At 47.6% G+C, this 57,671-nt stretch carries 53 protein-coding genes, 3 tRNA genes, 1 pseudogene and 1 CRISPR repeat array (2 of these 58 cut by a window edge); of the genes and pseudogenes, 32 read left to right on the top strand and 25 right to left on the bottom strand.

Going from position 1 to position 57,671, the window contains the following annotated elements; genetic code table 11:
- The 5 genes and pseudogenes from AB9H23_RS08900 to AB9H23_RS08880 form a co-directional block, all read right to left on the bottom strand.
- Positions 1 to 234 (bottom strand): annotated as a pseudogene (locus AB9H23_RS08900) (50S ribosomal protein L11); it reaches 248 nt to the left of the window's first position.
- Positions 234 to 713, bottom strand: coding sequence for a transcription elongation factor Spt5 (locus AB9H23_RS08895; RefSeq protein WP_300478887.1), 480 nt, complete (start codon positions 711 to 713; stop codon positions 234 to 236). Before AB9H23_RS08895 ends, AB9H23_RS08900 begins: the two are co-directional and overlap by 1 nt.
- 49 nt (positions 714 to 762) lie before the next feature.
- A complete protein-coding gene (locus tag AB9H23_RS08890) occupies positions 763 to 942 on the bottom strand; it encodes a protein translocase SEC61 complex subunit gamma (protein ID WP_160323217.1) in 180 nt (59 codons plus the stop codon).
- Between the two features lie 124 nt (positions 943 to 1,066).
- On the bottom strand, positions 1,067 to 2,212 hold the full coding sequence (ftsZ, locus tag AB9H23_RS08885; protein WP_013295090.1) for a cell division protein FtsZ: 1,146 nt from the start codon (positions 2,210 to 2,212) through the stop codon (positions 1,067 to 1,069).
- Positions 2,213 to 2,443: 231 nt separating this feature from the next.
- Positions 2,444 to 3,004, bottom strand: a complete 561-nt coding sequence (locus tag AB9H23_RS08880; protein WP_160323216.1) for a pyruvate kinase alpha/beta domain-containing protein — start codon at positions 3,002 to 3,004, stop codon at positions 2,444 to 2,446.
- Between the two features lie 271 nt (positions 3,005 to 3,275).
- On the opposite strand from AB9H23_RS08880, the gene comA reads away from it, so the two are divergent.
- The 12 genes from comA to AB9H23_RS08820 all read left to right on the top strand — a co-directional run bounded on the left by comA (position 3,276) and on the right by AB9H23_RS08820 (position 12,031).
- Positions 3,276 to 4,052, top strand: coding sequence for a phosphosulfolactate synthase (comA, locus tag AB9H23_RS08875; RefSeq protein ID WP_370004876.1), 777 nt, complete (start codon positions 3,276 to 3,278; stop codon positions 4,050 to 4,052).
- Entirely contained in the window at positions 4,052 to 4,831 is a 780-nt protein-coding gene (locus AB9H23_RS08870) for an ATP-binding cassette domain-containing protein (protein ID WP_370004875.1), read from the top strand. Before comA ends, AB9H23_RS08870 begins: the two co-directional genes overlap by 1 nt.
- A gap of 34 nt (positions 4,832 to 4,865) precedes the next feature.
- Positions 4,866 to 5,567 (top strand): GTP-binding protein, encoded by a 702-nt coding sequence (locus AB9H23_RS08865; RefSeq protein ID WP_370004874.1) that lies wholly within the window; start codon positions 4,866 to 4,868, stop codon positions 5,565 to 5,567.
- Positions 5,568 to 5,583: 16 nt separating this feature from the next.
- Positions 5,584 to 6,261 (top strand): (Fe-S)-binding protein, encoded by a 678-nt coding sequence (locus AB9H23_RS08860; protein WP_201751504.1) that lies wholly within the window; start codon positions 5,584 to 5,586, stop codon positions 6,259 to 6,261.
- 58 nt (positions 6,262 to 6,319) lie between these two features.
- On the top strand, positions 6,320 to 7,162 hold the full coding sequence (locus tag AB9H23_RS08855) for a coenzyme F420-0:L-glutamate ligase (RefSeq protein ID WP_370004873.1): 843 nt from the start codon (positions 6,320 to 6,322) through the stop codon (positions 7,160 to 7,162).
- 121 nt (positions 7,163 to 7,283) lie between these two features.
- The gene (tfe, locus tag AB9H23_RS08850) at positions 7,284 to 7,820 is read left to right on the top strand and encodes a transcription factor E (protein ID WP_160323211.1); all 537 of its coding nucleotides are present in this window, start codon (positions 7,284 to 7,286) and stop codon (positions 7,818 to 7,820) included.
- Positions 7,821 to 7,853: 33 nt separating this feature from the next.
- The gene (locus tag AB9H23_RS08845; RefSeq protein ID WP_160323210.1) at positions 7,854 to 8,339 is read left to right on the top strand and encodes a TIGR00295 family protein; all 486 of its coding nucleotides are present in this window, start codon (positions 7,854 to 7,856) and stop codon (positions 8,337 to 8,339) included.
- A gap of 114 nt (positions 8,340 to 8,453) precedes the next feature.
- Positions 8,454 to 9,899, top strand: a complete 1,446-nt coding sequence (locus tag AB9H23_RS08840; protein ID WP_370004872.1) for a glutamate synthase-related protein — start codon at positions 8,454 to 8,456, stop codon at positions 9,897 to 9,899.
- 39 nt (positions 9,900 to 9,938) lie between these two features.
- Entirely contained in the window at positions 9,939 to 10,856 is a 918-nt protein-coding gene (locus AB9H23_RS08835; RefSeq protein WP_370004871.1) for a DUF5591 domain-containing protein, read from the top strand.
- Between the two features lie 131 nt (positions 10,857 to 10,987).
- Positions 10,988 to 11,281 carry a metal-sulfur cluster assembly factor gene (locus tag AB9H23_RS08830; RefSeq protein ID WP_013295078.1) on the top strand — a complete coding sequence of 98 codons (294 nt, stop codon included), beginning with the start codon at positions 10,988 to 10,990 and terminating at the stop codon, positions 11,279 to 11,281.
- A 10-nt stretch (positions 11,282 to 11,291) separates the two neighbouring features.
- Entirely contained in the window at positions 11,292 to 11,864 is a 573-nt protein-coding gene (locus AB9H23_RS08825; RefSeq protein WP_370004870.1) for an adenylate kinase, read from the top strand.
- Between the two features lie 93 nt (positions 11,865 to 11,957).
- Positions 11,958 to 12,031, top strand: a tRNA-Ile gene (locus tag AB9H23_RS08820).
- 7 nt (positions 12,032 to 12,038) lie between these two features.
- On the opposite strand, the gene trpD is transcribed toward AB9H23_RS08820, so the two are convergent.
- Genes trpD through trpE form a run of 7 tightly spaced genes read right to left on the bottom strand, consistent with a single transcriptional unit; the run spans position 12,039 to position 18,613 of the window.
- A complete protein-coding gene (gene trpD, locus AB9H23_RS08815) occupies positions 12,039 to 13,091 on the bottom strand; it encodes an anthranilate phosphoribosyltransferase (RefSeq protein ID WP_370004869.1) in 1,053 nt (350 codons plus the stop codon).
- The gene (gene trpA / locus AB9H23_RS08810) at positions 13,088 to 13,885 is read right to left on the bottom strand and encodes a tryptophan synthase subunit alpha (RefSeq protein WP_370004868.1); all 798 of its coding nucleotides are present in this window, start codon (positions 13,883 to 13,885) and stop codon (positions 13,088 to 13,090) included. Before trpA ends, trpD begins: the two co-directional genes overlap by 4 nt.
- 55 nt (positions 13,886 to 13,940) lie before the next feature.
- Positions 13,941 to 15,119, bottom strand: coding sequence for a tryptophan synthase subunit beta (trpB, locus tag AB9H23_RS08805; RefSeq protein ID WP_147671209.1), 1,179 nt, complete (start codon positions 15,117 to 15,119; stop codon positions 13,941 to 13,943).
- 9 nt (positions 15,120 to 15,128) lie between these two features.
- A complete protein-coding gene (locus AB9H23_RS08800) occupies positions 15,129 to 15,809 on the bottom strand; it encodes a phosphoribosylanthranilate isomerase (protein WP_370004867.1) in 681 nt (226 codons plus the stop codon).
- A 27-nt stretch (positions 15,810 to 15,836) separates the two neighbouring features.
- Positions 15,837 to 16,661, bottom strand: coding sequence for an indole-3-glycerol-phosphate synthase (locus AB9H23_RS08795; RefSeq protein WP_370004866.1), 825 nt, complete (start codon positions 16,659 to 16,661; stop codon positions 15,837 to 15,839).
- Positions 16,662 to 16,665: 4 nt separating this feature from the next.
- On the bottom strand, positions 16,666 to 17,247 hold the full coding sequence (locus AB9H23_RS08790; RefSeq protein WP_370004865.1) for an aminodeoxychorismate/anthranilate synthase component II: 582 nt from the start codon (positions 17,245 to 17,247) through the stop codon (positions 16,666 to 16,668).
- Positions 17,228 to 18,613, bottom strand: a complete 1,386-nt coding sequence (gene trpE / locus AB9H23_RS08785; protein WP_013295070.1) for an anthranilate synthase component I — start codon at positions 18,611 to 18,613, stop codon at positions 17,228 to 17,230. Before trpE ends, AB9H23_RS08790 begins: the two co-directional genes overlap by 20 nt.
- 97 nt (positions 18,614 to 18,710) lie before the next feature.
- On the opposite strand from trpE, the gene AB9H23_RS08780 reads away from it, so the two are divergent.
- The 3 genes from AB9H23_RS08780 to AB9H23_RS08770 all read left to right on the top strand — a co-directional run bounded on the left by AB9H23_RS08780 (position 18,711) and on the right by AB9H23_RS08770 (position 20,772).
- A complete protein-coding gene (locus AB9H23_RS08780) occupies positions 18,711 to 19,214 on the top strand; it encodes an amino acid-binding protein (protein WP_370004864.1) in 504 nt (167 codons plus the stop codon).
- A gap of 316 nt (positions 19,215 to 19,530) precedes the next feature.
- On the top strand, positions 19,531 to 20,427 hold the full coding sequence (locus AB9H23_RS08775) for a C39 family peptidase (protein WP_370004863.1): 897 nt from the start codon (positions 19,531 to 19,533) through the stop codon (positions 20,425 to 20,427).
- A gap of 6 nt (positions 20,428 to 20,433) precedes the next feature.
- Positions 20,434 to 20,772, top strand: a complete 339-nt coding sequence (locus tag AB9H23_RS08770; RefSeq protein ID WP_283169587.1) for a hypothetical protein — start codon at positions 20,434 to 20,436, stop codon at positions 20,770 to 20,772.
- A 153-nt stretch (positions 20,773 to 20,925) separates the two neighbouring features.
- Here AB9H23_RS08770 and AB9H23_RS08765 read toward each other — a convergent pair.
- Positions 20,926 to 20,998 (bottom strand) — tRNA-Thr (locus AB9H23_RS08765).
- 379 nt (positions 20,999 to 21,377) lie between these two features.
- Here AB9H23_RS08765 and AB9H23_RS08760 point away from each other — a divergent pair.
- Positions 21,378 to 22,274 (top strand): C39 family peptidase, encoded by an 897-nt coding sequence (locus AB9H23_RS08760; RefSeq protein ID WP_370004863.1) that lies wholly within the window; start codon positions 21,378 to 21,380, stop codon positions 22,272 to 22,274.
- A 6-nt stretch (positions 22,275 to 22,280) separates the two neighbouring features.
- Positions 22,281 to 22,619 (top strand): hypothetical protein, encoded by a 339-nt coding sequence (locus tag AB9H23_RS08755; RefSeq protein ID WP_283169587.1) that lies wholly within the window; start codon positions 22,281 to 22,283, stop codon positions 22,617 to 22,619.
- A gap of 153 nt (positions 22,620 to 22,772) precedes the next feature.
- On the opposite strand, the gene AB9H23_RS08750 is transcribed toward AB9H23_RS08755, so the two are convergent.
- Positions 22,773 to 22,845, bottom strand: a tRNA-Thr gene (locus AB9H23_RS08750).
- A gap of 379 nt (positions 22,846 to 23,224) precedes the next feature.
- Between AB9H23_RS08750 and AB9H23_RS08745 the strand changes: the two genes are divergently transcribed.
- Both AB9H23_RS08745 and AB9H23_RS08740 read left to right on the top strand, forming a co-directional pair.
- A complete protein-coding gene (locus AB9H23_RS08745) occupies positions 23,225 to 24,109 on the top strand; it encodes a C39 family peptidase (protein ID WP_370004862.1) in 885 nt (294 codons plus the stop codon).
- Positions 24,110 to 24,175: 66 nt separating this feature from the next.
- Positions 24,176 to 24,595, top strand: coding sequence for a hypothetical protein (locus tag AB9H23_RS08740; RefSeq protein WP_370004861.1), 420 nt, complete (start codon positions 24,176 to 24,178; stop codon positions 24,593 to 24,595).
- 327 nt (positions 24,596 to 24,922) lie between these two features.
- On the opposite strand, the gene AB9H23_RS08735 is transcribed toward AB9H23_RS08740, so the two are convergent.
- On the bottom strand, positions 24,923 to 25,171 hold the full coding sequence (locus AB9H23_RS08735; protein WP_074358355.1) for a HypC/HybG/HupF family hydrogenase formation chaperone: 249 nt from the start codon (positions 25,169 to 25,171) through the stop codon (positions 24,923 to 24,925).
- A 126-nt stretch (positions 25,172 to 25,297) separates the two neighbouring features.
- On the opposite strand from AB9H23_RS08735, the gene AB9H23_RS08730 reads away from it, so the two are divergent.
- Positions 25,298 to 26,581 (top strand): FAD-dependent oxidoreductase, encoded by a 1,284-nt coding sequence (locus tag AB9H23_RS08730; protein WP_370004860.1) that lies wholly within the window; start codon positions 25,298 to 25,300, stop codon positions 26,579 to 26,581.
- 60 nt (positions 26,582 to 26,641) lie between these two features.
- On the opposite strand, the gene AB9H23_RS08725 is transcribed toward AB9H23_RS08730, so the two are convergent.
- Entirely contained in the window at positions 26,642 to 27,682 is a 1,041-nt protein-coding gene (locus AB9H23_RS08725; protein WP_370004859.1) for a glycosyltransferase, read from the bottom strand.
- 99 nt (positions 27,683 to 27,781) lie between these two features.
- Here AB9H23_RS08725 and AB9H23_RS08720 point away from each other — a divergent pair, with 99 nt between their 5' ends.
- Complete coding sequence (locus AB9H23_RS08720) at positions 27,782 to 29,458, top strand: ABC1 kinase family protein (protein WP_370004858.1); 1,677 nt, start codon at positions 27,782 to 27,784, stop codon at positions 29,456 to 29,458.
- A 5-nt stretch (positions 29,459 to 29,463) separates the two neighbouring features.
- Here the strand turns inward: AB9H23_RS08720 and AB9H23_RS08715 are convergent, their stop codons facing one another.
- From AB9H23_RS08715 to AB9H23_RS08705, 3 genes are read right to left on the bottom strand one after another with little or no spacing between them, the layout of a single operon-like run.
- Positions 29,464 to 30,354: a hypothetical protein gene (locus AB9H23_RS08715; RefSeq protein WP_370004857.1), complete on the bottom strand. Its 891-nt coding sequence runs from the start codon at positions 30,352 to 30,354 to the stop codon at positions 29,464 to 29,466.
- Positions 30,355 to 30,375: 21 nt separating this feature from the next.
- On the bottom strand, positions 30,376 to 31,530 hold the full coding sequence (locus AB9H23_RS08710) for a radical SAM protein (RefSeq protein WP_370004856.1): 1,155 nt from the start codon (positions 31,528 to 31,530) through the stop codon (positions 30,376 to 30,378).
- Between the two features lie 12 nt (positions 31,531 to 31,542).
- Positions 31,543 to 32,604, bottom strand: coding sequence for an mRNA surveillance protein pelota (locus tag AB9H23_RS08705; RefSeq protein WP_370004855.1), 1,062 nt, complete (start codon positions 32,602 to 32,604; stop codon positions 31,543 to 31,545).
- A 110-nt stretch (positions 32,605 to 32,714) separates the two neighbouring features.
- On the opposite strand from AB9H23_RS08705, the gene AB9H23_RS08700 reads away from it, so the two are divergent.
- The 6 genes from AB9H23_RS08700 to AB9H23_RS08675 all read left to right on the top strand — a co-directional run bounded on the left by AB9H23_RS08700 (position 32,715) and on the right by AB9H23_RS08675 (position 46,126).
- The gene (locus AB9H23_RS08700; protein ID WP_370004854.1) at positions 32,715 to 33,065 is read left to right on the top strand and encodes a hypothetical protein; all 351 of its coding nucleotides are present in this window, start codon (positions 32,715 to 32,717) and stop codon (positions 33,063 to 33,065) included.
- 10 nt (positions 33,066 to 33,075) lie between these two features.
- Positions 33,076 to 34,380, top strand: a complete 1,305-nt coding sequence (locus AB9H23_RS08695) for a prephenate dehydrogenase (protein ID WP_370005994.1) — start codon at positions 33,076 to 33,078, stop codon at positions 34,378 to 34,380.
- A 200-nt stretch (positions 34,381 to 34,580) separates the two neighbouring features.
- Positions 34,581 to 36,770, top strand: coding sequence for a CDC48 family AAA ATPase (locus AB9H23_RS08690; RefSeq protein WP_370004853.1), 2,190 nt, complete (start codon positions 34,581 to 34,583; stop codon positions 36,768 to 36,770).
- Between the two features lie 290 nt (positions 36,771 to 37,060).
- A CRISPR array of direct repeats spans positions 37,061 to 41,565; the repeat unit is 30 nt; unit sequence ATTTCAATCCCATTTTGGTCTGATTTTAAC.
- Between the two features lie 630 nt (positions 41,566 to 42,195).
- The gene (gene ahcY / locus AB9H23_RS08685; protein ID WP_160323199.1) at positions 42,196 to 43,449 is read left to right on the top strand and encodes an adenosylhomocysteinase; all 1,254 of its coding nucleotides are present in this window, start codon (positions 42,196 to 42,198) and stop codon (positions 43,447 to 43,449) included.
- Positions 43,450 to 43,474: 25 nt separating this feature from the next.
- Positions 43,475 to 44,080 carry a DUF2119 domain-containing protein gene (locus AB9H23_RS08680; protein WP_370004852.1) on the top strand — a complete coding sequence of 202 codons (606 nt, stop codon included), beginning with the start codon at positions 43,475 to 43,477 and terminating at the stop codon, positions 44,078 to 44,080.
- Between the two features lie 81 nt (positions 44,081 to 44,161).
- A complete protein-coding gene (locus AB9H23_RS08675; RefSeq protein ID WP_370004851.1) occupies positions 44,162 to 46,126 on the top strand; it encodes an IGHMBP2 family helicase in 1,965 nt (654 codons plus the stop codon).
- Between the two features lie 3 nt (positions 46,127 to 46,129).
- On the opposite strand, the gene fen is transcribed toward AB9H23_RS08675, so the two are convergent.
- The 6 genes from fen to AB9H23_RS08645 all read right to left on the bottom strand — a co-directional run bounded on the left by fen (position 46,130) and on the right by AB9H23_RS08645 (position 51,487).
- Positions 46,130 to 47,116: a flap endonuclease-1 gene (fen, locus tag AB9H23_RS08670; RefSeq protein ID WP_370004850.1), complete on the bottom strand. Its 987-nt coding sequence runs from the start codon at positions 47,114 to 47,116 to the stop codon at positions 46,130 to 46,132.
- A 10-nt stretch (positions 47,117 to 47,126) separates the two neighbouring features.
- Positions 47,127 to 47,669 carry a chorismate pyruvate-lyase family protein gene (locus tag AB9H23_RS08665; protein WP_370004849.1) on the bottom strand — a complete coding sequence of 181 codons (543 nt, stop codon included), beginning with the start codon at positions 47,667 to 47,669 and terminating at the stop codon, positions 47,127 to 47,129.
- 102 nt (positions 47,670 to 47,771) lie between these two features.
- Positions 47,772 to 49,028, bottom strand: coding sequence for a homoaconitase large subunit (gene hacA, locus AB9H23_RS08660; protein WP_370004848.1), 1,257 nt, complete (start codon positions 49,026 to 49,028; stop codon positions 47,772 to 47,774).
- A 65-nt stretch (positions 49,029 to 49,093) separates the two neighbouring features.
- The gene (locus tag AB9H23_RS08655) at positions 49,094 to 50,269 is read right to left on the bottom strand and encodes a homocitrate synthase family protein (protein ID WP_370004847.1); all 1,176 of its coding nucleotides are present in this window, start codon (positions 50,267 to 50,269) and stop codon (positions 49,094 to 49,096) included.
- Positions 50,270 to 50,554: 285 nt separating this feature from the next.
- Positions 50,555 to 51,088 carry a class IV adenylate cyclase gene (cyaB, locus tag AB9H23_RS08650; RefSeq protein WP_370004846.1) on the bottom strand — a complete coding sequence of 178 codons (534 nt, stop codon included), beginning with the start codon at positions 51,086 to 51,088 and terminating at the stop codon, positions 50,555 to 50,557.
- Between the two features lie 3 nt (positions 51,089 to 51,091).
- Complete coding sequence (locus AB9H23_RS08645) at positions 51,092 to 51,487, bottom strand: hypothetical protein (RefSeq protein ID WP_370004845.1); 396 nt, start codon at positions 51,485 to 51,487, stop codon at positions 51,092 to 51,094.
- Positions 51,488 to 51,743: 256 nt separating this feature from the next.
- On the opposite strand from AB9H23_RS08645, the gene AB9H23_RS08640 reads away from it, so the two are divergent.
- From AB9H23_RS08640 to AB9H23_RS08620, 5 genes are all read left to right on the top strand, one after another.
- On the top strand, positions 51,744 to 52,289 hold the full coding sequence (locus AB9H23_RS08640) for a TATA-box-binding protein (RefSeq protein WP_013295048.1): 546 nt from the start codon (positions 51,744 to 51,746) through the stop codon (positions 52,287 to 52,289).
- Positions 52,290 to 52,300: 11 nt separating this feature from the next.
- Positions 52,301 to 53,776 carry a phosphoserine phosphatase SerB gene (serB, locus tag AB9H23_RS08635; RefSeq protein ID WP_370004844.1) on the top strand — a complete coding sequence of 492 codons (1,476 nt, stop codon included), beginning with the start codon at positions 52,301 to 52,303 and terminating at the stop codon, positions 53,774 to 53,776.
- 10 nt (positions 53,777 to 53,786) lie between these two features.
- A complete protein-coding gene (locus AB9H23_RS08630; RefSeq protein WP_171770388.1) occupies positions 53,787 to 53,942 on the top strand; it encodes a hypothetical protein in 156 nt (51 codons plus the stop codon).
- 17 nt (positions 53,943 to 53,959) lie between these two features.
- Complete coding sequence (topA, locus tag AB9H23_RS08625) at positions 53,960 to 56,095, top strand: DNA topoisomerase I (protein WP_370004843.1); 2,136 nt, start codon at positions 53,960 to 53,962, stop codon at positions 56,093 to 56,095.
- A 136-nt stretch (positions 56,096 to 56,231) separates the two neighbouring features.
- Positions 56,232 to 57,671 carry the 5' portion of a dolichyl-diphosphooligosaccharide--protein glycosyltransferase subunit STT3 gene (locus AB9H23_RS08620; RefSeq protein ID WP_370004842.1) on the top strand. Its footprint extends 1,104 nt past the window's final position, so only the first 1,440 of its 2,544 coding nucleotides appear in the window; the start codon lies at positions 56,232 to 56,234; its stop codon lies off the right edge, out of view.

Here is a 57,671-nt window from a genome sequence, read left to right as displayed (position 1 = left end):
CATGATCAGGGCGGTTGTTGGTGGCGTACCAACCTCAACCTCAAAGTCCCTTGTGTCGGTATCAACTATGATCTTAACCGGGACCTTCATTCCCTCGAAATCCGCGGTCTTGCGGTTTATCTCCTCAACAACCTGCATCATGTTAATTCCAAGCGGACCAATCGCAGGACCCAGTGGCGGTCCTGGAGTGGCTTTTCCACCATCAATAAGAATTTCAACGGTTTCTTTAGCCATTAATCAGCCTCCTTTTGTATTATTCTAATCTGATCACCTTTAACTGTTACAGGAATTGGCACTGCAGCCTCTATGAGTTCAAGTACAACTTCCTCTCTGGATTCATCTATACGGATAACCTTTGCCCTTTCACCCTTGAATGGCCCTGAGATCAGCTCAACGATGCTGCCCTTCTTAATGGATGATATTATGGGCTCAGGTTTGAGGAACCTCTTAACCTCCTCGAACTCTATCTTCGCTTCGCCCTCGGTTTTTCCCTCAACAACACCCCTGAGGTGGGGAACCCTTATGGCAGGGTTTCTCATGTCGATCTTTGACGAGGACTCAACAAGGATGTAGCCCCTGAGGGACTCCGGAACAAGAATCGCGTTTATCTCAATACCACTATCCCTTACCTTCCTGGCCAGCATCCTTGCCACATTCTTCTCCTGACCCACCGAGGTCTTAAGGGCATAGATGGAATTTTTACTATCTTCCATTAAGAACACAACCTCATATATATAATTCACTGTGACTTTTAAGTAAGAGTTAACCACCCAGTAACTGGGCAATTATACTTATTATAAACCCTATTACACCTATCAATATTATACCGATACCTGTCACCTTTGACACGTTGAGGTATTCTTCCCTTGTGGGTTTCTTTGATACCTTCAATACCCTCTTTGACTGCTTGATAAAATTCAGAACAGAATCCCTGTATTTCATGATTTATCCCCGCTAATTTATAGTGATTAAAAACAAGGATGATGATCGGGATGAGTGATGGAGTAATCTATCCTTCAAGATTTATAAATGTTTTCATTGATGTGGGGGTGTATAGAAGATAATATCAGAATACTCCATCTATAAATTCTTCCAGTACAGACTCATCCACAGAGTCCTTCTCCCGCTGTTTTTCCTCAAAGAACTCCTTTTCTGCAGAACCATGTGAGCCGTATATGTACGGTGACCTCACACCGGCAACAACAATCGTTGTTCTTATAACATTCTGCAGTTCATCCTGAATCTGTGCACCCCATATTATGTTTGCATCGGGATCCAGTTCCTCGGCAACAACCTCAACTATCCTCTCGGCCTCCTGAAGTGTCAGGTCGGAGCTTCCAGAGATGTTTATAAGTGCACCCTTTGCATTGGATATGTCCAGATCAAGTAGCGGGCTGTTAAGAGCCTCGTAAACTGATTCAAGGGCCCTGTCACCTGCTTCAGCTTCACCCATTCCAATCATCGCCATTCCTGAACCCTTCATTATGCTCCTCACATCAGCAAAGTCAAGGCTCACAAGGCCAGGTCTGGTTATGAGTTCCGTTATCCCCTTAACGGCCCTTCCAAGTATTTCATCAGCAACCATGAATGCCTTGTTGAGGGGAAGGTTGGGTGCAACCTCGAGAAGCTTGTCATTGGGGATCACTATCACGGTATCGGCAGCACTCTGAAGTTTCTCCAGACCCTTCTCAGCATTCTCCCTTCTTTTAAGGCCCTCTGCACTGAAGGGCATGGTTGCAACTGCTATTGTGAGCGCACCGGCCTTTTTGGCCAGCTTGGATATCACAGGTGCCGACCCGGTTCCTGTGCCTCCCCCAAGACCGCAGGTCACAAAGACCATGTCAGCCCCTTCAAGCTCCCTGCGGATATCATCCTCACTTTCCTCGGCACATTCCTCTCCAACTTCAGGGACTCCTCCCGCACCAAGACCTCCACATACATTCCTTCCTATGAGAAGTTTCCGGTTAGCAACCGTGTAGAAGAGGTCCTGGGCATCTGTGTTAATGGCTATTGTCTCAGCACCCTCAACTCCTATTTCACTGAGCCTTGTTACGGTGTTGTTACCCGCCCCGCCGGTCCCAACAACGTATATCTTTGCCCTGCTATTTTCGATTATTTCCCGAAGTTCCTGGTCGATTTCTGAGTTCATCGAGATGGAAGATGGCTTTTCCCTTTTCTCAGATTCCTTTATGGCATCGTTAATGAATTTCAATTACTACCCCCACATTTATCTATGAAATATGTTATTGTGATAAGACATATTTAAAAGCAACGGTTAAAGCGGCACCAATGACCCCATGGGTCCCGATCAAAATTAAAAATCAGTTTCTGTGACCTCTGAAAATACCGGTACAATGTTGGGGCAAAATGGAATTATGGTATGGCCACCGGGCCATGAAAATCATGAATTCCGGCAACCCACCCATACCATGCAGGTACCGGGCTATGGCCTTGGCACCGCAATGATCTCATGGATTCTCAGGTCAAATACGCTGTTCATATGCGCCGGTGTGAGAATTAGGGCCGTGTCAGCGCCCCATGCAGTGCCGCCTATGGCTATGACCTCCCTGTCAACAGGGATGAGACCGGCATCAGCTGCCATTATCGATATCTCAACACATACCTTGAAGCCCTGTGAAACCATCCTGAGGGTTTCGGCCATCACCTCAACAGGTGTGACTCCCCCGAACTTATTTGATATCCCCCTTCCAACACCGCTGAGGGCATGTGAACCTGCATATACACTGACACCCCTTTCAATCAGTTTCTCCCTCATGTCGGGTTCAAGTTCAAGTTTGCCCTTCTCCCTGAAACCTGCATGGTGTGTTACAGAAACAATGTTTCCCTCAACCATCTCAGATAACCTGAGTGCTGTTTCCCCGGATACCGAGGCTACCACAAAGTCCCTGATCCCCAGTTTATCTGCCCTTTCCTTAACAAGTTCAAGGACCCTTTCAGTGTTCTCCTTACCTGGTCTTTCAAAGTAGCATATACTTTCCATCACATGTACCACCACCTATTAATATATAATAAGATCCCAAAATAGTGATGGGATTCAACTTATAGAATCTCATGGTACCTAGGATGATTCAACTTATAGAATCTCATGGTACCTAGGATAAGATCCCAGACGGTGGATGGGAGATGGGACAGATTGATATCCCATGAAACCTGTTATATGTTATAAGAAAAATTATTTATAAAGGTAGTAAACATATGAATTTAAATTAATATGCCGTTGGTGTTTATTCTGACTCAATCCAGAAGGTGATAAAATGAACGCCTTTGACTTTCTCACACCTCCAAGGCGTGGGAAACCCAGAAAAAATGGAATAACCATGGTTCTCGATAAGGGAATGGGCATTAAAACAGCCCGTGACCTCATGGAGATTTCATCAGATTACGTTGATTTCATAAAGTTTGGATGGGGAACCCTCCCCCTCCACAGACGTGACGCTGTCATGGAAAAAATAGAGATGTACCGTTCATTCGATGTGGAGGCCTATCCCGGGGGCACCCTATTTGAGATCGCCTACCTCAACGATAAAATTCAGGAATACTTTGACGAGGCAAGAAGCCTCGGTTTTGAAACACTGGAAATATCAAATGGAACCGTTGAGATTGAAACCGATGAAAAATGTGAACTTATAGAGAAAGCTGTCGATGAGGGGTTCCAGATCATATCAGAGGTTGGTAAAAAGGACCCGGTAAGGGACAGACTCCTCAGCCCGGAGGATCGGGTTGAACTTGTCAGGGCCGACCTCAAAGCTGGAGCCTGCATGGTGCTCATGGAGGCCCGGGAGAGCGGCCATAATATAGGTATATACGATGAGAATGGAAACGTAAAGGAGGAGGAATTCAACCACCTACTCAATGAACTACCACAGGATAGGATAATATGGGAGGCCCCGCAGAAAAACCAGCAGGTGTACTTCATACTGAAAATAGGACCAGACGTTAACCTTGGAAACATACCCCCCGAAGAGATAACAGCCCTTGAAACAATAAGAAGAGGGTTGAGGGGAGATACTCTCGGAAAGGTGAATCTTTAATGATAGAGAAAATCACAGTAATTGGCGGTTATGACAAATACGGAGAGAAGGAACCGGTTGAGAAGGTTGAAATAAGAAAAGGTGAAATTTTTGGTGTTGTCGGCCCAACAGGAAGCGGTAAAAGCTCACTTATAGGTGACATTGAACAGCTGGCCCAGAAGGACACCTTCTCCAAGAGGAAAATCCTGGTGAACGACGAAGAGCCAAGTTACGAGGACCGGACAAACCCCCGAAAGAAGATGGTGGCACAGCTCTCCCAGAACATGAACTTCCTGGCGGACATGACAGTGGGAGAGTTTCTCAGCCTTCACGCCAAGTGCAGGGGTGCCAGTGAAAAGTGTGTGGATCGTGTGATCCAACTTGCAAACACCCTCACCGGTGAACCCATCAAAAAGGAGCACGACCTCACAATACTCAGCGGGGGGCAGTCAAGGGCCCTGATGGTTGCGGATGTGGCCATAATAAGTGATTCTCCCATAGTGCTCATAGATGAAATTGAAAACGCAGGCATAAGGAAACACGATGCCCTCAGGGTGCTGGCAGGACACGGTAAAATAGTTCTGGTTGTAACCCACGACCCTGTGCTTGCACTTATGACCGACAAGAGAATAGTGATGAAGCATGGTGGTATGCAGAAGATAGTTACAACAACACCCCAGGAGAAGAAGATATCCCTTGAACTCAACAAGATAGATGAACTCATGCTCAGCCTCCGTGAGAAGGTAAGGAGGGGAGAGCTGGTTGAGAGCATAGACCTCACAGAGATAATAAAAGGTTAAGCTGAAAGCTGCACCAGTTACAGAAGGGAAAGATATGAGAATGGTAATAGTTGCTGGAACACCAGGATCCGGAAAAACAGCAGTCCTCATGCACACGCTGAAAAGTCTCAAGGCAAGGGGATTCAATTCATCGGTGGTTAAAATAGACTGCCTGTACACCGATGACGACAAGAAGTTTGAGAAGATAGGTGCGCCCACCCTTGTGGGTCTCTCAATGGATATGTGCCCGGACCACTACGCCATCTACAACATAGATGATATGATAAAATGGGCCGAGAAGAATGAATCAGACTTCCTCATCATTGAGACAGCAGGATTGTGTCACAGGTGCGCGCCCTACACAAGGAACTGCCTGGGTGTTTGCGTCATAGACGCTACAAGCGGCCCCAACACCCCCCTAAAGGTTGGGCCCTTCCTTTCAACTGCAGACATTGCTGTTGTTACCAAAGGAGATATGATATCCCAGGCAGAGAGGGAAATATTCAGGGAGCGTATACTTGAGGTTAACCCATCGGCAAAGATAATAGAGGCAAATGGTCTCAGCGGACAGGGATGCATGGAACTTGCAGAGGAAATGATAGAGAGCAGAGAGGTTTCCCTTGAAAACGAGGAACTTCGTCACTCAGCACCCCTTGCAGTCTGCACCCTCTGTGTGGGTGAGACAAGGGTCAATAAGAAGCACCACAGGGGAATACTCAGAAGAATAGACGGCTTCCAGACCTATGAGGGAGAATGAAAAGAGGGTCTTTCAGATGCCAGGTGACAGATCACTCAGAGAAAGGGTTACAGAACTTCTTCCAGGATACAACTGCGGTATCTGTGGCTATGCAAGGTGCGATGAATATGCCTCCGCACTCCTTAAGGGGCGGACAGAGATCGACAGATGCCACTTCATGTACCAGGAGCTTTTTACAGACAACCTTCAGAAGCTCCAGGAGATCCTCAAGGAGGAGGACCTTCTGCCAGAGGAGAAGAAGGTTGTGGGTGTCCTTGACGGGTACGAGGCAGATTTCATACTGAAGCCCCTACCCGACGAGGGTTCATGCAGGGAGGTACTCTTTCCATTTTCAAGGGCTGAACTTAAAAAGGGGGATATAATCCGTTACAGACCCCTGGGGTGCCCCATAACCCACTTTGCAGAGATACTGGATGAAAACAACGGGCTCATAACTGTCCACATCGTTGGGCCATGTCACCGCCTTGGAAGCGAGGACTTTGAGTTCAGGGACATCGGGGTCTGCATGGTGGGGGGCTTCGAGGGCATGATCGATGGAGAACTCCCCAACATCGGCGACACAGTGAGATTCCTCCCAGCCCACTGCATGATGCAGAAGGTCCACTCAGGGGTTGTGGTGCAGCTTGAAGGCAGGAGGGCCATCATAGAGGGTATAGACCTCAAGGTCTGGGCCCCACCTGTGAGGGCCAGATGAACCTGCCCATCAATTTCTGAATGGTCAATTGATAGGAGCATGCCTTTGAGGACAGAACATGCCCAGAGATGGATACACCCCATTACCTGTGATGACAGACTACATAAAGCCTGGTGAGGGTTTATCGAAAATTGTGGAGATGGCGGGTGAACTGGTCATCGATGGGGACTTCCTTGTGGTTTCTGAAACCCCAATCTCGGTTGCCCAGGGAAACCTCGTTGATGAATCAGAATTTGAAGCCTCCAGGACCGCCATCATTCTTGCAGACCTCTGGTCAAAGTACATCTGGGGCCATATTCTCGGACCCATTTTTGGAATAAAGGAAAGAACCCTGAAAAACCTCAGAAACCTCCCCCCCGAGGCAAGAAACCATAAGGAGGTTGTGCTCCGGTATTATGGGCTGAAACATGCCCTCAAACCGGCCTCAGAGGCCGGAATTGATTTGAGCAATGTCCCCGGCACATATGTTTCACTTCTTCCTGAAAACCCTGTGGGTGCTGCAAAATCCATTGCAGAGGGGATTCTGAGTAAATTCGGTGTTGATGTCACCGTGGTTGTTATTGACACCGACGCAACCTACCGAATCCTTGGGAGGTATTTCACGTCACTTCCCACAGCTGCACCAGGCATAATCTCAGATACCGGGTTCCTGGGTTACATTGCAGGGAGATTTTCCAGGAAAAGATGGCCAACCCCCCTTGCATCATCAAGGCCCACTGCCACTGAGGTACTCCTTGAGGTGGCATCCGTGGCCGAAGATTACCATGAAAGGCACAGCAGCAGAAAAACCGTGTATGATATGGCCAGTGAACTTGAAAGTGAACCCGGAACAATTACAGTTGAAATGCTGTCCTCACTGGAACATGTACCGGCGGTTATTGTAAGACCCCCCTGCAGTTAGAGGCCCATGATTTTATAAAATTTTAAATAAGATTAGGCACATAAATTGAAGTGCACTCAAAAAATTTGATTGATTCAGCATACCCTGTATGCAGTTATTTCTCAAAGCTGGAGGATTTCAATTGATTGATGATCAGATGCTACAAGAGTTGATCCATGAGATTATCACTGAGGAGGAAGAGGATGAGGCAGTGCCAGTTCTGGAGTGCCTCATGAAGGGGAAGGTAACAGATGAGGAGATTTCAGAGAAAACCCAGCTTAAACTCAACATAGTCAGAAGAATACTCTACAAACTCTATGATGCAGGGGTGGCAAGCTACAAGAGAAGCAAGGACCCTGAAACGCAGTGGTACACCTACACATGGAAATTTGAACCTGAAAAGGTTACAGAGATGATAAAGAGGAAGCACGGAGAAATAGTTAAAAAGCTCAGGGAAGCCCTGGACTTTGAGGAGAACAACATGTTCTTTGTATGTGTAAATGGCCATTACCGATTCACCTTCGATGAGGCTGCTGAAGAGAACTTCACATGCCCTGAATGCGGCTCTGAAATGGAATTCATGGACAACTCTGAAATAATACAGCAGCTGAAGGATGAGCTGAGCCTGTACGAAAACAACGGCTTTGATACTGCCCACACCCATACTCTGAACTCCTAGAAATCACGAATTTTTGATTAAAAGGGTGTTTTCTTGAGCATCCATCTACTTCGAAGTGCTGGATGTCCCGAATGGGTGGTGGACCACTCACTGGCCGTCAGAAAAAAGGCCCTTGAACTGGCAGAAAACCTCCCTGTTAACAGAGAACTTGTTGAAGAGGGTGCCCTGCTTCATGATATAGGCCGCTGCAGGACCAGTGGAGTTGATCATGCAGTTGAGGGGGCCCGTATCCTCAGGAAACTCGGTTACCCTGTGGAGGTCATCAGGATAGTTGAGAGGCATGTGGGTGCGGGGATACCTGATGACGAGGCTGATGCCCTGGGACTTCCGCCTGGAAAATATATGCCAGAGACCCTTGAAGAGAAGATCGTTGCCCATGCAGATAATCTCATAAATGGTTCAGACGAGGTTGATATTGATTTTGTGATTAAAAAATGGTCTGATCGTCTTGGAAAGAATCATCCATCAATAGATCGCCTCAGGCAACTTCATGAAGAACTCATGGAGATGCCAAGATAGTGGGGGCGTAGAGCAGCGGGCCACACATCCCCATCCACACGGTTTACCAGACCATCACTATTAATTACATGAAGACGTTATAATTTATTAAGAGCCACCGCAGCAGGGGTTGTTATGAAGGAACAGGACAGGGAATGTTTATGCCCGGATTGCCCGAGTTATCCGGGGCACGGGGACGATGAGATGCTCTTCTGTGCCATCGGGAGCAGCAGATACGAGGTTAATGAAAGGGGATGTCTCTGCGCATCATGCCCTGTTTATCAGAAATATGACCTCAGGGAACTCTATTTCTGTAACACGGAATCACTGAGTGGCATCCGTATGAGGAGAGAAGGTCGCTCCGAAAGTCACAGGGACTACATGAACATAATCCATATAAAGGAGGCTGCAGGAACAGGTGAAGCGCCCCTTGAATCAATGGGATCTCAAAAGAGGCTGCCGCTTGGACTTGATGACATACACTTTGTACCGGCACAGGTGTCCTCCATACCCCTAAACGCAGAGGATCCTGTGAAAACAGGTGTTACCCTGGGGGAGATGGCGGATAAACCCCTCAAACTGAGCTCCCCCATACTGATAAGCGGTATGAGCTATGGTGCCGTCTCAAAGAATACGAGGATGGCCATTGCATCCGCTGCAGCCAAACTGGGGATAGGCTTCAATTCAGGTGAGGGGGGTGTACTTGAATATGAAATGGAGAAGGCTGGAGATTACCTCATAGTCCAGTATTCAACAGGGAGATTCGGAGTCACAGAGGATATACTTCAGAGGGCCGCCGCCATAGAGATAAGATTCGGTCAGGGGGCATACCCCGGTAAAGGGAGTTATCTGCCAGCTGACAAGATCACAAGTGATGTGGCAAGGGTTCGTGGGCTTAAAGAAGGGGAGGGCTCATATTCCCCTGCACATCACCCCGACATCAGAAACCCCGAGGAACTCAGAGAGAAGGTATCATACCTTCGGGAACTCTCTGGAGGTCCTCCCATTGGTGCCAAGATCGGATGTGGAAACGTTGAGGACGATGTAAAAGCCCTCCTTGATGCTGGTGTTGATTTCATATGTCTCGATGGATTTGGAGGGGGTACAGGTGCTGTTAACCCACATATAAGGGACAGCACAGGCATACCACTCATTGTGGCCATACCCCTGGCCGCCAAGGTTATTGTCAACGAGGGCCTTGAGGGCAGAGTATCCCTGATTGCAGGGGGAGGCCTCAGGACAGGGGCTGATATGGCCAAATGCCTTGCCCTGGGGGCAGATGCGGTTTACATAGGTACCGCGGCCCTTATTGCCATGAACTGCCAGCAGCACAGGCTATGCCACACAGGGATGTGTCCAACAGGTATAACCACCCATGACCCTGCCCTTATGAAGCACCTGGATACCAAGAAGGCTGCTGAACGGCTTGAAAACTATATAAGGGTTTCAACAGCCGAGATAGCTGATTTTGCAAGGATAACCGGGAAGGATGATATTAAAAAACTGAATCACGGGGACCTTGTAGCCCTTAAAAAGGATGTGGCAGAACTCACAGGTCTCAGATGGTTGAATGGTCTCTAACCCACAGTAAGGAGTCATGATAGAATCAGGACAGATAGGATGAAGGTCATATGTTCAATTGAAGAATCACTTCACCGCCCGGAGGCCGTGAGGTGGCGCGAGAGGATGAAACTGATGAAGCCCCTCGGGGAGGTTGTGGTGGTGCTCCCATGCAGCATGAAGAAGCCCTACTCGACCTCAAGGTCCCACAGAAAATTCATGAGGGTCACCAGGGGATTCCAGGAACTCATACTCACATCACCCTTCGGCATATGCCCCCGGGAGATGGAGAACACACACCCCATCTCATCATATGATGTTTCAACCACCGGGGAATGGTCCCATGAGGAGAAAAAACTTTCAGGAAAACTTCTAAGAGACTACGTGGGTGACCTTGACGTTATAGCCCATGTTGATGGGGGATACCTTGAGGTCTGCGAGGAGTACCTTGACTCCTTCACCCCCACAGCCACCACCTCAAGGCCTGCATCTCCAGAGGCCATTCATAGACTTGGAAGGGAACTTGAAGGCTATGAAAAGATAGGGGGACGGGAAAGGATGCTCCATATGCTGCGCTCGGTGGCGGTATACCAGTTCGGGGAGGGTGCAGACGTTATCATACCCGATGACTGCAGGGTGAGGGGGAGATACCACCGGAGGATCCTCACACAGGATGGTTCAGAGATAGGCACCCTGATGATGGACCGGGGGCTCATCTCACCGTCCCTTGAGGGCGCTGCATCCATCTACAGCCTCGGCGTGAAATGGGTTGAGATAGATTTCAGACTGGAGAGCAACACACTATTTGCACCCGGCGTAGTGGACGCCGACAGAGAAATAATACCCGGTGATGAGGCTGTAATAGTCCGCGAAGGAGATGTTGTGGGTGTTGGAAGGGCTGTTTTATGTGGCGAGGAGATGGTAAAGGCAGAGCGTGGTGTTGCTGTTAGGTTAAGACGCAGAAAAAGTTTAAAATAGCCCTTATTTTAGTATCTGATGGCTTAAAATTCTTTTTCAGGGCGGCTGATAATGGACATGTTTAAATAGGGTTAACTTAAAAATAGAGAATCACAACAGTGATTATCAAAATAACAGCTGAGGTAATAATAATGTCAGAAGAACTCTTGGAAAAGGTTAAGGAAGCTCTCAAAAAGGTTGCAGACCCACACATGGGTATAAGCATAGTGGAGATGGGTCTTGTTGAAAACATCGAAATCGAGGAGAAGGGTGAAACCATTGCAAAGATAACGATCCGGCCCACAAACCCAGGGTGTATGAGTGCCGCCAGGATGGCCATGGATGCAAGAACTGTTGCAGAGGAGGTTGAGGGCATCGACCGGGCCGAGATCACAGTGGAAGGCCATATGATGGCAGATGCCATAAGTGAAATGGTAAATAAATGATATCAGTCTCATGCCGGGTTTTCCTGAAACCATTGTCATTGTGGGCGTGCCAGGTGTAGGAAAAACCACCCTATGCAGGATTCTCTCTGAAAAACTGGACCATGTCTTCATCAATTATGGAGAACTGATGCTTGAAGTTGCAGGGGAGAGAGGCCTTGCAGGTACACTGGAGGAACTTTTCAGCCTCCCAATGGATCAGCAGCACAATATCTGGCGTGAAGCCGCCCACAGAGTATCTGAAATGAAGGGGGTGCTCGTGGATCTCCACGGACTTGACAGGTCACCCCTCGGTTACCTTATTTCACTTCCAGTGGAGTTCATAACCCCTGATCTCATCATAATCCTCGAAGCGGATCCCCAGGATATAATTAAAAGGAGGATTGCTGACTCCAAAAGGAGAATGCATGATAATCCCTCAACCCTGAGGGAGCACATGGAGTTACTACGAACAGCGATGTTCGTATGCGCAGCCCTCATGGGATCCATCGTCAGTGTGGTTGAAAACAGGACCCCTGAAAGGACCGCATCTGAAATCACTGAGATCATCAAAGCAGCAGAGGACCTCGGGATTTTACGGGGTTGATGATGAAAAAACTGCTGGATTCCCGGACAGAAAAGCATATATATGATGAATTCCAAAAGTTGGAATCACCCCACTGATTCTTAAATGCTTCATGGGCCCGTGGCTCAGGTGGTTAGAGCGCACGGCTGATAACCGTGAGGCCCTGGGTTCGAATCCCAGCGGGCCCATTCACTTTTACAGGTTCTGAGTGAAGGATGCGAAATCTTCCATTAAACGGAGTGCAGCTCCAGATTCAACTGTTTCTCTTGCAGCTTCTGTTCCACCTTCAAGTGTATCCTCCATTTCAGCAAGGTATATCAGTGCACCTGCATTTGCAAGGGCGATATCCAGGCGCGATTTCCTCCCAGGAGTATCATCAAGTCCAGCGAGGACATCCATGAACATTCTGAGGTTTCCATCAACAGTTGATGCCGCCTTCAGGTGCTGTAGCTGCCCAACATCAACACCGAAATCCGATGGCATGAGCCTCTCAATCCCTATCTCATCATCCTCAAGGAAACCCACAAGTGTTGGGCCCACCGTGGATATCTCATCCATCGCAGGGTTCATGTTACCATCAAAGCCATGGACAACCATAGCCCTTTTAACACCAAGGTTTCTGAGGACCTCTGCAACTGGACCAACAAGGTAGGGATCAAATACCCCCAGGAGCTGTACCTCTGCTGATGCAGGGGATGTTAGGGGCCCCAGTATGTTGAATACCGTCTTAAAGCCAAGTTCCCTCCTTACGGGTGCCACCCTAGCGGTTGCCCTGTGAAAGAGTGGTGCAAACATGAAGGCTATTCCCAGAGTTTCAAGAGACCTGCATGCAGCTTCAGGTCCCAGCTCTATGTTGACACCCGCGACCTCAAGTATATCTGCACCGCCGCATGAACCTGTAACCGCCCTGTTGCCATGTTTTGCAACCTTAACACCGGCTGCGGCGGCTATTATTGCTGCTGCGGTGCTCACATTGTAAGATTTGAACCTGTCACCCCCTGTTCCACATGCATCAACGACCCTCATGGATTCAGGGATTTTAACCTTCACTGCCCTCTCCCTCATTGCCCTTGCAAACCCTGTGATCTCATCCACGGTCTCCCCCTTCATTGCAAGGGCTGTGAGTAATGCGGCGATCTGCACATCCCCCATTTCACCATCCATTATCATCTCCATTAAATCGTGGGCCTCATCCTCACTGAGGTTCCTGAAGTCCATTATATCATTCATTATCCCCTCAAACCTCATCTGGACCCCCCTGCAGCGGTCTTCATTTTTCTGACCATTTCGTATATCTCCTGAAGCATCCTTTCCCTGTCATCAAGATTTTTGGATATCAGGTCTATGATTGCACTTCCAACTATAACACCATCGGCACCTGCGTCAGCAAGCATTCTCACATGTTCTGGCTGTGAAACACCAAAGCCGACCATCACAGGAAGGCTTCCTGTCCCCTTAACCCTCTCTATGAGTTCAAGTGTGCTCTCCTCAACCCTGGACCTTGCACCGGTGACACCCATAACCGATACAAGGTAGTGGAACCCTGATGAAACCTCTGAGATCATTTTGAGGCGCTGATTGTCTGTTGTGGGTGCAACTATGAATATCTGATCAATTCCATATCTTTCAGCCGCCCTGAGGGCATCGCCGGCCTCCTCCGGGGGAAGGTCCGCGGCAAGGATACCTGTAACACCAGCCTCGGCGGCCCTCCTGTAGAATTCATCAGCACCCATGCGGTATATCAGGTTGTAGTATACAAGAAGACCCACCGGTACTGAGGTGAATTCCCTTATCCTCTCTATCAGCCTGAAACAGTCATCGGTGGTCATCCCGGAATTTAAAGCCCTCAGATCAGCCTCCTGTACACTTGTGCCGTCTGCTATGGGGTCAGAGAATGGGAAACCTATTTCAAGGGCATCTGCACCGGCATCCACAAGTGTTCTTATGATTTCAACTGAGGTCTCCATGTCAGGATCCCCTGCAACCACAAATGGAACAAAGGCGCATCCCTCAACCCTACTGAACATTTCAGCGTAATTCATACATCCACCCCCCGAACAGCCCCAAACATATCGTTCTGAGTTACTCTAGCGTAATTCATACATCCACCCCCAGAAGGCCTGCTGCAAGGAACATGTCCTTGTCTCCCCTTCCTGAAAGGTTAACTATAACAGTCTTTCCCCTGTTTTCAGGTTTTGAGGCGTATTTTTCAAGGCATGCTATGGCATGGGCACTTTCAAGCGCCGGCATTATACCCTCACATCTTGATAGGAGTTTGAAGCCCCTGAGGGCCTCGGCGTCGGTTATGGGCTCATACATTGCCCTTCCGGTCTCCATGAGGTATGCGTGCTCCGGGCCAACCCCGGGATAGTCAAGGCCCGCCGAAACCGAATGGGCCTCATTTATCTGTCCATCGTCATCCTGGAGTACATATGAAAGTGAACCGTGCAGTACACCCTCTGAACCAGCCGATAGGGTTGCCCCATGGTTTCCTGACTCTATACCTTCACCCCCTCCCTCTGCACCTATCAGTTCAACATCGTCGTCCAGGAAGGCTGAGAATATACCTATGGCGTTGCTACCGCCACCAACACAGGCTATTATGGTGTCAGGAAGTTCACCCTCAATTTCAAGTATCTGTTCTCTGGCCTCCCTTCCTATGACGCTCTGGAAGTGCTTCACCATGGTGGGGTAGGGGTGGGGCCCCATGGTGGATCCTATCAGATAGTGGGTGTCCTCCACGCTGCTTATCCAGTCCCTCATGGCCTGGTTTATGGCGTCCTTAAGTGTCCTTGAACCTGAATCAACAGGTATGACCCTTGCACCTGAAATTTCCATCCTGAAGACGTTTAGTTTCTGTCTCTCAACATCCTCGGTTCCCATGTAGACATCAACATCCATCCCAAAGAGGGCGCCTGCTGCTGCAGTTGCTATTCCATGCTGCCCTGCCCCTGTCTCTGCTATCAGCCTCCTCTTACCCATATACCCTGCAAGGAGTGCCTGGCCTATTGTATTGTTTATTTTATGGGCCCCTGTATGCAGCATATCCTCCCTCTTGAGGTAGACCCTGCATCCAAGTTTCTCTGAGAGGTTCCTGGCGTGGTACAAACCTGTTGGTCTTCCTGCGTACTCCCTCAGGTAGTGTTCCAGGTCCTCATTGAACCTCCTATCCTTACTGTAGTGGAGGAATGCCGCCTCAAGCTCCTCAAGTGCAGGTATGAGGAGTTCTGGCACGAATATTCCCCCATATTTACCGAATTTACCATCCATTATCATGATAAACACCTATATTTCTTCAATTGCCCCTTTTCTGGTGGGGAGTCCCTCAATGTAATTCATGAGTTCAGCCATCATCTCATGGTCCTTTACACCCGGCTCAGTTTCAATCCCTGAGTTGAAGTCCAGGCAGTCGAATTTCGATACATATTCCCTGTTTTTCCTGACAAATTCCAGTGTAAGGCCCCCTGCAAGTGTAACCCTCAGGGAGGGATCCATTCCCCTTATAAGGGCCAGTAACTCAAGGGCATCTGAGGGGGGTATTATCTTCCCTGTGCCCCCTGTTCTTCCGCCTGAAACCGAGTCAAGGATCAGACCTGATATTCCCTGAAATTCATGCCCGCAGATGTGGGAAGAAAGAGGGGGGACGGCGAGGGTCAGCTCCAGACTGTATCCCTCCGCATGGAGGGACTCATGGATTTTTCCCGCTGTTTCAGGACTTACAGAGTGAAGCTGTATCCTTTCTATACCTGTTTTATCTATGGCCTCCATTATCCTACTGGTTTCTGATGTCTCAGTGACAAGAACCGCCTTTTCATCTGGTATGATGGAGGAGAGCTCCGCCACATCCCCCAGTTCGAGGTGCCTTGGTGACCTGCGTGCATGTATGAATCCCAGTAAATCTGCCCCAAGTGAATCTGCAAGGACCACATCCTCCTCCCTTGTGAGCCCACAGATCTTGATCTTCATCTGAATCATCCCTGTCCCCGAGATTGCTCATGCGAACTGTTCAAAGAATTCATCCCCTGAATACCTCTTTCTGCCAGGTTTGCATGATTTAACAGCTGCCATTATCTCATCAAGGAGTTCCCGTGGATCACTGGCCAGCATGAGGGAGGTTCCTATGAGTAGTGCGTCTGCCCCGCAGCCTGCAAGGATCTCAGCATCCTCAGGTCCCATGACCCCGCTTTCGGATACCAGAAGCAGCTCATCTGGTACCAGGGGGGCCAGTGCCCTTGTGCGCTCAAGGTCAACCTCAAGTGTTTCCAGGTTTCTGTTGTTAACTCCTATGAGCTCTGCCCCGGCCTCTATGGCCCTGTATATGTCGATTGCACTGTGACACTCCACCAGGGGCTCCATTGAGAGTTCCCTGCAGGTTTCAATTCCTGATTCAAGGTCAGGGAAAACCCCTGTTATGAGGAGAACCGATGATGCCCCTGATGCCCCTGCCTGGTATATCTGGTACTCGTCCACCACGAAGTCCTTCATGAGGAGGGGTATCCCATATTCTGAAGCCTCCCTGAGGAACTCGATGGAGCCATGGAAGTACCTGTTCTCTGTGATAACAGAAACAGCGTCTGCTCCATCCCTGTACACCTCCATCATCTCATGGAGGCCTCTCCCATAGGTTCTTCCTGATGAGGGGGATGCCCTTTTATATTCGCATATGAGTGATACCCTGTTTCCTGTGAGGGCATCAGTGAAACTCAATGGTTCGTCCAGGGATGTTAATTCATCCCTGAGCTCCTCAAGGGGCTTTTTTCTGGATAAATTTTTGATCTCAAGTTTTCTTGACCTTATTATCTCCTGGAGTATGGACATGTGATCACATCCTGAGGAAATTTTCAAGTATGTCCCTCCCATGGGGGGTTCCCGCTGACTCCGGGTGAAACTGTAACCCGTAGACTGGATACTTCCGGTGTCTTATGGCCATTATGGTGCCGTCAGGTGCAGATGCAGATACCAGGATGTCCTCAGGCACCCCACTGCATTCACATCTCAGTGAATGGTACCTTGTGGCCCTGAAGGGATTTGGAACTCCCCTGAAGAGTTCTGATCCGTCATGGAAGACCTCGCTGATCTTTCCATGAACAGGTTCACCGTAACCAACAACACCGCCAAAATAATGGAATATTCCCTGGTGCCCGAGGCAGACTCCCAGTATGGGCCTATCAGTGAATTCACCTATCACCTCACTGCATATGCCAAAATCTTCCCTCTTAATTGGGTTGCCTGGACCCGGGGAGATTATTATCCTTTCAGGATCAAGGCCCCTAACATAATCAATGTCCACCTCATCGTTTCTCACAACCATTATATCTGCAGAATCCATTTCCATCATGATCTCCCCTGCCATCTGGTAGAGGTTATGGGTGAATGAGTCATAGTTATCGATTATCAGGATCAACTTGTTCACCTGCCATCTCCATTGATTTTAGAAGGGCCCTCGCCTTATTCTGGCACTCCAGATATTCCATCTCAGGGATGGAGTCATGCACTATTCCTGCTCCCGCCTGGATTCTCCCTGTTTTCCCCTGGCATACCATTGACCTTATGGTTATTGCGAAGTCCGCGTTTCCATTGAGTGAGAGGTAGCCTAGTGCGCCTGCATAGGCATTTCTTGGAACACCCTCAAGGGACTCTATTATCTCCATTGCCCTTATCTTTGGTGCGCCGCTCACTGTGCCTGCAGGAAAAACAGCTCCCAGTGCATCAACTGCATCCATTCCATCCCTCAGTTTACCTGTTACATGGGAGAGTATGTGCTGCACATGGGAGAACCTCTTTATGGTCATGTATTCAGGTACCTCCACCGATCCGAACTCCGAGACCCGCCCTATATCGTTCCGGGCCAGGTCAACCAGCATGAGGTGCTCTGCAAGTTCCTTCTCATCAGATAAAAGATCAGATGCTATCACCCCGTCCTCCTCTTCTGTCCTTCCACGAGGGCGTGTTCCTGCAATGGGAAATGTTTCAATCCTTCTATCTTCAACCCTGACAAGCATCTCGGGGCTTGAGCCGGTTATCTCCCGTTCACCCAGTTTAAGGTGGTACATGTATGGTGAGGGGTTTATCCTCCTGAGGGATTCATAGAATGCGAGCCTGTCTCCCCTCAGCCTGTAATCTGTGGCACTGGAGAGCACTGCCTGAAATATTTCACCCTCCCTTATTCTCTCCTTGGCCTCAAGGACCATGTCCATGTACCTCCTCTTTGAGAGGAGTGTTCTTTCCCTCCTGTATCCCAGGGTCCCTGTGGGGACCTCATCCCCAAGGAGAGGGGATATATCAGGTAGTCTGTTGCCGTGGCGGCTGATGTAGCTGCATTCCCCTGTCAGGTGGTTGAACATGATACCATCAAGGAAGAGTCCAAATTCGAAGTCGGGGAAATCACCTTCACTGAGTCTGATTGTGTCAAAGAACCTTGCGGCCTGATAGGATATGTAACCCACGAGTCCCCCGCAGAATCCTCCGGAGTTTTTTTCCATCTTCAGGAATCCCCTGAGGTCCTCGAATGGGTTTTTTGAATCAAACTCCTCCCTGGAATCGCCATCATCAATCTCAATGACCCCTTCACGGGCCCTTATTATCATCTCAGGTTCAAATCCAATGAAGGAGTACCTTGCAAGTCCAGTGTCACTTTCCATGGACTCAAGAAGGAATGAAGACTCATATTCAGAATAGATACTTTTGAATACTTCAAAGGGTTCTCGGAATTCCAGTTTTTCTTTTCTGGGTTTTTCCAGGTTTATAATGCCAAAAACATTCACTCCCATGCATTCCCATCACCTTAATTAATCCACAAAGTACTTATACATGAAAGTACTATTTAAATCTTGCCTGTATAATAATGTACATTGATGTGGTGTGGTTATGTGGAATCAGATAAAGCACAGATTCGAAAGATACCCTTCGAGAATGGATGTTGCAAGGAAGATCATAGAGCTGGGACTCAGAATAGACCCTGATGGAAAGGTCTACTGTGATGACGTTGAAATAAATGACGTTGCCCTTGCAAGGGCCATAGGCGTTGACAGGAGAACAGTCAGGGCAACGGCAGAAACCATCCTGGAGGACGAAAAACTCAGGGGGATATTCCAGAACCTCAGACCAGCAGGGGCACTCCTGAGGGACGCTGCAGCCGAACTTGACTTTGGTGTTGTGGAGATAGAGGCGGAGGCCCGTAATCCCGGGATACTTGCTGCCGCTGCAGAGCTGATATCCGGTAGCGGTATAACCATAAGGCAGGCACACGCAGGGGACCCTGAACTCGATGAAACACCCAGGCTCACAATAATAACCGAAACCCCCATCCCGGGAGGCTTGCTCAAGGATTTCCTTAAAATAGATGGCGTCAAGAGGGTCTCAATATACTGAGATCATTGATTGTGGAGAAAAAACAGGGCCTAGCTTAAAATCCATGAGAAATCTGGTTAAATGGCGGAATATCATTATCTGAAGTATTTCATGGATTAACATTATCTGAAGTATTTCATGGATTAACATGATCCCCGATCAGCTCACTGCTTTGAAGCGTGACACTCTCAGACATTTTATCCATTTTTAAAGTATGCGTGATTTTTTAATCCCGGCACCCTACTGCCTTCAACCAACGTAATAACTCATTGCTGATCCGTAATATATATATGAGTTTTTTGTATAGAATTATTATCAGTTAATGGGGGTGTCCAAAGTGAGAGGTTTTTATGTCCTGTTGCTGGTCGTGCTCCTCCTCGCGGTGTCTGTTAACTCTTCAGCCGCTGCAGAAAACTCCACACTGGACGACACGGCCTGCGCAGACAACTGTACAGTCCTTGAAGCACAGGGGGATGATGTAACGGGTGCACTGACCCATAATGTTACAGTGGATTCTGAGGGTGTGGTCCTCCAAGCCAGGAACTACACCTGCGGACCCGCAGCACTCGCCACCGTCCTCCAGAGACTTGGAGTGAACACCACAGAGGATGAACTCGCAGACCTTGCCGGAACAACCGAAGAAGGGACCACCATGCAGGGCCTCCTGGAAGCCAGCATGGCCAAGGGAATGAACGCAACCGGCATGAAACTAAACATATCTGAACTCACAGAAAACATGATCGCCTATACCATCAATGACGGCACGGGACACTACACCGTAATAAACGAAATCACCAATGACACCATCAAACTCGCAGATCCAAGCCTCGGGAACATCGAAATGAATATAGAAGAGTTCGCTGAGATTTATAGCGGATATACACTGGTTATAAATGATCCCAATAATCCAACACAAGTTAACAAAACTACAGATCAAACAAATAATCAAACAGATCAAAGCAATGATGGTATAACCACAACAGCACCTGTAGGTAATGTTACAGAAGTAAATTCAACCAACGTACGATCAAAAAGTAAAACTTTGACCAACGAAGAGATGCAAAACATCAATGGTAAAGGTGTGCATAGAAAGAAACTCAGGTATCATGTGGACTGGCCACGCACTTGTGTGAGATTCTGTGGAGCCTGCCTGATAGGTATTGGTATTGCCACTGCGGATCCAATTGCTATTACAAGTGGTCTTGCACTTGTAGCTTCAGCATATGCGAGGTGATGTCCTATGTCTGTTAACATTCTGATGCTTATCATATCCTTGGCAGCCCTGTGCGTGATACTGGTTTACAGGTTGTGGTTTGACTGGAAAAAGGGGAGGCCATGGAATTCTTTTTCTAATGTCGGGGCAGCCACTATAATCTTTCTTGTGGCAGGTTATTCCTTCAAGATCGAAGTTTTTTCAACTCTGGGTCTTGGGTGTTTCCTTGGCCTTACATTCATCCTGATACGTGACATCAAGAAGAGAGTTCTTAAACCAGGAGACTTCGGCTTGTTCATAGCAAACATGCTCATGCTCCTTGTAAGTATTCCGCAGATACACCTAATTGTCTGCTCTGCATGCTAGATTGGATAAAAAACGCTAAAGTAAACCCTAAAGTACTACCATACCGCCAAGTCTCTTGGCTGAGATAACACTCTTTGCAATGACTGTGGTTGCAATAGCCCTTGGACTGCTTGTTGGAGCACTGCTCACGGAACCATTCAGTGATAAAATAAGAGCCCCGGGCGGGGATTGAACCCGCGACCTCGGGATTACGAATCCCACGCTCTCCCACCTAAGCTACCGAGGCCTGAAGTAATTTTTTATGACTTATTGAAACTGAAGCCTTAAATAATTAATGGTCCACATGTATGATCCTGAACCCTGCCTTGATGTTTGAAAACTCCCATCTGGTCCCTGTTCTAAGGTTTATATGTGTTATGAAACCCTATCATGATCGAACCCTATCCTAAATGGGAATTTCGGAGGATGTTCATCTCTGACCAGGTAATCATCATCGTTAACGTTTTCATGGCTTTTTTCTAATTTCGGGTCTGTTTTTGAGTAGTCCTTTTTACAATTTCTGTCCCTGGGTTTCCACTCTTCCCTCAGGTAATACTTTGCAGATCCGTAATATATATATATGAGTTTTTTGTATAGAATTATATCAGTTAATGGGGGTGTCCAAAGTGAGAGGTTTTTATGTCCTGTTGCTGGTCGTGCTCCTCCTCGCGGTGTCTGTTAACTCTTCAGCCGCTGCAGAAAACTCCACACTGGACGACACGGCCTGCGCAGACAACTGTACAGTCCTTGAAGCACAGGGGGATGATGTAACGGGTGCACTGACCCATAATGTTACAGTGGATTCTGAGGGTGTGGTCCTCCAAGCCAGGAACTACACCTGCGGACCCGCAGCACTCGCCACCGTCCTCCAGAGACTTGGAGTGAACACCACAGAGGATGAACTCGCAGACCTTGCCGGAACAACCGAAGAAGGGACCACCATGCAGGGCCTCCTGGAAGCCAGCATGGCCAAGGGAATGAACGCAACCGGCATGAAACTAAACATATCTGAACTCACAGAAAACATGATCGCCTATACCATCAATGACGGCACGGGACACTACACCGTAATAAACGAAATCACCAATGACACCATCAAACTCGCAGATCCAAGCCTCGGGAACATCGAAATGAATATAGAAGAGTTCGCTGAGATTTATAGCGGATATACACTGGTTATAAATGATCCCAATAATCCAACACAAGTTAACAAAACTACAGATCAAACAAATAATCAAACAGATCAAAGCAATGATGGTATAACCACAACAGCACCTGTAGGTAATGTTACAGAAGTAAATTCAACCAACGTACGATCAAAAAGTAAAACTTTGACCAACGAAGAGATGCAAAACATCAATGGTAAAGGTGTGCATAGAAAGAAACTCAGGTATCATGTGGACTGGCCACGCACTTGTGTGAGATTCTGTGGAGCCTGCCTGATAGGTATTGGTATTGCCACTGCGGATCCAATTGCTATTACAAGTGGTCTTGCACTTGTAGCTTCAGCATATGCGAGGTGATGTCCTATGTCTGTTAACATTCTGATGCTTATCATATCCTTGGCAGCCCTGTGCGTGATACTGGTTTACAGGTTGTGGTTTGACTGGAAAAAGGGGAGGCCATGGAATTCTTTTTCTAATGTCGGGGCAGCCACTATAATCTTTCTTGTGGCAGGTTATTCCTTCAAGATCGAAGTTTTTTCAACTCTGGGTCTTGGGTGTTTCCTTGGCCTTACATTCATCCTGATACGTGACATCAAGAAGAGAGTTCTTAAACCAGGAGACTTCGGCTTGTTCATAGCAAACATGCTCATGCTCCTTGTAAGTATTCCGCAGATACACCTAATTGTCTGCTCTGCATGCTAGATTGGATAAAAAACGCTAAAGTAAACCCTAAAGTACTACCATACCGCCAAGTCTCTTGGCTGAGATAACACTCTTTGCAATGACTGTGGTTGCAATAGCCCTTGGACTGCTTGTTGGAGCACTGCTCACGGAACCATTCAGTGATAAAATAAGAGCCCCGGGCGGGGATTGAACCCGCGACCTCGGGATTACGAATCCCACGCTCTCCCACCTAAGCTACCGAGGCCTGAAGTAATTTTTTATGACTTATTGAAACTGAAGCCTTAAATAATTAATGGTCCACATGTATGATCCTGAACCCTGCCTTGATGTTTGAAAACTCCCATCTGGTCCCTGTTCTAAGGTTTATATGTGTTATGAAACCCTATCATGATCGAACCCTATCCTAAATGGGAATTTCGGAGGATGTTCATCTCTGACCAGGTAATCATCATCGTTAACGTTTTCATGGCTTTTTTCTAATTTCGGGTCTGTTTTTGAGTAGTCCTTTTTACAATTTCTGTCCCTGGGTTTCCACTCTTCCCTCAGGTAATACTTTGCAGATCCGTAATATATATATATGAGTTTTTTGTATAGAATTATATCAGTTAATGGGGGTGTCCAAAGTGAGAGGTTTTTATGTCCTGTTGCTGGTCGTGCTCCTCCTCGCGGTGTCTGTTAACTCTTCAGCCGCTGCAGATAACTCCACACTGGATGAAACGGCCTGCGCAGACAACTGTACAGTCCTTGAAGCACAGGGGGATGATGTAACGGGTGCACTGACCCATAATGTTACAGTGGATTCTGAGGGTGTGGTCCTCCAAGCCAGGAACTACACCTGCGGACCCGCAGCACTCGCCACCGTCCTCCAGAGACTTGGAGTGAACACCACAGAGGATGAACTCGCAGGCCTTGCCGGAACAACCGAGGACGGTACCACCATGCAGGGCCTCCTGGAAGCCGCCAGGGCCAAGGGAATGAACGCAACCGGCATGAAACTAAACATATCTGAACTCACAGAAAACATGATCGCCTATACCATCAATGACGGCACGGGACACTACACCGTAATAAACGGAATCACCAATGACACCATCAAACTCGCAGATCCAAGCCTCGGGGACATCGAAATGAATATAGAAGAGTTCGCTGAGATTTATAGCGGATATACACTGGTTATAAATGATCATAATAATCCACAGGTCAACGAAACTACAGATCAAAGCAACAAGAATACAAACTCATCAGACTCCATAAATAACCTGACAGATACCGCCTCTGATGTGCAGGCAGACAACAGAACTCTGACTGATGAGGAAATGAAGAACATTAAAGGTAAGTGCTGGCAATTCCTAGCGCCTGTTACAATAGGTACAATAATCATTTCAGTTAGGAATAAATACGTGCCAAAAAAGTACTGGTGTTACATTGCTTATCATCCTCCGTTCAAAAAAGTGAGAGCTTATATCGGGAAAGACCACAGGATCCATTATATAGAATACGATGTCTAGACAAATACACATGTAAGACGTCTATACATTTTATTTTTTTAAAATTAAATAACGGGAGGATACTAAATGGAAAATAAGCCAATTATAATCAGCTTACTGGTAGCATTCATAATAACTACCATTATCTCTCTTACGGGGTATATGGAAGGTACTGGACTGATGCCGCCAAAAAGTGCCATAAGTTCGTGGATAATATTACTAGATATATTTGTTGTAGGTATGACACTAGGTTTAATAGAGGCTATTTTGGGTTGGATGAAAGGAAAAGGAACTTACGTTCATATTAATATTAGAAAATCGCCCGAAAAACTTTTGATTAGTGTTTTAGTTACAGTGGGGTTCAATTTTTTGGGTTTGTTAATTTCTTTAACCTCAAAGGTTCCTCTTGAAGAAAGTATATTTACAACTACAATGATTGGTTTCATGGTGGTTGCTCTAATGGGTCTTCTGTATAGCACTATGATAATAAGGCAAGCACCCGCGTGAAACATGAAAATCAAAGCTTAAAACCGTATAAATGATGAGAGGTGGACTATCCCAAACAACATAGTCTTCATAAGAGTGAATGGAACCAGTGGGATCCCAGGCCTTTAAGCTATAGAGGATAGCATCATGAGAACATACAATGGATACTGGGGATATTATCCCCCTATAATATTCATGATAGACATACCCACATCAGATCACAGATAGGAATCCGCAGAAATCATGGTATACCACGTGAAAAATGAAAAAACCCTATTTTTCTTAAATTCTTTATTTTCGGCTTTTCCGAAACCAATCAAAGAAAAATAAATGGAATGGCTCTGTTGATCACAGCTCCAGGTTGTCCTCCTCTTCGAGGGCCTTCAGAAGTTCATCCCAGGCTTCAAGGGACTCCCTTGCCGCCTCATCAGACATGACCTCAATGGCGTAGCCTGAGTGAACAAGCACATACTTGCCCTCCTCAACGTCATCCACAAGATCAAGTTTCACCTGTTGCCTCACACCACCAAAGTCGACGGTGGCAACGTTATCCTCACTGTCAATTTCAATAATCTGAGCAGGTGCTGCAATACACATTCAATAACCCTCTCCAAATTAATAGGATTAAAGTCAAAAAATTACACTGTCAGTAATTAGATAAAGATTTGTGACATATAAAGATTTGTGGGAAATAACCATTCAGAATTAATACAGGTGCGTCCTATGAAGTGTGTTGTGATAGGGGGAGGTCCCGCAGGAAGGGCCGCGGCCATGGAACTTGCAGCCCTTGAAAACGATGTTACAATCCTTGAAAGGAAATTCATCGGGGGAACATGCCTTAATGAGGGATGTATGGTTGTGTGTGGTCTGAACGACGTTGCGAGATTCCTGGATGAAGCCCGCAAGCTCAGGGATCTCGGTGTCGTTGACCTTGAATACTCTGCAGACTACAGAAGAATAGCGGCTGGTGTTAGGGAAACACTCAGCAGGATAAGGCATGTTACAGAAAGGGAGACACTTGATGCCGGTGTTGAGATAATATACGCCGACGCAGAGGTCTCAGATGGTAGAGTAACCGCAGGGGATGATGAACTCCCCTATGACAGGCTCATAATAGCAACAGGGGCAAGGCCCAGCATCCCCCCGATTGAGGGCGCTGAAAAAGCCATAACCTACAGGGACGTGCTGGATCTTGAGAGAATCCCTGAAAAACTGGTGATAATAGGCGGGGGTGTAATTGCAGCTGAATTTGCAGGCATATTCTCCTCCCTTGGATCAGATGTGACCGTGGTATCAAGAAGCGAGTTCCTTGGCAAACTTGACCCCCTCATCAGGGATTACGTTATGAGGAAACTTCTGAAAGACGTCAGAATCCTTGAAAATACATCCACCACCTCAATAGATGAGGATGGTGCCGAAACATCAGCCGAACGCATTGAAGGCCTCACCCTCCTTGCAACAGGTCAGAGGCCAAACTCAGAGTTCCTTGACGGATTCGTTGAGCTCAGAGAAAACGGTGCAGTTAAGGTTAATGAGCGTATGGAGACCTCAAGAAAACACGTCTACGCGGCAGGTGACGTTACAGGTGGTCAGGGAACAACGCCAGTTGCAAGGATGGAAGGTGTGGTGGCAGGGCTCAATGCAGCAGGTGTTGAGAGGCGAATTGACTATCGGTACCTTCCCTACGCAATATCACTGGGATACGATGTTGGCTTCATCGAAACCCGGGATCCTGAAGGCAGGGAGGCTGTTATACCAGGTCTTGCAGGTCCTGGTTCATTCTGGAGTGTTCCTGAGGGGAAAACAGGGTTAAATAAGGTTAGAATCCAGGATGATGGCACTGCAACTGCAGTATACTCTGTTGCACCGGGTGCCCGGTTGATAATGCCCTACCTTTCACTGCTCATGCGAATGGGTGTTTCAATGTATGAATTTGAGGACTTCGTGGAGACACATCCATCAACAGATGGTGTATACAAACTCATGAGGTTCCTCTCAAGGTACTGACTCACCCGCCTCCTCAGATAAGATCCCCGATGCAGGGGACACACCTCAAACTCAACGTACTCACCTAACTGCCTCTTCCTCTATAATTTCAGCTATCCTGTCTGCAGCCCCTATTACATCACCACTGTAGGCCTCCGCGGCCCTCCTCATATCATCTGAAGCCTCAAGTGCCCTTAAAATAGCCTCCCCAATACCATCAAGGTCGGTCTCCAGCACGGCACCCCTGAAGACAGCACCCATGTTATGGTACCTTCCGTACTTGACACCCCTGAGGGCCACCACCGGCACCCTCATTGCAATGGCCTCATGGACCATCACCCCATCATCAGAGAGCACCGCAAGGTCGGCGAGGCTGTAGAGGTCACTGACCCAGTCTATGTAGCCCAGGTTGATTATCCCCTCACGGTCCACCATCTGCCCGTATTCCTCCCTGAGGGGGTGCCCCACAACTGTGATGTTTGCACTGACATCTGATTCTGCCATTTTAACCGCGGCCTCAGCCATCATCCTGAAGAGGGATGAACCTGAGGAGAAAACAATGGTTGGTTTCTCAGGGTCAAATTCGGGGGGCATCCTTTGAATGGCCCTTTCAGGATCCCCCAGTGTTATATCAGGGCTGATTGGTGAGTATGCACTCTCAACTCCCTCAACGTCCTTTCCAAATAGGCTGGACTCTGGAAGTGCCACGTTCCTGTTGAGGCGGGTGCAGACCCGTGCATCGGTTGGGGTTATGAGAACACCCACAGCAGGCACTCCAGTAATTTTTGCGGCAAGGCAGCCCACCACCGCGCCCCCGCCTATCACACCAACAACCACGTCGGGTCTGATCTTCCTTATCAGCCTTCCTGTCTCGTAAACCGCCCTCAGAGTCCTGAAAGCAGCTTTCAGTAGTTTCAGTCTGCTTGCTGCGTGGCCCCCAGCCTGGGGTATCCTGACCCTGTGCCAGTCGATACCCCTCTTTTTGAGGAGTATCCCGGGGGCGCTGTGATCAAGTGCAAATTCGCATTCAAATCCTCTCTTCTCAAGTGCACTGGCTATGTTTAGTGCTGTTATTGCGTCTCCACCCATTCCCCGACCTGTTACAGTGAAAAGTGCCTTCATATGATCACCATGATTTCAGTGAAAAACCCATGAAATGTAACGGGAGATTCTATATCTGCAAAATAGGTTTAAATATTATACATTAAATAAGTGGTTAATATGAACATACCCCCCTATAATAAGAGGCCAGACATGGGGCGCCTCAGGGAGATAGTAAGGGTAATGGGCAAGTACCACTTCGGAAACATACTTGAGGCCATAGGCCTCAAAAACAGGTTATTTGAAAGCCTCAAACTCTACATAAGGAGCCCTGAGGAGATCCATGAACCGGCCCCTGTACGCCTCAGACTTGTCCTTGAAGAGCTGGGGACGACCTTCATCAAGCTGGGCCAGGTGCTGAGCACCAGGGCGGACCTTGTGGGCAGGGAAATAGCAGATGAACTGGCCAAACTTCAGGACGAGGCACCGCCCTTCCCCTTCAGGGACGTCAGGAGGGTTATCGAATCTGAACTTGGAATGCCACTGGAGGATATCTTTTCCGAATTCCAGGAGGAACCCGTTGCATCGGCATCCATAGGCCAGGTCCACAGGGCGCGTTTGAAAAGCGGGGAGGCTGTTGCCGTTAAGGTGCAGCGTCCGGGTATAGCCGCAACCGTAAAGAGTGATATTATACTAATGAAGTACCTTGCAAAGCTTGCAAATGACCGTATCCCGGGTCTCGAGTACTACAATCTCCCGGGAATAGTGGCGGAGTTTGAAAGGGCCATCAGGAAGGAACTGGACTACCATCAGGAGGCCAACAACGCTGAGAGATTCCGGGCCATGTTCCTTGATGACGAAACCGTTTACGCCCCCTACGTCTACAGAGAATACTCCACCAGCAGGGTGCTGACCATGGAGTACGTTGAAGGGGTTAAACTCACAGAAATCCTTGAATCCGACATAAAATTCAATGCAAGGACAATAGCAGAGCGGGGTGCCCGTTGCTACTTCAAGCAGATATTCATACACGGCTTCTTCCACGCCGACCCCCACCCGGGCAATATACTCGTCCAGAGGGGTAACGTGCTCTGCTTCCTTGACTTTGGGATGATGGGTCACCTTGACCGTTCATTCCGGGATAAACTGGCTGAACTCTTCATTCTACTCATGAACTATGATGTGAACGGTATAGTGAACCAGCTTAGGTACATGAATATCCTCACAGAGGATACAGACCTTGAAGAGGTCAAGTACGATATAATAGACCTCCTTGATCGCTACTATGGCGCAGACGTTAAGAAGGTTGGGGAGATCCTCACAGAATTCACAATGCCTGAGATGATAATGAAGCACAGGATAAGGATCCCCCGGGACTTCGTGCTCCTTGCAAGGGTCATGAGCATGGCAGAGGATCTTGGTGAGCGTCTGGATCCCAGATTCAATGGACTTGAAGTTGCATGGGAGATGACCTACAGTCTCATCAGAAAACGCCTGAACCCCCTGCGGAACCTGGACGAGGTCCCCTCAACGCTCATAGAAATTGAACACATAGTGAACGATCTCCCACGTGGCATGATAAGGGCGCTTCAGCGGCTGGAGGAGGGCAAACTCAAGATGGAACTTGAGCACAGAAACCTCGATGAGATATCAAAGAGAATCGAGAGATCAACCAACAGGATATCAGTGGCGATGCTGGTCTCGGCCCTTATAATCGGCTCATCACTGGTTGCAATCCCCAAGGAGGCCCTGATACTCCAGAAGTTCCCCTTCCTGGGGCTTTTCGGTTTTGCTGTGAGTTTCCTCATAGCCCTTGCACTCATAATTTCAATCATAAAATCAAGGAAGATGACCTGATGGAATCAGGACTCCTGGAGCCGGGACGCGTGGGGGTTGAAAAGTAGCCTCCTGAACCCAAGCGAAATCAGAACCGGGTTCCTGATTCTGAACACCCTTCCACCAAGTATGATCCTCCTTAAAAGATCCCCAAGACCTCCACCTGTCATGACATCCATATAAAGATCCCCGAGGGTGGGGTTCTCAATTTTAAGTCTCTTCTCAAGGAATTCTGAGAGATTACCCCTCCTTAAAATGGCCGTTACAAGGGGCGTCAGGAGAAAGAGCGCCAGGAGAAGCCACGGTCCCCCTGAAATGTAGAATAAGAGTCCGAGGGCAACTGCGAAGCTGTGGTTTCCAACCTCCCCCATCATTATCCTCCCCATGTAATCAAGTGGTGAGTACGCCAGTGCCACCACCATGATGAGAAGGGCAAGATGGATGCCTGAACCCGTCATGACTGCTGCAGGGAGTGCCAGGAGGGACATGATGACCGTCACGGTGCAGGCCACACCAGGCTGCATGTCGGCAATGTTCAGTGGCTGTACCATGAGTGCCACAAGGAGTCCCCAGGCCCCCATGAAAGGGTAGGTGATGAGGGTGACTGCCAGTATACCCAATCCCCTTGAAAGCTGCCCCCACTCAATGGGAAGGTTCATTATCCTTCTTCTTCCAGCAAGGTCATCAATAAAGGCCAGAGCCCCCATTACAGCAACTGGTGCGTTAAATGGTGGGGGTGTGAATATCGAGAGTGCTGCCCATGGCACAATACCGGCACCTCGGGGTGTGCCACCCCTCACATCAGTGTAGAGATTTGAATTTTTAAAGAGGGATATGATGGCCGCAGCAGCAGGTGTCAGTACGAGCACAGCGACAGCCGCTAAAGGCATGGTCCAGTCATAAATTAACATAACCATGTTCTCACACTCCCTCTGTGATCATCCTATGAACCCCTCAGATGTCTGAACAATTACCCTTCTGAGGCCCCCGTCAAGCATCAGGTCACGAACCCCAAGCATTTCAGAAACCGAGGGCCTCTTTATGTTTTTAAGCCTGAACTCGGGTCTGTAGTCAAGTAGGGTTACCTGGACGTCTGGACTGACAGAGGCTATCTCAGATGCCATTTCAGCAATCTCCCCGGTGGATATGAGTGCCCTGTTGTATGGGACTCCCAGGCCCATGAATATTCCATCATGCTCTTCAGATATGTACCTGAAGGCATTCCAGGAGTTTTCAAGGTATATCCTTGCTTTTTCAGGTTCACTGAGCCCTGCTATCCCCATGAAGGTCTCCAGCCTCCTCCCCTTGAGGTCGATTCCTATCCGGTTCATGCCGGACTCAACAAGCTCATCGATGTATCCCTGGGTGAGCACGGTGCCATTTGTGTCCACGTGAATGTTGATCCCCCCATCGAGTTCCCTTATCCTCCTGACTGAAGCAGAGAGCCATGACCTGTTAAGTGTGCATTCACCGCCAGAAAACGTCACGGTGCCTGTCCTGTAAATCGATTCAACACCAAGCAGTATCATTGCGGTTTCTTCAGGGTCAAGCAACGTGTCACCCCTGGTGAACGCCACCTGGCTGTTCTGGCACTGGGGACACCTCAGATTGCATCCATGGGCGAAGCATACCACCTCAACCGGGCCATCCCCCTTTTCACTGAAGGGTGTCCCCACTCCCCCCGCCGTGTGGGGGCCGAAATTGCTCACATACCTGAGCGGTGGTTCAGGTATGGTCTCTATGACCATCCCCTCCTCAAGGGGTGTTACACAGGACTGCACCGTCCTGCCATTTGCTGATACAGCGCAGGCCCAGCATCCGCCTGTACCGCATGGTGAGAATAATTCACCCTCACAGGGAATGTCACTTACCCTGATACCTGCGGCCTCAAGGGCATCCCCCACGGTGCCGGTGGCCCTGACATCTTCACTGTTTACTGTCACCCTGTACTCTGTATCATCCCTTCTCCCTGGAACAAGTGCTCCCTCAGGGCATACCAGCTGGCAGGCCCCACACCCTGAACACTTTTCGCTGCACTGGAGCATCCTGCATCTCCCGCAGCCGGTGCATTTATCCTGGAGAATCCTGAACACCTGATACCCCCATCATGAAATCCTGAACCTCAATATACCTGCAAGTCCACCGAGGGATTCCAGCTGTTTGCCGCCCTCGTGTTCACTGCTTATGAGAACCACGGAACCCCCCATGCTCTCAACGATATCAAGGTATCCCTCAATATCCTCCCTGCTTACAACCCTGTCAAGGACCAGCAGCCTCTCAACAGCCCCCATATTGATGGCATTCAGCACCTCCTCCCTGCCATAGACAACGGTTTCAGGGTCCTTCGCCAGCCTCTCAAGGACCTCATTCACATTCCTTACCTCTGCTGCCACCCTGTTCTCTGATGAAACCCTCTCCACGGTGCCCTTCTTAAGAACTTCATATATTCCTGACCTTCCACCGGTCCCTGTATTCTCAACCACGGCCTTTCTTCCGATCTCAGGGTGCTTCTCAAGCAGGTATTCATGGAAGTCCGACTTGTAGAAGCCAGGGCCCGCAATTATGATTGTCTCAAGTTCACCGTATTTTTTGAGGGCTTCCACTATACTCTCATAGAATTCAAGTCGCAGTTTACCCCGGTCCCTCTGCTGCATCCTCTTACCCGGGATGTGGCCTGTGATGGGGCCCTGGTATTCCACACCATACTGTCTTATGACCCCAATGTCTGCCACATCATCCTCAATCACAACTATCACTGCCCTGATATGCTTTGATGCCTCCACCGCCTCCTGAAGCCTCTTAAGTGTCCATCTGCTCCAGGAATCCTTTTTGATCCTGAGGGGGGTGTTGAGTTTAACCTCAAGGGTGTGGTGCGACCCTAGGGGAACCAGGTCCTCAGGGCCCCGCTCTATAACCCCTGTTGCTCTGAGTTTTCCTGTGTATATGTGGAAACTGACACCTTCGACCCTTATACCCAGATAGAAGGTTTTCTTAACTCCCCTGTCGCTTCTTATCTTCTCTCCGCTGGTATCCTGTATCCTCCTTGTTGTCCTTGCAGAAAGCAGGTCCCCCTCCTCAATTATATGGGAGAGGTGCCAGAGGTCGTCAAGGGTTTCTGGTACGACTTCTATGACGCCGTTTTTCTCATCCTCATGTACTATCCTCATCTCTTCACCCTGAAATCAATTGGAAGATGATTCTATATGCTGAATGATCAATGATAATATATATGAATGCTTTTATAAATTAAGACAGCTAAAGCGAGGAGTGGAATCTGATGGGTGACTATGATTCAGGCACTGCAATTTTTCTGAGCATCATCGTGGGCTTCATCATGCTATTCTTCATTGACGGCCTCTTTGTTTACACCTTCACAGGGTTCCTGGCAGCCTACCTCACAAGGGCTGAAAGGAGAAGTGCAGGTGGAGGGGCTGCCGCTTCACTCATCCTTGCGGTTATAAGTTTCTCATCAGGGATGATATTCGGTCCCCGAATGCCTGGTAGGATTGCAGGTCTTGCCGCACCTGATATTTTCAGTTTCAGCACGGGTCTTGTAATCATCGGGGGCCTGAGCCTCCTGCTGGGTGGTATAGGGGGCTACATTGCTGTTAAGGCCTTCAGGGAGTAGGCTGGTGGAAATGATTGTGAGCATCATAGGGGGTACGCGTGGGCTTGGATACTGGATAGCCAGGTTCCTGAAGAGGGAGGGCCTGAGGGTCATAATCACCGGAAGGGACCATGATGCTGGAATGGAAGCCGCATCAAGGATCGGCGTGGAGTACTGTGCTGACAACATCAAGGCAGCATCCCGGGCGGATGTCGTGGTTGTTTCTGTGCCCATAGATGTAACTGCAGATGTTATAAGGGAGGTCGCCCCCCACGTAAGGAAGGGGGGCCTCCTTATGGACGTCACATCTGTAAAGGAGGAGCCGGCCAGGGTCATGGAGGAGTCCATAGGGGATGGCGCCCACCACCTTCCAGCCCACCCCATGTTCGGGCCCAGGGTGTCCTCCCTTGAGGGACAGGTCGTTGTCCTGACACCCACACAGGAAAATCCGTGGGTTGATACCGTCATTGAGTTCCTTGAGAAACATAAGGCCCGTGTTATAGTAACTGACCCTGCGACCCATGACCGTATGATGAGTGTTGTTCAGGTGCTGACACACTTTGCATACATAAGCATAGCATCCACCCTCGAGGCAGAGGGCGTCGATATAAGGGAGTCAAGGAAATTTGCAAGCCCCATCTACAACCTCATGATAGACACCATTGCAAGGATAGTGGCCCAGAACCCATACCTGGCGTACTCCATCCAGACCCATAACCCCCATGGACAGGATATGCGTGACAGTTTCCTGAGGACTGCCTCTGAACTCAATGAGATGCTCAGTGCTGGTAGGATGGATGAATTCGTATCAAGGATGGGTCTTGCAGCCAAGAACATCGATGATGTTGAGGCGTCCCTGGGGAGGTCTGATAAGGCAATAGAGGCCCTCAATGAGGAACTTAAAATTCTGAAGGATTCTGTTGGAGGAGAAGTTGGTCTGAGGCACATCTATTCAGGTAAGGTGCATGTTGGAGTGCTTGAGTCAGTCACACCGGATTATGCGACCCTCAGGGAAGGTAAGAGGGTGCTCAGCTTCAAGATCTCCAACATAAGGGTTCTATCTGATGATGAACTCCAGAGGTGGAAGGCTGAAAACCTCCCCACACGTATGTATGATATATCGGCTGTTTTTCCAGATACAGTGGACCCCCAGGTTATTGAGTACCTTACAGGGCTTCTTGATGGTGTTGCTAACTCAGAGGTTGTTGATGTTTACACTGGGCCACAGATACCCGATGGTCATGTGAGTTTAACCCTCAGGATTCGTGTATTCCAGCGGGAGGACTACGGGAGGGTCAGGAAAATCCTTGAGGGTATGGGGGCCAGGATAAGGTAGCGGCCATCCCTCTTTTAGAGATTGTTTAAGTGTAGCTGCTGGTAAGTATTAATTGATTCTGTTATTACTATATAAATATACCGAAAACTTTATATATGATGACTTACTTCGATATTATAGTAACTTAAATTTACTAAAACATTCCGTTAAATTATAAATTTAACCGGAATCATAATAATCACATAAAAGAGGTGGGTTGTATGGCAGAAAAAGAAATAAAATTAAAGGTTGCAGAGGCCCTCGCCCAGCAGGACGTTGGCAGGGGAATAGCCCGTGTGGACCCCGCATGCATGGAAAAACTGGGTCTCTCCGATGGAGACATAATCGAAATAGAGGGTAAAAAACTGACCGCTGCAACCGTCATATCATCACAGTCCGACATAGGCCTCGGAATCATAAGGATAGATGGATACCTCCGTAAAAATGCAGGGGCATCCATCGGCGAAGAGGTGACAGTGAGAAGGGCGGAGGTAAAGGACGCCCAGAAGGTCGTACTGGCACCCGTTGACCAGGAAGTGATCATACGTGGAGACATAAGATCAGCATTCCTCAACAGAGTCCTCGTCAAGGGGGACATAATCGTATCAGGGATAAGGCAGCAGATATCCGGTGGAGGGCTCTTCGATGAGTTCTTCAGGGACTTCATGGACCTCTCACCCCTGGGGGAAATAAAACTCGCAGTAGTATCAACAAGCCCCGCAGGTGTAGTTAGGGTCACCCCCACAACCCAGGTGGAAATGCAGTCAAAACCCGTTGATGTCAGCAAACTGGAGGGCGTGAAGAACCTCGTGGACGTCACCTACGAGGACATCGGAGGTCTCAAGGAGGAGGTCAAAAAGGTCAGAGAAATGATAGAGATCCCCCTCAAGAGGCCCGAACTCTTCGAGAGGCTCGGCATAACACCACCAAAGGGTGTCCTCATGCACGGGCCACCAGGTACAGGTAAGACACTCCTCGCCAAGGCAGTCGCCAACGAAAGCGACGCCCACTTCATAGCCATAAACGGTCCCGAAATAATGAGCAAATACGTTGGAGGATCAGAGGAGAGGCTGAGGGAATTCTTCGAAGAAGCAGAGGAAAACGCGCCATCCATCATATTCATAGACGAAATAGATGCAATAGCACCCAAAAGGGAGGACGTAAGTGGCGAGGTTGAAAGGAGAATAGTTGCCCAGCTCCTCACCCTCATGGACGGCCTGAAAAGCAGGGGCCAGGTTGTGGTCATAGGTGCAACCAACAGGCCAGACGCCCTCGACCCTGCACTCAGAAGACCCGGAAGATTCGACCGTGAAATCGAAATAGGCGTCCCTGACAGGGAGGAGAGAAAGGAGATACTCCAGATACACACCAGGGGTATGCCGCTGGCAGAGGACGTTGACCTGGATGAACTTGCAGAGATAACCCACGGCTTTGTGGGTGCAGACCTGGAATCACTCTGTAAGGAATCCGCCATGAGAGTGCTGAGGAGGGTTCTCCCTGAGATAAAGGCCGATGAGGAGATACCCAAAGAGGTCCTCAAGAAGATGATAGTCACAAGGGCAGACTTCAAGGAAGCCCTGAAGGAGGTGCAGCCATCAGCACTCAGGGAGGTCCTTGTACAGGTACCCAACGTCTCATGGGAGGACATAGGTGGACTGGAGGACGCCAAACAGGAACTCAGGGAGGCTGTGGAGTGGCCCCTCAAGTATCCTGACAGGTTCAAGAAATTCGGCATAAAACCGCCAAAGGGTATCCTCCTGCATGGATCACCAGGTACAGGTAAGACTCTCCTCGCCAAGGCAGTCGCCAATGAGAGCCAGGCAAACTTCATAGCCGTGAAGGGCCCTGAACTCCTCTCAAAATGGGTTGGTGAATCTGAGAAGGGTGTCCGTGAAGTCTTCAGGAAGGCCCGCCAGACAGCGCCAACCGTGATCTTCTTTGATGAGATAGACTCAATAGCCTCAGTGAGAAGTGGAAGCACTGCAGACTCAGGTGTGACCCAGCGCGTTGTGAACCAGCTCCTCACAGAGATCGATGGACTTGAGGAGCTGCAGGACGTTGCTGTGATAGCCGCAACCAACAGGCCAGACATCCTGGACCCTGCGCTCCTTCGACCTGGAAGATTCGACAGACACGTAAAGGTCGATGATCCAGACAGGGAGGCAAGGCTCGCCATATTCAAGGTGCACACCAAGGATATGCCGCTTGCAGATGACGTGGACCTTGAAAAACTGGCGGACAGGACAGAAGGATACGTTGGTGCCGACATTGAAGCCGTCTGCAGGGAGGCCGCCATGCTGACACTCAGAGAGAACATGGACGCAGAGGAAGTCCCGATGAAACACTTCCTTGAGGCCATGGAGAAGATAAAACCAAAGGGTGGCGTTGAGGAACAGGTTCAGTACCATTAACCTCTAAAATTTTTTTAAATGAATTTATACACATTTTTAATTTAAAAGCATCTTTTTTTTGAAAATTCACAATGAATTCACAATAAAGCATTACAATCACTCCGACCTGATTTTAAATGAAACCTGGTTTCAAGACTAAGAGAATGGCCCAATTCAATCATAATCTATTTTAAAACTATCATGCTCCCAACGAAGAAAAGCAAAAACAAAAAGAATAGAATTAAAAATATGCATCCCTGTATTTCCTTAGTCTTATCACTCACCAATCTAACCACCTCTCATCCACTTTAATTTCAATCCCATTTTGGTCTGATTTTAACCTTCTGTGACGCGTATTTTTTTCTTGTTCCGTGTTCCGATTTCAATCCCATTTTGGTCTGATTTTAACACTAGTAAGGATTGTAACTCTGCAGGTACTCCTTTGATTTCAATCCCATTTTGGTCTGATTTTAACCGTTAACCGCAACCCACATTATGTATGTGATGCTTGATTTCAATCCCATTTTGGTCTGATTTTAACCTTGTGCGCTGTCGTATGTTGCTCTGAGGATAATGGATTTCAATCCCATTTTGGTCTGATTTTAACCTTGCTACCCAATACCTATATTATCGTCATACATATTTCAATCCCATTTTGGTCTGATTTTAACACTATATACAGTGTTATGCTTATGAGACACCGCATAGATTTCAATCCCATTTTGGTCTGATTTTAACTTTGTCCCTGGCACCCCTTACTAGGATGCCGATTAATTTCAATCCCATTTTGGTCTGATTTTAACCTAAACCCAGAGATAATTATCATGATGAATATATCAATTTCAATCCCATTTTGGTCTGATTTTAACTCAGAGCCCTCATGCCCTATGTCTTCCTAGATGATGATTTCAATCCCATTTTGGTCTGATTTTAACGAGGAAACGGGGGCACTATGTAACTCCTACTTCCTTCATTTCAATCCCATTTTGGTCTGATTTTAACCGCTGCTACTTCAAGAAGATAGACAGCTCCATCAAATTTCAATCCCATTTTGGTCTGATTTTAACACATCAAAGAGGGTAAAATGAGCGAAGCAGTTGAAGCATTTCAATCCCATTTTGGTCTGATTTTAACTGAAACATAGTCAGAGAGATCACCTGTCCTGTTAACAATTTCAATCCCATTTTGGTCTGATTTTAACCTTTTGGATCTCATGGAGGATGTCCAAGTTCTTTGTATTTCAATCCCATTTTGGTCTGATTTTAACGCAGAAGTGTTCCATTACGCATGCATTTTCCACCTCCATTTCAATCCCATTTTGGTCTGATTTTAACCTCCAGGAGATAAGAAGAGCGCGTGAAGAATTATCAGATTTCAATCCCATTTTGGTCTGATTTTAACATACGATATAGTCACTTATAAGTTATAAGTCGGATATTCTATTTCAATCCCATTTTGGTCTGATTTTAACGCCCTTGAGACCGCTATGCTCCTAGATCAGTACCCTATTTCAATCCCATTTTGGTCTGATTTTAACACACTAAAAAGGACAGTAGCCAAAAACGCCACAGACCAATTTCAATCCCATTTTGGTCTGATTTTAACCCCTTGAGACCGCTATGCTCCTAGATCAGTACCCTATTTCAATCCCATTTTGGTCTGATTTTAACAATTAGAACTAGAAACCCCTGAACCATATGATGTGGCATTTCAATCCCATTTTGGTCTGATTTTAACGAAACAGACACCAAACTACTCCGAACCTGCAAATACCATTTCAATCCCATTTTGGTCTGATTTTAACGCGTGGGAGACTCATAGACCCCCCTGTCTTCAAAGAAGAAGTTTATTTCAATCCCATTTTGGTCTGATTTTAACGGAGAGGGCAAAACCCTTTTCTGCTTATGTTGAGTCTGGATTTCAATCCCATTTTGGTCTGATTTTAACCCCTCGTCTGAGCCTGCGAAAGTCCTGCAGCATGTCCATTTCAATCCCATTTTGGTCTGATTTTAACGTACTCAGTGTAGCCGAGGCTGTTTAGGGCTTGTTGTAGATTTCAATCCCATTTTGGTCTGATTTTAACGCAGCCGTGGAGGTACTCTACCCTGAAGCCTGCGTAGCTGTATTTCAATCCCATTTTGGTCTGATTTTAACCTCCAGCGCCTGTAACTCGACTAATTCCCCACTTGTAATTTCAATCCCATTTTGGTCTGATTTTAACAGCCCCAGAAGGCCAATTACACCCTCGAGCACCTCCATTTCAATCCCATTTTGGTCTGATTTTAACTGTTTGAAGTACAAGGATATCATCCCCAATATGATAATTTCAATCCCATTTTGGTCTGATTTTAACATATGAGAAGGATATAAGCAGACTTTCACTTGTCCATTTCAATCCCATTTTGGTCTGATTTTAACCAGGGATATATGGGTTCAATATTATCGTCGAATAGAACATTTCAATCCCATTTTGGTCTGATTTTAACAGATCATCAACAAGGAATTCAGAGTCTCCAAGATTTCAATCCCATTTTGGTCTGATTTTAACTTAGGGTGTGGGAGACATAAATCCTACAAGAATAAGATTTCAATCCCATTTTGGTCTGATTTTAACGGGGCAAGGAACAGTGTTTACTGCCCCACATGTGCTAATTTCAATCCCATTTTGGTCTGATTTTAACAAAAGAAGAAGAAATCCTGCAGGATAAAAGAGGCGAATTTCAATCCCATTTTGGTCTGATTTTAACGCTTTGTGGAAATGTCCTATCATTTATTCCACCTCCTCATTTCAATCCCATTTTGGTCTGATTTTAACTAATCTTATCAGCAACCACGGGGAGGTCCTTATTTATATTTCAATCCCATTTTGGTCTGATTTTAACACGGGTACGATCCATCACCACAGACTCCTGCCTTGTGATCTCCGATTTCAATCCCATTTTGGTCTGATTTTAACAAGGATTAGAAGCCCCAATAACCCTAAGACCCTTAACCAGATTTCAATCCCATTTTGGTCTGATTTTAACAAGGATTTGAGGGGTATGTTGTCGATGAGGTATTCGATTTCAATCCCATTTTGGTCTGATTTTAACTGTCTGTATGTCGATGGGGTACTCTACTGATCCTTATTTCAATCCCATTTTGGTCTGATTTTAACGCCCTCTCCACTACTGAGGCCATTATAGCATCCGCAATTTCAATCCCATTTTGGTCTGATTTTAACCTAGAGGGCCCCAGAGCTCCCTCACAACTTTAATCAATTTCAATCCCATTTTGGTCTGATTTTAACAAGGATAGGGAAGGATAACTTCGAACACGTCTTCCTATTTCAATCCCATTTTGGTCTGATTTTAACCCATTTCCTCGTGGAATGATTTGAGCGCTGATCTTCATTTCAATCCCATTTTGGTCTGATTTTAACGATCCCCCTCACAGATCATCTTTAAGTGTTCATCTGATTTCAATCCCATTTTGGTCTGATTTTAACTCCTCCACGAGCTCATCAAAGTGACTGAAGAAATTCATTTCAATCCCATTTTGGTCTGATTTTAACGAAAAAGATTCGGTTGTATACATTTCAAGAATAAGGATTTCAATCCCATTTTGGTCTGATTTTAACTCAACAGTATCAGTCATTATGCGACCTCCTCGACTTTCATTTCAATCCCATTTTGGTCTGATTTTAACGAGTAGGTTATAGAGTGTGATGATGATTGCGATGATTATTTCAATCCCATTTTGGTCTGATTTTAACTTATGGATTCTCGGGACTTACTTCCGTCAGATCTTCATCATTTCAATCCCATTTTGGTCTGATTTTAACTGAAAGTCAGATTGAGAAGTTGAAGCGCGTGATCCGTGAAGTATTTCAATCCCATTTTGGTCTGATTTTAACTATGTCTCTTGATTTATTTTATGAAAAAGCTAAATATTTCAATCCCATTTTGGTCTGATTTTAACTAAAACGGTCTTAAAACGTTTATTTTCCCAAAAAGATTTCAATCCCATTTTGGTCTGATTTTAACGCGTTTTCCATATCCATATTTATTACCCGTTTTTTATTTCAATCCCATTTTGGTCTGATTTTAACGTTACAGTTACACTACAGGTTACTTTGATGATGTGGCGATTTCAATCCCATTTTGGTCTGATTTTAACGCAGCTACCTAGTAACCTGCAGGTCCAGAATGTGCATTTCAATCCCATTTTGGTCTGATTTTAACCTTAGCGGGGCGTTGAAGGCGGTGAATGTTGCGTATTTCAATCCCATTTTGGTCTGATTTTAACGGCCAGCTTCGCTGTGAAGATGAAGAATGCTGTCGCATTTCAATCCCATTTTGGTCTGATTTTAACATATGTGTCCACCTATCAAGATCATCCCGCAAATTTCAATCCCATTTTGGTCTGATTTTAACGGTAAACATGAATGAGATAAGAGAGGCGCTGAGTGAGAATTTCAATCCCATTTTGGTCTGATTTTAACAATTTTTATTATTAAAGTATTACTGAGGTCATTGGATTTCAATCCCATTTTGGTCTGATTTTAACTCAGGGTCTCTGAGGGCCGGTTAATCCATAAATGATTTCAATCCCATTTTGGTCTGATTTTAACTGAAACTAAGCATAGAGAGGCGCCTGGTTCAAGCTGATTTCAATCCCATTTTGGTCTGATTTTAACTCAGCATAGTATATATATTTTTTCGATTTTTTTTTCTGAATTTCAATCCCATTTTGGTCTGATTTTAACGACTGGAAGCACAGGTTTGGGGTATCTCTTCAGGAGGGGATTTCAATCCCATTTTGGTCTGATTTTAACAGGGCGGATTTTTTCTCTATTTGGCCTGTATCACCCTGAAATTTCTCCTCTCAGACTTATAAATTTGTCGATCCCCGATAATGCAGTTCATTTATATTGACAGACGACTTGCTGTAGGACTTTATAATTAAAAAATAAAGATCATAAATAACTTAAAAAATTAAATTCAGAATTTTAGCGAGATAAAAAGTTAAAAATGAATTATTAGACATTTTAATCATAAAATAAGCTTAAAATAACATGGGGTTATTATAAAAGGCTGGCTGAAAAATGGTCAAAAACTTCTGGAGGATATCACTTCAATGGCCCGAAAAAATAATTTTATTTGATTAAAATCTTTAAAAATAATTTTTAGTGTGATATACGACTATTGGAATCATTAAGACTGTTTTATGATTTCATAGAGTTTATTTGAATTTCCATGACTCAATCAAAATCTTTTAAATCATTATAATCTAAAAAAAACAAAATTTAAGAAATCATATGGATCATTAACATCCTTCTGTTGTGGATTGAGAAGGTGAAAAACCAATAATGAAAGTCACCAGAAAAGCCTCTTCATAACTATTTTTAAGTGGTCACTCCAACTATTTATCTAAAGTCAATGAATTAAGTTAACCTGGTGATACCATGCCATATAATGTTAAAGACATTTCACTTGCCCCTCAGGGCAAAAAGAAGATCCAGTGGGTTCAGGAACACATGCCTGTACTTGAAAGGATCAAGAGGGACTTCTCAGAGGAAAAACCATTCGAGGGGATCACAGTAGCCTCATGCCTACATATAGAACCAAAAACCATAAACCTGGGACTCACCCTCCTGGCGGGCGGTGCAGAGGTTGCCATGACAGGGTGCAACCCACTATCAACCCAGGATGATGCAGCCGCCGCTGGAGCAAAAATGGGCCTCAACATGTACGGCTGGCGCGGCGAAACCAATGAGGAGTACTATGAAAACATACACCGTGTCCTGGACCATGACCCTGACATCCTCATCGACGACGGGGCAGACATGATATTCCTCGTCCATAGGGAAAGGAGGGAACTCCTTGATGGAATAATAGGTGCTTGTGAAGAGACAACAACAGGTATACACCGACTAAAGGCCATGGCAGCCGATGGTGCCCTCGAATTTCCAGTCATGGCCGTGAACGACGCCTACACAAAGTACCTCTTCGACAACCGCTACGGGACCGGCCAGTCAACATTTGACTCCATAATGGGGACCACCAACATGCTCATAGCAGGCAAAACCGTTGTGGTGTGTGGCTATGGTTGGTGCGGGCGCGGAATAGCCCTGAGGGCCGAGGGTCTTGGCGCGAATGTCATAGTGACCGAAGTTAACCCCATAAGGGCACTCGAGGCCCGTATGGATGGATTCAGGGTTATGAGGGTCTCAGAGGCCGTTAAACATGCAGATATACTCGTAACTGCAACAGGAAACACTGATGTGGTTGCAGGTGATGACTTCATGAACATGAAGGACGGCTGTGTGATGGCAAATGCAGGCCACTTCAACGTTGAAATAAACAGGGAGGACCTTGAAAGGTTATCAGAGGAGAAAAGGCTGGTTAAGGAGGACATAGAGGTCTTCATCATGCCTGATGGGCGCAAATTATACCTCCTTGCCGAGGGAAGACTGGTGAACCTTGCCTCAGAGAGGGGTCAGGGACACCCCGCAGAGATAATGGACATGAGCTTTGCAATGCAGGCACTATCAGCGAGACACCTCCTCAGTGAAAAACCTGAGCCAGGGGTCTACAGGGCTCCTGATGAGATAGACATGAGGGTTGCGGAGATGAAACTGGAGGCCATGGGGATCCAGATCGATGAACTGACAGAGAAACAGATAAGGTACCTTGAAAACTGGGAAGAGGGGACATAGGAGGAAGAACTTGGGTTTCTTCAGGATGATAGATAAAGGCAGAGGTCCTGTAAGGCTCTTTGTTGGTGGTGTGCATGGAAAGGAGGGCCTCACAGCTATAAGGGCCCTTAAAAGGCTTGGTTTCAATGACATCAGGAGGGGAAAGCTGATAATATACAGCTGCAACCCCACAGAGTACCTGAGCACCCTTGACCCCAATTATTACAGGAGCCAACAGGGAATGGAAATAATAGGGCTCATAGAAAAGTACCGGCCATCAACATACCTGGAGGCCCACTGCTACAGGGAGGAAAGCTACAGCAGGTTAACGGATCCCTCAAGGAAAAACCGTGATGGTGTCCCTCCCCTCATAGAACTGGAGAATGGTGTTCTAATAGGGTCGGTATCACCTCACATACGCAAGAAACTCTTCAAACGCGAGGATATCTGCCTGACCATTGAGATGCCCTGTCTAAGGAGTCCCAGGGACGAAGCTGATGGTCTTGAGGTTTACGTGAATTTCCTGAAGACCGTTGCCTCATCAGAGACCCGTAAAGAACTGGAAGATCGCCTTGGAAGGAAATACCCTGAGCAGGTTGAAACAGCCAGGAGATACGCCAGGGAGTTCTTTGGGGAATACCCCCCATTCTAGATGAATGCTGGAAAATCATTTTAATGAAATAAACGAGGTACTGGATTACCTTAGGTGAAATCCGGGGTGGATACTATCAGTGTGAAATCATACATAAAGAGGCTTATTAAACTTGTTGAGATGGAGAGGGAGGCGGAAATAAACGCCATGATGAATGAGATAAGGAGGCTGTCCCCCCAGAAGCGTGAAAGGGTAGGGAGGGCCATAAATGGCCTTAACGGTAAGGTAACCGGACGTGAACTTGGATTCCATCTCGTGAAATACGGTAGGAGGGAACCCATAGATACCCAGATATCAGTGGGTGACCTTGTCCTGATAAGCCGTGGTAACCCCCTCAGAAGTGACCTCACAGGTACCGTGGCGGCGAAGGGTAAACGCTTCATTGTGGTGGCACTTGAAAATGTCCCCCGCTGGGCCCTGAAGAATGTCAGGGTGGACCTCTACGCCAATGACATAACATTCCAGAGGATGATAGATAACCTCAGGGGTGCGGGAAGGAATGTGTTCAGGGTTTTAAGGTTTCTGCTGGGCGATGAAAATCCATCTGGTCACCAGATTGTTGAATTTGAACCCGTGGACCCTGAACTCAACAGGTCCCAGAGGGAGGCCATAATGAGGGCTCTAGGGTCAGATGACTTCTTCCTTATACACGGACCCTTTGGTACAGGGAAGACCCGTACACTCCATGAACTCATAAGGCAGGAGGTCAGTAGGGGCAACCGTGTCCTTGTGACGGCTGAGAGCAACGCTGCAGTTGATAACCTCCTTGAGGGAATCGCGGGTCATCTGAGATGTGTCCGTCTAGGACACCCCCAGAGGGTCTCCAGGACAAACCTGCAGGAGACACTTGCATATAAACTTGAGAACCACCCCGAGTACAGGAGGGTCCTCGAATACCAGGAGAGGATTGACGGGCTCATTGAGGAACGTGAAAGGCACCATAAACCCACCCCCCAGCTGCGCAGGGGGCTCACAGACAGTCAGATAATGATCAACGCCACAAAGAGGAGGGGTGCCCGGGGCATATCCCCAAATGTGATGATATCCATGGCCCGCTGGATAGAGGTCAACCAGCAGATAGATGAACTCCACAGGAAGATGCAGGAGATTGAAGTTGAAATCGTTGACAGGATAATCCGTAACAGCCAGGTTGTCCTTGCAACCAATTCCTCCGCGGCCCTCGAGTACATAGATAATGTGAAGTTTGATGTTGCAATTGTCGACGAGGCATCCCAGGCCACAATACCCAGCATACTCATACCGCTCTCACGCGCACCAAGGTTCGTGCTGGCAGGGGACCACCGGCAGCTTCCACCTACCATACTGAACCCTGACGCATCTGAACTGGAGGTGACACTCTTTGAGGAACTCATAGGGTCATACCCTGAGAATTCATGGATGCTGAACTGCCAGTACCGTATGAACCCTGCCATAATGGAGTTCCCGAACAGGGAGTTCTATGGGGGAAGAATAAGGGCCCACCCCTCCCTCAAGGAAATCTCAATACTGGATGTTATATCCACTGAGATTCCTGACTCCATGCCACACAGAAAACTTGCAGAAAGGGACCCTGTCCTCTTTATTGATACCTCAAAGGTTGGGGTGGGTGAGAGGAGGCTGAAGGGATCAACATCAATCCAGAACCCCCTTGAGGCTGACCTTGCAGTTATAATCGCTGGTGCACTCATGGGGATGGGTGTGAAAGAAGAGGAGATCGGTATAATAACACCCTACGACGACCAGGTGGACCTGATATCCTCCATGACCCCTGTTGAGGTTAACAGTGTGGATGGTTTCCAGGGACGTGAGAGGGAGGTCATCATTATCTCAATGGTCAGAAGTAACAGTGAAGGTAACATAGGTTTCCTCAGGGACCTCAGGAGGCTCAATGTTTCACTTACACGGGCAAGGCGCAAGCTCATAATAATAGGTGATACCGGCACCCTCTCATCCCACCCCTCCTACCGGAGGCTCATTGAATACTGCAGGGAACGGGGATTCCTGTATGAACCATCAGCCGATGATCTGAGGGAGTGGAGTCCATGATCCTCAGAACCAGTCCTCAAGGCTTTTCTGTGTGAATGAAGCCCCTTCAATTTTTTTAAGAGCAGCCATCACCCTTTCCTCTGAGAATCCATGCTCACCGCATAGGAAGTCTATGACCCCATCCCTATCAGGTTTCCTCCATTTCAGTTCATAGTCCCCGGTCACGTCAGGTTCAAGGAATATCCCCCTGAGGACCTCAGGGTCGCCTCCGATGTCCCCATCCACCTCCTCAATTACACTGAATACGTCACCCTTTTCCTTTATGAGTTTGAGTCCCCTCCTGGCACCTATCCCCTTTATTCCATCATTGAAGTCTGTGCCAACGAGGAGTGCCAGGTCCACGAGCTGTTCATGGGTGATTGAAAGATTTCTGAGGGCAGATTCCAGTTCAATTATCTCTGGTTCCTCCAGTTTTCCGCTGAGTGTGAGGTTTCTCACGACTCTGGGGGCTCCGAAGAGGAGGCAGTCGTAGTCCTGGGATGCCACTGCCCATGCATCGCCCCTCCTAACAATGAATGATGCCTGTGCCTCACCTTCTCCCGGTGCCTGGACGTATGGGATCCCTAGGAGTTCAAGGAGCCTTTTGGAGCTTTCAACTATATCCTGTGACATCCTTGAGGACCTCACAGCATACTTCCTTGCCCTCTCAATGTCCCCCTCCTCAAGGGCCCTCCTCCATTCCACTTCAGACTTCTTCCGGGTTTCAATCCTCCTTATCACTGTTTCGCCCTTCAGGCGATGGGATTTCCCATCAAAAACGTAGGCCACCCTTATATCCCTCTCCATCACCGCCGCTGTCCTGTAGAGTATGCCGCTGAGATGTGAGGTAACACGTCCCTCTGAGTCCATGAGGGGTGTTCCATCCCTCTGTCTTATGCTTGAGAGGAACTGGTATATGCTGTTGGCTGCATCAACTGCAACTGTGCGCCCCCTGAGATCATCAAGCCTTATCTTCTCTGCCGATATTATATCCTTTAATTTAACTCCCATGAAAACACCGTTACCGGAATTCTTCCCTGAACCAGTCGAATGGGAAGGTCTCCTTTATCCTTATGAGCACCTCTTCCTGATGGATTATGTTGTAGGTCCTTGTGAGCATGGGGGAGTCTGTTCTGAATATTTCCCTGAGTTCTCTGCCGGGGCTTTCTATGTCAAGGATCTCTATCTCCCTGCGGGATTCTATACCGTGCTTCTTCAAGATCCTTCCTATGGGTATATCCGCCCTTATGAGGTCCTCTCTGAATCCATCATCAAGCCTTGATAGTGGTATGTATGATACTGCGTGTATTAGTGGTTCATTATTCCCTATTACAACCACCCGGTGATTGACCATTTCCCCGGGGGATATTCTGAGTTTATCTGCGATTTCTGGAGTTGATGGTATGAATTCCTGTTTCATGGTCCTTATGGTTACTGTTCCCCTCAGCACGTCAAGTATCCTTGTTACCGATCCATCCGTTGATAGCAGTATCTTCTGGGTGTTTGAGAGCCTCCCCATTATCCTCTCGATGCGTTCAATCTCCTCCAAGACATTGACATCCATTTCCTGCCTCCCCCATAATGCGGGTCTTCCCATTATTTTCCATTCCAGATGCGCTGATCACATGTGATGGAATCATATCCCTTTACGAATTCATCGTATTTTTTATTCGGGTGCACTGATCACCCCTTTAATTGCCGATTCAGCCACGACCGCAGGGTTGGCCAGGTAGACCTTTGATGATGGATCCCCCATCCTTCCCCTGAAGTTCCTGTTGGTTGTGGCTATGCTAACCTCTCCTGGAGCCAGGACACCCATGTGGGCCCCGAGACATGGCCCGCAACCTGGGTTGCAGACTATGGCCCCTGCCCTTAGGAAGGTCTCTATTATTCCATCCTCCAGTGCCCTGAGGTAGATCTCCCTTGAGGCGGGTGAAACTATGAACCTCACATCATCATGGACCCTTCTATCCCCAAGGACATCTGCTGCCATTTTAAGGTCCTCGTAGCGGCCGTTTGTGCATGAACCAAGGAATGCCTCGTCTATGTGGGTTCCCTCAACCCTGTAAACAGGTGCCACGTTATCCACGTCGTCCGGACAGGCAACCTGTGGTTCGAGGTCAGAGACATCGAAGTGGTGTTCCTCCACGTACTGGCTGTCCCTATCTGAACGGTAAACCCGGAAGTCTCTCCCCGTCCTGGACTTTACATACTGGATTATCTTCCTGCTGGGCTCCATTATACCGTTTTTGGCCCCCATTTCAACTGCCATGTTGCAGATGGTCATCCTTCCGGCAACATCCATTTCATCAACCGTGCTTCCAGTGAACTCCACAGCCCGGTATGTTGCACCATCAACGCCGATTTCCCCTATGATTTTCAGTATAACATCCTTTGCTGTGGTGAACCCCTGAAGTTTTCCTGTAACCTCGATGCGCATTGCCTCGGGTACCATGAACCAGGTTTTTCCTGTGGCAAATACCATTGCCATGTCTGTGGCGCCCATTCCAGTTGCGAATGCACCGAATGCCCCGTATGTGCAGGTGTGTGAGTCTGCACCCACTATAACCATTCCTGGGCGTACAAATCCCTTCTCAGGGAGGACCTGGTGGCATATTCCCTCAGCGTTTTTGAAGATATTGTTTATTCCCTGCTCAGATGCGAATTCAGATGTTACCCTCTGGAACTCTGCTGCCCCGATTGTGTTGGGTGGTACGTTGTGGTCGAATACCATGACTATTCTTTCAGGGTCCCACACCCTGTCGGGACCTCCCCTTGAGGCTATCTCCCTGAATGTGCGGATTGTTGGGGGTGATGTGCCGTCGTGGGTCATTGCAAGGTCAACCCTGGCCTCTACTATCTCGCCGGGTGTGACCTCAGCCACTCCGGCCGCATCTGCAAGGATCTTCTCTGTGATGTTCATTTTAACCACCTGAAAAACTATCCGAGAATACCTTCAATCCCTTCTCTTATGTTCATTCCAGCCACCTAGAAGTCAACAGGTCCCCTCACAGACCTTACAATCCTGTAGAAGAGTTCATCATTAATGTATTTCCCCTTCTCCCTGTTTTTCTTTACCTCCTCAACTATCCGGCAGAGTTCCTCCCTTGTAACCTCTATACCGTACTCCTCAAGTTTTGCCTTGACTGCCCTGCAACCTGAGTGTTTGCCCAGGACTATCTTACGCTGGTGTCCTATCATCTCAGGTAGGAACGGCTCATATGTGAGGGGTTCCTCTATCACCGCGTCCACATGTATACCTGACTCGTGCCTGAAGACGTTCTTTCCAACAATGGGCTTGTTTTCAGGTACCTTCATGCGGGTGTGCTTCTCAACGAGCCTTGACAGCTCATAGAGGACGCTGATGTTGAATCCAAGGTCAATGTCATAGATTATCCTCAGGGCCATTATAAGCTCCTCAAGGGAGGTGTTCCCGGCCCTTTCACCTATACCGTTAACTGTGGTTGAAACGGCGGTTCCACCTGCCAGGAGCCCTGCTATTGAATTTGAGAGTGCCATGCCAAAGTCATTGTGGCAGTGCATCGCTATGTCAACATTTATATCCTTTCGAAGTTCCCTTACAAGGTAGTCCATTCCCTGGGGGCTTATGGCGCCCACCGTATCTGCTATATGGACCCTGTCTGCCCCGTAGCTCTCAGCCTTCCTGTATATCTGCTTGAGGAAGTCCAGGTCAGTCCTTGTGGCGTCCTCTGCTGAGAATGCCAGGAAGAGGCCGTGGTCCTTTGCATACTCTATGGAGTTAAGGCACACGTTGAGGGCCTCCTCCCTTGTGAGTTTGAGTTTGTGTTTGAGGTGGAGGTCGGATGTGGCCATGAAGGTTATGACGCCATCAACGTCACAGTCAATTGCAACGTCTATGTCCTCCTTCTTTGTCCTGCTCAGGGCCAGTATATCCGCGTTGAGGCCTTCATTGGCTATTGTCTTTACTGAAACCTTTTCCTGCTTTGATACGACTGGGAAACCACTTTCTATCTGGTGTATGCCAAGTTCATCCAGTTTTCTGGCTATTTCAAGTTTTTCCTCGGTTCCGAGGCATACTCCTGGGGTCTGTTCCCCGTCACGGAGTGTTGTATCGTAAATCGTGATCTTATCGGGAAATTCTAATTCAGCTTCCTTATTGAAGGGACTGACGAAGTATTTCAAGGGATTACCACCTTAACTGATTTATTAAAATGAAGACTCTAGCATTTATTTAAATTTGATATTTAAGTATAAAAGGTTTGAGAGTACAGCCGTCTTCCGGCCCTGCATCTTTTATCTGGTGATGGTTATTCTGTAGTTTTTCTGCTGAAGATGGTGGGTAGTTACGGCGGGTGCTGGTTTTTAATTGCCTGTGGTTGTCCAGCGCTTTTCAGCTTCCATGCTCAGGAAGTGTAACCATCTTCAGCTCAAGAAGCACAGATTACCCGGATTCTGCCTGACCCAAGCCTATTCACCTTTAGCCTCAAGAAGTTCAAGGTAGGATTTTCTCTCAAATCCCCCGCTTACCCCAAGTTTTCTGTAAAGATCAAATATCTCGCTGAGGGCATCCCCGTAGTCACTGCCATCAGGGAGGTCCCTCTCTATTTCAAGGTAGGTCCCGAGACCCCTTACGGTGTCAATGGATATGGTGAAATCATCAAGTGAGTAGGTCCTCCTCTCCTTGAAGACCTCCCTAACTCTTCGAAAGCCAAGGGCCTCCAGTATCCCTGCTGCTGTTTCAGCGTCTGCAACCTCAACCTCCAGTTCCTTCCGGGTCTTGCTCCTATCATCTATTTTGGGACCCTTGTAGGTTATGAATGTCCTTTCGCCTGTTTTTCTTATTCTCAGCGCTTCATCCGTCTCCGCAAAGTCCCTGTGGGGGGCATTGAAGTATATGTCAGTCTGTTCCTCATCTGAAATATGGCGCCCCCCAAGTGATATTATGCGCTCGCTTACCTCATCCCCGCTGGAAATTTTAGCCTTAACCTCAACCTCTATCAAACTCTACCACCCTTCAATATCACTGGCTACACCGGTATCCTCAAGGCCGGCATATTCCCTTAAAAACTGTGCCGATTCATCAAGTTCTTCAAGGAGGGCATCTATCATCCTGTCAACACCCTCATATGGACCGAGGATATCATCCCTTTCATCCAGGATGCTCTTTCTCTTCCGCAGGTCTCCCTTCACCTCAGGGTCCCTCATTCTCTCAAGGTACTGCCTTCTGATGATCCTCATGTCCATATGGAGATTGTACCTTATCCTCTTAAGGTTTTTTATGTATCCCTCAACCTCCTCCAGAAGCTCAAGGGCCTCCTCTCTGTTTGAGGGATTTATTTCAAGTCCCTCAACTCCAAGTTCCTCAACCTGTTCCTTGTAGATTCTCGGATCAATAACCACATCATCCCCCCAGCAAGGACCCAGGGCCCTAAAGGATCCTGTATATGCTATCACTATGAAAAACAAATTATTTAAATTGTGGTATAAAGGGACAAATAATTTTACAGAGAATAGCCGCAAGGGGATGAATGATTTCAATGCACCCTCTGAATTATTAAATATGTTATTATCTATAATAACTAGTTTTTTACGTCAATATTAATATAGGTGCATTTAAATTTATATGTAGGTTTAAACTTCACCGGGAGGTATCTAGTTGACAGATGTGGATATCAAGATAGAAAATATTGTTGCTTCTGCAACCCTTGGGAAATCCATTGATCTTCAGACAGTTGCTGAAGCCCTTGAAAATGTTGATTTTAACCGGGAACAGTTTCCTGGTCTTGTATACAAATTAAAGGAGCCTAAAACTGCTGCTCTGATCTTTGGATCAGGTAAACTGGTATGTACGGGTGCAAAATCCATTGAGGATTCCAAGAGGGCCATAAAACTCACAGTTGATATGATGAGGACCATGGACCCTGATATACCCGAGGAATTTGAGATAAAGATCCAGAACATTGTTGCCTCGGCAAACCTCGGGAAACCACTGAACCTTGAGGCCGTTGCCCTGGGACTTGAGAACACGGAATATGAACCTGAACAGTTCCCTGGCCTTGTTTACAGGCTGGATGAACCCAAGGTTGTCCTGCTGCTCTTCGGTTCAGGGAAGGTTGTGTGCACAGGTGCCAAGAGTGCTGAGGACGCTAAGCTTGGAGTTGAAAAGACCAAGGCAAGGCTTGCCGAGTTAGATCTGATTTAATGGTGATATTTTTGATTAAACTTGTAGTTTTCGATCTTGACAATGTCATTATTGATGGGGAAGCCATAGACGAGATAGGAAAGATTGCTGGAGTCGAGGAGGAGGTAATGGAGATCACCGAAAAGGCCATGCAGGGTGATGTTGACTTTGAATCCTCCATAAGGGAGAGGGTGAAACTCCTCAAGGGAACAGCGGTTGAGGATATAAAGGCAGTTGCAGAGGAATTACCCCTCATGGAGGGTGCCGAGGAGACCATCAGGGCCCTCAAGGAGAAGGGTTACCGTGTTGCGGTTATAAGTGGAAGCTTTGACCTGGTGGCCGAACCCATCAGAGATAAGCTTGGTATTGATTATCTGTTCTGCAACAGGCTCCATGAGGAGGACGGTGTGCTGACCGGTGAAGTGAGCGGCCCTCTTGTGGAAAACTCAAAGTATGATGTTCTCTGTAAAATCCTCGATAAGGAGGGTATAAGCACCAGCGAATGTGTTGCTGTTGGTGATGGCGCCAACGACATATCCATGATACAGGCGGCCAGGTTGGGGATAGCATTCAATGCAAAGCCTGCCCTCAGGAAGAAGGCTGACGCCGTGGTTGAGGAGAGGGATCTCAGGAAAATACTGCCCATCATCGAGGAAATAGCTGAGGTGGATGATAAGCTGGATAAACTCGGCTACGATGAGGTAATGGACCTTAAAAATGAATACGAGGAAAAGCTCTCAGGCCTGGCATCTGAAAGGGATGAACTGAATAAAAAGGCCCGTGAAATGAAGGAACTCAGGGATAAACTCAACACCGAACTTCGTGAAACACTCAACAGGGCTGTTGAACTCAGGGACAGGCGTAATGAGATAAATGCCAGGGTTGAAGAGAACAAGAAGCTCAGGGACGAGATAAACCAGGAGATAAAGAAGCTTGAGTGGTCATCCGGTGGGCGTGACAGGATAAAGATAGAGAACGAGATCCGGAGGATAGATAAGATCATAGAAACAAGGGTCCTTGACATTAACAAGGAGAATGAACTGGTCAAGACCGCCAATGAACTACGTAAGAAGCTCATGAAGATCCAGGAGGATGAGGAGACCAGACAGAAGGCCCTTGAACTCAGGAAGAAGTCAGAGGAATACCACGAGAAGGTGGTCTCACTTTCAGAGGAGGCCCAGAAGTATCATGAGGAGATGCTTGAGTACTTCAGAAAGACAGACGAGATACGTAAGAAGGCTGATGAAGCCCATGAGAAGTTTCTTGAATTCCGCAGGATGGCCTCAGAGAAACATGAGGAATTCAAGTCAACCCTTGGCAAAATTAAGAGGATAAATGAAAGGATCAACGCCCTCAGATCAGAAAATAGAAACGTTAAAAGAAGGGCCACCCGTGAAAGGGATCTTGAGGAGAAGGAGAGGGCCCGTGAAATATATGAGAAATTCAAAGAGGGTAAAAAGCTTACAAAGGATGAAATCCTTCTTCTTCAGAAGCACAGGATCGTTTAGGGGATCATATATGTGTGAAGGGAAGTCCTCAGACGAAGAGAAGATAGAAGTGTGCTTCATATGCCATAAGAAGTTCAACATAAACGCCGATGACTCAAGCCATTATCATTACGGTAAGTACCCGATGTGCAGTTACTGCAGTGACTTCTATGGATTCTACAGGTGACGGTTCTGAGTGGTAAGATGCACGAAGTTATAATATGTGAGAAGCCCAAGTCCTCAGAGAAGATCGCTGGAGCACTCTTTCCAGATGCAGAGAAAAAGAAGTACAGGAAGGTGTCCTACTGGGAATATTATGAAGGCAATAAAAGGGTGACCATCGTATCGGCGGTTGGTCACCTCTATTCACTTCGCCCCAGTAAACCCGGAGAAGAGCACTTCTTTGACCTTGAATGGGCGCCCCTTCATGAGATTGATAAGAAGAAGAACTACGTTAAGGATTACCTCAATGTAATAAAAAAGTTCGCTGCCGGCGCTGACCGCTACATACATGCCTGTGATTACGACATAGAGGGTACACTCATCGGTTTCAACGCCATCAGATACGGCTGCGGAGGGGATGCGCTCAATAAAACCGTCAGGATGAAGTTCTCAACCCTCACACGGGAGGAGATACGGAACGCCTATGAGAACCCCATAGAACTTGACTGCGGGCAGGTGGACAGTGGCGCTGCAAGGCACATCCTTGACTTCATATTCGGTGTCAACATCTCAAGGTCCCTCATGAAATCCGTGAAGGAGGCCACCAACCGCTTCATTAAATTATCTGCCGGGAGGGTTCAGACCCCCACCCTTGCCATACTCGTTGAAAGGGAGAAGGAGATACGGGAATTCGAACCGGTCCCCTACTGGATAATCCAGGCAGAACTGGAATCAGGGATCGTGGCAGAGAGCAGAAGGGGTAAGATATTCCAGCGCCCCCTAGTTGATGAGGTCCTTGAGAGGTGTGGTGGCAGCGATGCCTCGGTCAGAGGTGTGAAGGTAAGGGAAACCGTAAGGAAACCGCCTGTGCCCTTTGACCTGGGATCACTCCAGTCAGAGGCATACCGTGTATTTGGATTCAGCCCCAAGAAGACCCAGACCATCGCACAGAACCTCTACACCGAGGGTTACACCTCCTATCCCAGGACATCATCCCAGAAACTCCCTGAAAGCATAGGTTACCGTAAGATACTGGACAGGCTTTCAGAGGACCCCCGGTTCGGTGAGCACATTGAAGGGCTCAGTGAACCCCTCAAACCCCACGAGGGTAAAAAGGTTGATGATGCACACCCTGCAATACACCCGACAGGTCTTCTCCCATCAGATCTTTCCAGTGATGAAAGAAAGATCTATGAACTCATCGTCCACCGTTTCATAAGCGTATTCGGTGAGGATGCCGTTCTACAGACAATGAGGGTCGACCTTGAAATAGGAGGGGAGGAGTTCAGTTTCTCAAGAAAGAGGGTGAGCAAGAGGGGATGGATGGACAGCTACCCCTACACCCGAATTGAAGATGAGGTTTTCCCTGATATATCCGAGGGCGATGTTATGGGCGTTGTGGGGGTATCCGCCCTGGAGAAAGAGACAAAACCTCCAGCCAGATACAATGAAGCCTCACTCATAAGGGAACTGGAGAAGAGGGGCCTTGGAACCAAGTCAACCCGTGCCGATATAATAGCCAAACTCTATGACAGGAAGTACATTGAGGGTAAGAAGATACGTGTGAGCCCCCTGGGTGAGAACATAATTGACACCCTCACAAAGTACTGTGAGAAGATAACCAGTGAAGAACTCACAAGGCAGTTTGAGAGGGAGCTCGAGGAGATCATGGAGGGGAAGATAAGCCGCGACAGGGTGGTGGATGAGGCCATAGAGGAGGTTAAATCCATACTCAGTGATATTGAGAGGAACATGAAGGACATAGGCAGGGACCTCTATAAAGCATATCAGGACAGCAGGGTTGTGGGTGAATGCCCTGAATGTGGCAGGAATCTTGTCATAAAATATTCCCCCAGAAACAAAAGCACCTTTGTGGGGTGTTCAGGCTACCCTGATTGCAGAACCGTCTATTCACTTCCACGGGGGGCCAGTGTACTTAAAAGTCGCTGCGAAAAATGCGGCCTTCCAATGATATCCTATGGCAGGCCACGTCAGAGGGCCTGCCTTGACCCATCATGTGGGAAGAAGGAATCCAAAGGTGAAGAAATCGTTGGTAAGTGTCCTGAGTGTGGATCCGATCTTATAAAACGTTCAGGGCGTTACGGTGAGTTCGTGGGCTGCAAGGGATTCCCCAAGTGTCGATTCACCTGCTCGGTTGACGATGTTCCAGCTGCATGATGGGGGTACATTTTCACCAGGACACTGCCTCAGCCTGTAGACAGATCAAAGTTTATAAGTATTTACTGAACTAAAGAGTATACATCATCCATAAATTCCTGAATTTATTACCAAGTTAAGGTAAAGAGGCGGTTAAATGGATATCAGAAATTTGCTTGAAAAATTGAAGCCCTTCATAATAATTATACTGCTGTTCTCAGCCGTATTCTATATAAGGGCCGAGGCCAGTAACATTGGAGGGGTCCCTGCTGATGCAAAGGACTTCTATAAGGACTCAGATGGACTGCCATACTTCAGTGAGATGGACTCCTACTACAACTACAGGCTCACAATGAATTACCTCACCAGGGGTATAATGGGGGATACCCTTGTCGATGGCAAACCCTACGACCTCCACTCCTACTACCCACCAGGAAGACCCGTTGATTACCCTCCACTCATAGTTTACATAACCTCCGCTGCCTACAGGGTGGCCAACTTCTTTGGAGACTTCAGCCTCAAGGAGGTGGCTTTCTGGATGGGGGCCCTGATAGGTTCCCTCTGCGTCATCCCTGCCTACCTCTTCGTCAGGAGAATCACCAATGACTATGGGGGCATCGCAGCGGCCCTTGTGGTTGGACTGGTCCCCACCTACGTTGCCCACACCTACGCCGGTTTCTTTGACACAGACATGTTCAACTTCGTTCTTCCACTGCTGGTGTTCTGGTTCTTCACAGAGAGCATGCTTGCAGTGGACCTGAAAAGGAAAACAGCCTATGCGCTTGCAGCTGCAGTTTCAGTACTTGTATTCTCAGCTGCATGGGTCGGTTACATATTCTATCTGGCCGTTCTGGTGGCCTTCATCATAGTTTACTCCGTGATCTCAAGGTACGTTCTGGGTGAGAAACCAGATAGGGAGTTCACTGGTAAGGTTGACTGGCTGCTGCATCAGCGCGAGATATTCCCACTCCTGGTTCTTCTCATAGGTGGCGGGATTCTCATAGGCATATTCGGAGGATTTTCCAGCCTGACTGGTGCCGTAACGGGTCTTGTGAGCACCACCCAGATACAGGCAACGGCCCAGACAACAGCCTACCCCAATGTGTATGTGTCAGTTTCAGAGCTGCAGATCCCTGAATTCATAACCACAGGGGCCGGGGCAAAGAACCTGTTCATGCCAGGGCAGGGATCAGTTGTCGGTGGTGTTGGTGGCCTTCTGGTATTCCTTCTTGGCATACTCGGTGTCGCAGCCCTCCTGTGGAAGTACCGCCAGCCTGAGGTTCAGGTTAAGGAACCTGACAGAAAGATTAAGGCCGGCAAGAAGAGCAAATTCATTAAAAGGCAGAATAAGACCAGGGCCTCCAACAGTGAAATGAGGCACAGGTACCTCCTATACGCTGTCCTAATGGCCGTATGGCTGGTGATGAGTGGATACGCTGTCACGAAGGGTTCAAGGTTTATACCAACCTTTGCAATACCCCTGGGACTCTCAGCAGGGATATTCACTGGATTCCTGGTTGAATACCTCAGGGAAAATATTAAGACAACATCCTCCATTGCACTGGTTGCCTTTGTGGCCGCAATCGCCATTGCAATG

This window comes from Methanothermobacter sp. KEPCO 2, from assembly GCF_041228365.1.
Lineage (GTDB): Archaea > Methanobacteriota > Methanobacteria > Methanobacteriales > Methanothermobacteraceae > Methanothermobacter > Methanothermobacter marburgensis.
This window is presented reverse-complemented; position numbering and strand designations above follow the sequence as displayed.

Excerpts from the sequence above, each read along its gene's own strand:
- AB9H23_RS08895 (WP_300478887.1), bottom strand. The coding sequence starts at position 713 with ATGGAAGATAGTAAAAATTCCATCTATGCCCTTAAGACCTCGGTGGGT.
- AB9H23_RS08890 (WP_160323217.1), bottom strand. The coding sequence starts at position 942 with ATGAAATACAGGGATTCTGTTCTGAATTTTATCAAGCAGTCAAAGAGG.
- comA (WP_370004876.1), top strand. The coding sequence starts at position 3,276 with ATGAACGCCTTTGACTTTCTCACACCTCCAAGGCGTGGGAAACCCAGA.
- AB9H23_RS08870 (WP_370004875.1), top strand. The coding sequence starts at position 4,052 with ATGATAGAGAAAATCACAGTAATTGGCGGTTATGACAAATACGGAGAG.
- AB9H23_RS08865 (WP_370004874.1), top strand. The coding sequence starts at position 4,866 with ATGAGAATGGTAATAGTTGCTGGAACACCAGGATCCGGAAAAACAGCA.
- AB9H23_RS08860 (WP_201751504.1), top strand. The coding sequence starts at position 5,584 with ATGCCAGGTGACAGATCACTCAGAGAAAGGGTTACAGAACTTCTTCCA.
- AB9H23_RS08855 (WP_370004873.1), top strand. The coding sequence starts at position 6,320 with ATGCCCAGAGATGGATACACCCCATTACCTGTGATGACAGACTACATA.
- AB9H23_RS08840 (WP_370004872.1), top strand. The coding sequence starts at position 8,454 with ATGAAGGAACAGGACAGGGAATGTTTATGCCCGGATTGCCCGAGTTAT.
- AB9H23_RS08835 (WP_370004871.1), top strand. The coding sequence starts at position 9,939 with ATGAAGGTCATATGTTCAATTGAAGAATCACTTCACCGCCCGGAGGCC.
- AB9H23_RS08830 (WP_013295078.1), top strand. The coding sequence starts at position 10,988 with ATGTCAGAAGAACTCTTGGAAAAGGTTAAGGAAGCTCTCAAAAAGGTT.
- AB9H23_RS08825 (WP_370004870.1), top strand. The coding sequence starts at position 11,292 with ATGCCGGGTTTTCCTGAAACCATTGTCATTGTGGGCGTGCCAGGTGTA.
- trpD (WP_370004869.1), bottom strand. The coding sequence starts at position 13,091 with ATGAGGTTTGAGGGGATAATGAATGATATAATGGACTTCAGGAACCTC.
- trpA (WP_370004868.1), bottom strand. The coding sequence starts at position 13,885 with ATGAATTACGCTGAAATGTTCAGTAGGGTTGAGGGATGCGCCTTTGTT.
- trpB (WP_147671209.1), bottom strand. The coding sequence starts at position 15,119 with ATGATAATGGATGGTAAATTCGGTAAATATGGGGGAATATTCGTGCCA.
- AB9H23_RS08800 (WP_370004867.1), bottom strand. The coding sequence starts at position 15,809 with ATGAAGATCAAGATCTGTGGGCTCACAAGGGAGGAGGATGTGGTCCTT.
- AB9H23_RS08795 (WP_370004866.1), bottom strand. The coding sequence starts at position 16,661 with ATGTCCATACTCCAGGAGATAATAAGGTCAAGAAAACTTGAGATCAAA.
- trpE (WP_013295070.1), bottom strand. The coding sequence starts at position 18,613 with ATGGGAGTGAATGTTTTTGGCATTATAAACCTGGAAAAACCCAGAAAA.
- AB9H23_RS08780 (WP_370004864.1), top strand. The coding sequence starts at position 18,711 with ATGTGGAATCAGATAAAGCACAGATTCGAAAGATACCCTTCGAGAATG.
- AB9H23_RS08770 (WP_283169587.1), top strand. The coding sequence starts at position 20,434 with ATGTCTGTTAACATTCTGATGCTTATCATATCCTTGGCAGCCCTGTGC.
- AB9H23_RS08755 (WP_283169587.1), top strand. The coding sequence starts at position 22,281 with ATGTCTGTTAACATTCTGATGCTTATCATATCCTTGGCAGCCCTGTGC.
- AB9H23_RS08740 (WP_370004861.1), top strand. The coding sequence starts at position 24,176 with ATGGAAAATAAGCCAATTATAATCAGCTTACTGGTAGCATTCATAATA.
- AB9H23_RS08735 (WP_074358355.1), bottom strand. The coding sequence starts at position 25,171 with ATGTGTATTGCAGCACCTGCTCAGATTATTGAAATTGACAGTGAGGAT.
- AB9H23_RS08730 (WP_370004860.1), top strand. The coding sequence starts at position 25,298 with ATGAAGTGTGTTGTGATAGGGGGAGGTCCCGCAGGAAGGGCCGCGGCC.
- AB9H23_RS08725 (WP_370004859.1), bottom strand. The coding sequence starts at position 27,682 with ATGAAGGCACTTTTCACTGTAACAGGTCGGGGAATGGGTGGAGACGCA.
- AB9H23_RS08720 (WP_370004858.1), top strand. The coding sequence starts at position 27,782 with ATGAACATACCCCCCTATAATAAGAGGCCAGACATGGGGCGCCTCAGG.
- AB9H23_RS08715 (WP_370004857.1), bottom strand. The coding sequence starts at position 30,354 with ATGGTTATGTTAATTTATGACTGGACCATGCCTTTAGCGGCTGTCGCT.
- AB9H23_RS08705 (WP_370004855.1), bottom strand. The coding sequence starts at position 32,604 with ATGAGGATAGTACATGAGGATGAGAAAAACGGCGTCATAGAAGTCGTA.
- AB9H23_RS08700 (WP_370004854.1), top strand. The coding sequence starts at position 32,715 with ATGGGTGACTATGATTCAGGCACTGCAATTTTTCTGAGCATCATCGTG.
- AB9H23_RS08695 (WP_370005994.1), top strand. The coding sequence starts at position 33,076 with ATGATTGTGAGCATCATAGGGGGTACGCGTGGGCTTGGATACTGGATA.
- AB9H23_RS08690 (WP_370004853.1), top strand. The coding sequence starts at position 34,581 with ATGGCAGAAAAAGAAATAAAATTAAAGGTTGCAGAGGCCCTCGCCCAG.
- ahcY (WP_160323199.1), top strand. The coding sequence starts at position 42,196 with ATGCCATATAATGTTAAAGACATTTCACTTGCCCCTCAGGGCAAAAAG.
- AB9H23_RS08680 (WP_370004852.1), top strand. The coding sequence starts at position 43,475 with ATGATAGATAAAGGCAGAGGTCCTGTAAGGCTCTTTGTTGGTGGTGTG.
- fen (WP_370004850.1), bottom strand. The coding sequence starts at position 47,116 with ATGGGAGTTAAATTAAAGGATATAATATCGGCAGAGAAGATAAGGCTT.
- AB9H23_RS08665 (WP_370004849.1), bottom strand. The coding sequence starts at position 47,669 with ATGGATGTCAATGTCTTGGAGGAGATTGAACGCATCGAGAGGATAATG.
- hacA (WP_370004848.1), bottom strand. The coding sequence starts at position 49,028 with ATGAACATCACAGAGAAGATCCTTGCAGATGCGGCCGGAGTGGCTGAG.
- AB9H23_RS08630 (WP_171770388.1), top strand. The coding sequence starts at position 53,787 with ATGTGTGAAGGGAAGTCCTCAGACGAAGAGAAGATAGAAGTGTGCTTC.
- topA (WP_370004843.1), top strand. The coding sequence starts at position 53,960 with ATGCACGAAGTTATAATATGTGAGAAGCCCAAGTCCTCAGAGAAGATC.